The organism is Geobacillus sp. BMUD, from assembly GCF_013096845.1.
Taxonomy (GTDB): domain Bacteria; phylum Bacillota; class Bacilli; order Bacillales; family Anoxybacillaceae; genus Geobacillus; species Geobacillus vulcani.
Map to the genome: position 1 here is coordinate 57,672 of NZ_SDLA01000010.1, position 44,713 is coordinate 102,384.

General features: G+C 51.5%; 48 protein-coding genes (1 of these 48 running past the window's edge). 13 read left to right on the forward strand and 35 right to left on the reverse strand.

Translation table 11 applies throughout. From position 1 onward, the window contains the following. Nucleotides 1–555, forward strand: partial view of an adenosylmethionine decarboxylase gene (speD, locus tag ETC05_RS11995; RefSeq protein ID WP_171661078.1) — the end only. Its footprint begins 744 nt before the window's first position; 555 of the gene's 1,299 nt are visible here — the last part of the coding sequence; the start codon falls outside the window, past its left edge; it ends in the stop codon at nucleotides 553–555. Nucleotides 556–1,177: 622 nt separating this feature from the next. Next, nucleotides 1,178–2,524, forward strand: coding sequence for an arsenic transporter (locus tag ETC05_RS12000; protein WP_171661079.1), 1,347 nt, complete (start codon nucleotides 1,178–1,180; stop codon nucleotides 2,522–2,524). Nucleotides 2,525–2,798: 274 nt separating this feature from the next. On the opposite strand, the gene ETC05_RS12005 is transcribed toward ETC05_RS12000, so the two are convergent. Then, nucleotides 2,799–3,467 carry a hypothetical protein gene (locus tag ETC05_RS12005; RefSeq protein ID WP_031409553.1) on the reverse strand — a complete coding sequence of 223 codons (669 nt, stop codon included), beginning with the start codon at nucleotides 3,465–3,467 and terminating at the stop codon, nucleotides 2,799–2,801. A gap of 46 nt (nucleotides 3,468–3,513) precedes the next feature. Then, complete coding sequence (locus ETC05_RS12010; RefSeq protein WP_051870823.1) at nucleotides 3,514–4,683, reverse strand: hypothetical protein; 1,170 nt, start codon at nucleotides 4,681–4,683, stop codon at nucleotides 3,514–3,516. A gap of 364 nt (nucleotides 4,684–5,047) precedes the next feature. Here ETC05_RS12010 and ETC05_RS12015 point away from each other — a divergent pair, with 364 nt between their 5' ends. After that, entirely contained in the window at nucleotides 5,048–5,527 is a 480-nt protein-coding gene (locus tag ETC05_RS12015) for a hypothetical protein (RefSeq protein WP_171661080.1), read from the forward strand. Nucleotides 5,528–5,668: 141 nt separating this feature from the next. Here the strand turns inward: ETC05_RS12015 and ETC05_RS12020 are convergent, their stop codons facing one another. After that, on the reverse strand, nucleotides 5,669–6,244 hold the full coding sequence (locus ETC05_RS12020; RefSeq protein WP_171661081.1) for a hypothetical protein: 576 nt from the start codon (nucleotides 6,242–6,244) through the stop codon (nucleotides 5,669–5,671). Between the two features lie 169 nt (nucleotides 6,245–6,413). Continuing rightward, entirely contained in the window at nucleotides 6,414–7,052 is a 639-nt protein-coding gene (locus tag ETC05_RS12025; protein ID WP_171661082.1) for a BMQ_0737 family morphogenetic spore coat protein, read from the reverse strand. Between the two features lie 199 nt (nucleotides 7,053–7,251). Between ETC05_RS12025 and ETC05_RS12030 the strand changes: the two genes are divergently transcribed. Beyond that, on the forward strand, nucleotides 7,252–9,108 hold the full coding sequence (locus tag ETC05_RS12030; RefSeq protein WP_171661083.1) for a hypothetical protein: 1,857 nt from the start codon (nucleotides 7,252–7,254) through the stop codon (nucleotides 9,106–9,108). Between the two features lie 86 nt (nucleotides 9,109–9,194). On the opposite strand, the gene ETC05_RS12035 is transcribed toward ETC05_RS12030, so the two are convergent. The 4 genes from ETC05_RS12035 to ETC05_RS12050 all read right to left on the reverse strand — a co-directional run bounded on the left by ETC05_RS12035 (nucleotide 9,195) and on the right by ETC05_RS12050 (nucleotide 12,731). After that, nucleotides 9,195–10,403: a DNA polymerase IV gene (locus ETC05_RS12035; protein WP_171661084.1), complete on the reverse strand. Its 1,209-nt coding sequence runs from the start codon at nucleotides 10,401–10,403 to the stop codon at nucleotides 9,195–9,197. A gap of 255 nt (nucleotides 10,404–10,658) precedes the next feature. After that, on the reverse strand, nucleotides 10,659–10,814 hold the full coding sequence (locus ETC05_RS12040; protein ID WP_156961399.1) for a hypothetical protein: 156 nt from the start codon (nucleotides 10,812–10,814) through the stop codon (nucleotides 10,659–10,661). Next, nucleotides 10,811–12,259 carry a PH domain-containing protein gene (locus ETC05_RS12045; protein ID WP_171661085.1) on the reverse strand — a complete coding sequence of 483 codons (1,449 nt, stop codon included), beginning with the start codon at nucleotides 12,257–12,259 and terminating at the stop codon, nucleotides 10,811–10,813. Before ETC05_RS12045 ends, ETC05_RS12040 begins: the two co-directional genes overlap by 4 nt. Continuing rightward, nucleotides 12,249–12,731 carry a PH domain-containing protein gene (locus tag ETC05_RS12050; protein ID WP_031409570.1) on the reverse strand — a complete coding sequence of 161 codons (483 nt, stop codon included), beginning with the start codon at nucleotides 12,729–12,731 and terminating at the stop codon, nucleotides 12,249–12,251. The genes ETC05_RS12045 and ETC05_RS12050 overlap by 11 nt, the downstream gene beginning before the upstream one ends. A 214-nt stretch (nucleotides 12,732–12,945) precedes the next feature. Here ETC05_RS12050 and ETC05_RS12055 point away from each other — a divergent pair, with 214 nt between their 5' ends. Next, nucleotides 12,946–14,319, forward strand: coding sequence for an amino acid permease (locus ETC05_RS12055; protein WP_171661086.1), 1,374 nt, complete (start codon nucleotides 12,946–12,948; stop codon nucleotides 14,317–14,319). 53 nt (nucleotides 14,320–14,372) lie between these two features. Here the strand turns inward: ETC05_RS12055 and ETC05_RS12060 are convergent, their stop codons facing one another. The 4 genes from ETC05_RS12060 to ETC05_RS12075 all read right to left on the reverse strand — a co-directional run bounded on the left by ETC05_RS12060 (nucleotide 14,373) and on the right by ETC05_RS12075 (nucleotide 17,714). Next, the gene (locus ETC05_RS12060) at nucleotides 14,373–14,561 is read right to left on the reverse strand and encodes a hypothetical protein (protein ID WP_171661087.1); all 189 of its coding nucleotides are present in this window, start codon (nucleotides 14,559–14,561) and stop codon (nucleotides 14,373–14,375) included. A gap of 242 nt (nucleotides 14,562–14,803) precedes the next feature. Beyond that, on the reverse strand, nucleotides 14,804–15,370 hold the full coding sequence (locus tag ETC05_RS12065; protein WP_171661088.1) for a YdhK family protein: 567 nt from the start codon (nucleotides 15,368–15,370) through the stop codon (nucleotides 14,804–14,806). A 287-nt stretch (nucleotides 15,371–15,657) separates the two neighbouring features. Next, nucleotides 15,658–16,338, reverse strand: coding sequence for a response regulator transcription factor (locus ETC05_RS12070; RefSeq protein ID WP_171661089.1), 681 nt, complete (start codon nucleotides 16,336–16,338; stop codon nucleotides 15,658–15,660). A 2-nt stretch (nucleotides 16,339–16,340) separates the two neighbouring features. Then, the gene (locus ETC05_RS12075) at nucleotides 16,341–17,714 is read right to left on the reverse strand and encodes a sensor histidine kinase (RefSeq protein ID WP_171661090.1); all 1,374 of its coding nucleotides are present in this window, start codon (nucleotides 17,712–17,714) and stop codon (nucleotides 16,341–16,343) included. A 215-nt stretch (nucleotides 17,715–17,929) separates the two neighbouring features. Here ETC05_RS12075 and ETC05_RS12080 point away from each other — a divergent pair, with 215 nt between their 5' ends. The 4 genes from ETC05_RS12080 to ETC05_RS12095 all read left to right on the forward strand — a co-directional run bounded on the left by ETC05_RS12080 (nucleotide 17,930) and on the right by ETC05_RS12095 (nucleotide 21,319). After that, nucleotides 17,930–20,020, forward strand: a complete 2,091-nt coding sequence (locus tag ETC05_RS12080; RefSeq protein WP_171661091.1) for a DNA topoisomerase III — start codon at nucleotides 17,930–17,932, stop codon at nucleotides 20,018–20,020. Beyond that, nucleotides 20,004–20,216, forward strand: coding sequence for a hypothetical protein (locus ETC05_RS12085; protein WP_031409585.1), 213 nt, complete (start codon nucleotides 20,004–20,006; stop codon nucleotides 20,214–20,216). Before ETC05_RS12080 ends, ETC05_RS12085 begins: the two co-directional genes overlap by 17 nt. Nucleotides 20,217–20,294: 78 nt before the next feature. Continuing rightward, nucleotides 20,295–20,492 (forward strand): hypothetical protein, encoded by a 198-nt coding sequence (locus tag ETC05_RS12090; protein ID WP_071880191.1) that lies wholly within the window; start codon nucleotides 20,295–20,297, stop codon nucleotides 20,490–20,492. Beyond that, a complete protein-coding gene (locus ETC05_RS12095; RefSeq protein WP_171661092.1) occupies nucleotides 20,492–21,319 on the forward strand; it encodes a serine/threonine protein kinase in 828 nt (275 codons plus the stop codon). Before ETC05_RS12090 ends, ETC05_RS12095 begins: the two co-directional genes overlap by 1 nt. A 261-nt stretch (nucleotides 21,320–21,580) precedes the next feature. Here the strand turns inward: ETC05_RS12095 and ETC05_RS12100 are convergent, their stop codons facing one another. From ETC05_RS12100 to ETC05_RS12110, 3 genes are all read right to left on the reverse strand, one after another. Further along, on the reverse strand, nucleotides 21,581–22,360 hold the full coding sequence (locus ETC05_RS12100; protein WP_031409589.1) for an enoyl-CoA hydratase/isomerase family protein: 780 nt from the start codon (nucleotides 22,358–22,360) through the stop codon (nucleotides 21,581–21,583). A 48-nt stretch (nucleotides 22,361–22,408) separates the two neighbouring features. After that, nucleotides 22,409–23,179 (reverse strand): SDR family NAD(P)-dependent oxidoreductase, encoded by a 771-nt coding sequence (locus tag ETC05_RS12105; RefSeq protein WP_031409591.1) that lies wholly within the window; start codon nucleotides 23,177–23,179, stop codon nucleotides 22,409–22,411. 69 nt (nucleotides 23,180–23,248) lie between these two features. Then, nucleotides 23,249–24,001: an SDR family NAD(P)-dependent oxidoreductase gene (locus ETC05_RS12110; protein WP_031409592.1), complete on the reverse strand. Its 753-nt coding sequence runs from the start codon at nucleotides 23,999–24,001 to the stop codon at nucleotides 23,249–23,251. Between the two features lie 183 nt (nucleotides 24,002–24,184). Between ETC05_RS12110 and ETC05_RS12115 the strand changes: the two genes are divergently transcribed. Beyond that, on the forward strand, nucleotides 24,185–25,336 hold the full coding sequence (locus ETC05_RS12115; protein WP_031409594.1) for a Ger(x)C family spore germination protein: 1,152 nt from the start codon (nucleotides 24,185–24,187) through the stop codon (nucleotides 25,334–25,336). Between the two features lie 90 nt (nucleotides 25,337–25,426). On the opposite strand, the gene ETC05_RS12120 is transcribed toward ETC05_RS12115, so the two are convergent. The 5 genes from ETC05_RS12120 to chrA form a co-directional block, all read right to left on the reverse strand. Beyond that, nucleotides 25,427–26,212 carry an ABC transporter ATP-binding protein gene (locus ETC05_RS12120; RefSeq protein ID WP_031409597.1) on the reverse strand — a complete coding sequence of 262 codons (786 nt, stop codon included), beginning with the start codon at nucleotides 26,210–26,212 and terminating at the stop codon, nucleotides 25,427–25,429. Then, nucleotides 26,209–27,348 carry a nitric oxide synthase oxygenase gene (locus tag ETC05_RS12125; protein ID WP_407059686.1) on the reverse strand — a complete coding sequence of 380 codons (1,140 nt, stop codon included), beginning with the start codon at nucleotides 27,346–27,348 and terminating at the stop codon, nucleotides 26,209–26,211. The genes ETC05_RS12120 and ETC05_RS12125 overlap by 4 nt, the downstream gene beginning before the upstream one ends. Continuing rightward, nucleotides 27,342–27,506, reverse strand: coding sequence for a hypothetical protein (locus ETC05_RS12130; protein ID WP_171661093.1), 165 nt, complete (start codon nucleotides 27,504–27,506; stop codon nucleotides 27,342–27,344). Before ETC05_RS12130 ends, ETC05_RS12125 begins: the two co-directional genes overlap by 7 nt. 261 nt (nucleotides 27,507–27,767) lie before the next feature. Next, on the reverse strand, nucleotides 27,768–28,202 hold the full coding sequence (locus ETC05_RS12135; RefSeq protein ID WP_171661094.1) for a DMT family transporter: 435 nt from the start codon (nucleotides 28,200–28,202) through the stop codon (nucleotides 27,768–27,770). 340 nt (nucleotides 28,203–28,542) lie between these two features. Further along, complete coding sequence (chrA, locus tag ETC05_RS12140) at nucleotides 28,543–29,745, reverse strand: chromate efflux transporter (RefSeq protein ID WP_171661095.1); 1,203 nt, start codon at nucleotides 29,743–29,745, stop codon at nucleotides 28,543–28,545. A 72-nt stretch (nucleotides 29,746–29,817) separates the two neighbouring features. On the opposite strand from chrA, the gene ETC05_RS12145 reads away from it, so the two are divergent. Continuing rightward, nucleotides 29,818–30,321, forward strand: a complete 504-nt coding sequence (locus ETC05_RS12145; RefSeq protein ID WP_171661096.1) for a QueT transporter family protein — start codon at nucleotides 29,818–29,820, stop codon at nucleotides 30,319–30,321. Nucleotides 30,322–30,441: 120 nt separating this feature from the next. Here ETC05_RS12145 and ETC05_RS12150 read toward each other — a convergent pair whose 3' ends face one another. Together ETC05_RS12150 and ETC05_RS12155 are read right to left on the reverse strand one after the other, a co-directional pair. Then, a complete protein-coding gene (locus ETC05_RS12150) occupies nucleotides 30,442–30,669 on the reverse strand; it encodes a hypothetical protein (RefSeq protein WP_253264008.1) in 228 nt (75 codons plus the stop codon). Then, on the reverse strand, nucleotides 30,666–31,667 hold the full coding sequence (locus ETC05_RS12155) for a DMT family transporter (RefSeq protein ID WP_171661097.1): 1,002 nt from the start codon (nucleotides 31,665–31,667) through the stop codon (nucleotides 30,666–30,668). Before ETC05_RS12155 ends, ETC05_RS12150 begins: the two co-directional genes overlap by 4 nt. 293 nt (nucleotides 31,668–31,960) lie before the next feature. Between ETC05_RS12155 and ETC05_RS12160 the strand changes: the two genes are divergently transcribed. Further along, nucleotides 31,961–32,404 carry an OsmC family protein gene (locus tag ETC05_RS12160; RefSeq protein WP_031409611.1) on the forward strand — a complete coding sequence of 148 codons (444 nt, stop codon included), beginning with the start codon at nucleotides 31,961–31,963 and terminating at the stop codon, nucleotides 32,402–32,404. 178 nt (nucleotides 32,405–32,582) lie between these two features. Here the strand turns inward: ETC05_RS12160 and ETC05_RS12165 are convergent, their stop codons facing one another. The 13 genes from ETC05_RS12165 to ETC05_RS12225 form a co-directional block, all read right to left on the reverse strand. Continuing rightward, on the reverse strand, nucleotides 32,583–33,797 hold the full coding sequence (locus ETC05_RS12165; protein WP_031409613.1) for an ABC transporter substrate-binding protein: 1,215 nt from the start codon (nucleotides 33,795–33,797) through the stop codon (nucleotides 32,583–32,585). A 125-nt stretch (nucleotides 33,798–33,922) separates the two neighbouring features. Continuing rightward, nucleotides 33,923–34,630 (reverse strand): ABC transporter ATP-binding protein, encoded by a 708-nt coding sequence (locus ETC05_RS12170; RefSeq protein WP_171661098.1) that lies wholly within the window; start codon nucleotides 34,628–34,630, stop codon nucleotides 33,923–33,925. Further along, entirely contained in the window at nucleotides 34,623–35,387 is a 765-nt protein-coding gene (locus tag ETC05_RS12175) for an ABC transporter ATP-binding protein (RefSeq protein WP_171661099.1), read from the reverse strand. Before ETC05_RS12175 ends, ETC05_RS12170 begins: the two co-directional genes overlap by 8 nt. A gap of 2 nt (nucleotides 35,388–35,389) precedes the next feature. Then, nucleotides 35,390–36,430: a branched-chain amino acid ABC transporter permease gene (locus tag ETC05_RS12180; protein ID WP_171661100.1), complete on the reverse strand. Its 1,041-nt coding sequence runs from the start codon at nucleotides 36,428–36,430 to the stop codon at nucleotides 35,390–35,392. Continuing rightward, nucleotides 36,430–37,293 carry a branched-chain amino acid ABC transporter permease gene (locus tag ETC05_RS12185; protein WP_171661101.1) on the reverse strand — a complete coding sequence of 288 codons (864 nt, stop codon included), beginning with the start codon at nucleotides 37,291–37,293 and terminating at the stop codon, nucleotides 36,430–36,432. Before ETC05_RS12185 ends, ETC05_RS12180 begins: the two co-directional genes overlap by 1 nt. A gap of 52 nt (nucleotides 37,294–37,345) precedes the next feature. Continuing rightward, on the reverse strand, nucleotides 37,346–37,957 hold the full coding sequence (locus ETC05_RS12190) for a TetR/AcrR family transcriptional regulator (protein WP_171661102.1): 612 nt from the start codon (nucleotides 37,955–37,957) through the stop codon (nucleotides 37,346–37,348). Between the two features lie 20 nt (nucleotides 37,958–37,977). Then, entirely contained in the window at nucleotides 37,978–39,147 is a 1,170-nt protein-coding gene (locus ETC05_RS12195) for a thiolase family protein (RefSeq protein ID WP_171661103.1), read from the reverse strand. 71 nt (nucleotides 39,148–39,218) lie between these two features. Next, the gene (locus ETC05_RS12200) at nucleotides 39,219–39,623 is read right to left on the reverse strand and encodes a MaoC family dehydratase (protein ID WP_031409628.1); all 405 of its coding nucleotides are present in this window, start codon (nucleotides 39,621–39,623) and stop codon (nucleotides 39,219–39,221) included. Then, on the reverse strand, nucleotides 39,620–40,069 hold the full coding sequence (locus ETC05_RS12205) for a MaoC family dehydratase N-terminal domain-containing protein (RefSeq protein ID WP_031409630.1): 450 nt from the start codon (nucleotides 40,067–40,069) through the stop codon (nucleotides 39,620–39,622). Before ETC05_RS12205 ends, ETC05_RS12200 begins: the two co-directional genes overlap by 4 nt. A gap of 18 nt (nucleotides 40,070–40,087) precedes the next feature. Continuing rightward, complete coding sequence (locus ETC05_RS12210; protein WP_031409632.1) at nucleotides 40,088–40,852, reverse strand: beta-ketoacyl-ACP reductase; 765 nt, start codon at nucleotides 40,850–40,852, stop codon at nucleotides 40,088–40,090. 36 nt (nucleotides 40,853–40,888) lie between these two features. Beyond that, nucleotides 40,889–42,067, reverse strand: a complete 1,179-nt coding sequence (locus ETC05_RS12215; protein ID WP_031409635.1) for an acyl-CoA dehydrogenase family protein — start codon at nucleotides 42,065–42,067, stop codon at nucleotides 40,889–40,891. Nucleotides 42,068–42,406: 339 nt separating this feature from the next. Then, on the reverse strand, nucleotides 42,407–43,150 hold the full coding sequence (locus ETC05_RS12220; RefSeq protein WP_031409637.1) for an NAD-dependent protein deacylase: 744 nt from the start codon (nucleotides 43,148–43,150) through the stop codon (nucleotides 42,407–42,409). Between the two features lie 19 nt (nucleotides 43,151–43,169). Further along, nucleotides 43,170–43,733: a hypothetical protein gene (locus ETC05_RS12225; RefSeq protein ID WP_031409639.1), complete on the reverse strand. Its 564-nt coding sequence runs from the start codon at nucleotides 43,731–43,733 to the stop codon at nucleotides 43,170–43,172. Nucleotides 43,734–43,818: 85 nt separating this feature from the next. On the opposite strand from ETC05_RS12225, the gene ETC05_RS12230 reads away from it, so the two are divergent. Continuing rightward, nucleotides 43,819–44,409, forward strand: a complete 591-nt coding sequence (locus tag ETC05_RS12230) for a TetR/AcrR family transcriptional regulator (protein WP_171661106.1) — start codon at nucleotides 43,819–43,821, stop codon at nucleotides 44,407–44,409. Nucleotides 44,410–44,713: the final 304 nt, after the last annotated feature.

Sequence of the window (44,713 nt, forward strand, 5' to 3'; positions counted from 1 at the left end):
GTATTGCATGCGGCGAAGCATGTCAAACGTTTAGCGGATTTGAACCAATACTCACTCCATGACCGCCGTGTCACCATTCATCCTCAGAACGCAGTCGACTTTCTTGCTTCCCGTCCCGCCCCGTACCCCATCATTATCATTGATTTTCCAGATCCGACCGATCCAACAACCAGCGATTTGTATACAACCGAATTTTACACCCTGTTGCGTGATTCTCTCGCTGAAGAAGGGGTGTTTGTCTGTCAATCTTCTTCTCCTGAAGATACGCCTATCGTCTTTTGGAGCATAGGGAAAACCATCGAAAGCGCAGGATTTCAAATCCTTAGTTACCATACGATTGTTCCCTCCTTTGGAGATTGGGGGTTCCATATCGGGGCCAACGCTTCTATTTCGTGGAAACATCAGCGCCCACCAATATCTTGCCCTACCTTGCCGGCTGATCTGAAGACATTATTAGAGTTTCCTCCTAATATTCTGGAAAAGAAAAAAATGGCTTTTGTCAATTCCAAGCAACATTCCATCTTGCACCATGTATTTCATCAGGAGTATGCATAGCCTCCATATCGGCCGCATAATGCGGCCGATTAGAAAAAAATGCGGCACGGGATCAGCCTGCCGCCTTTTTTTTGTTAAAGCGCTCTCTCCAGATTGGAATCAACGACCATCACTTTTACCTATATTTACATTACACGGGCTTTGTACTCTAACATCTGACAGGGTTCATGGAAAGATCATAACACCGTTTCATATCGGTCATGGATGCGCACACGCCCCGTTTTTTCACGCCTTTTTTGGTTCAGACGAGGCTTCGATGCGTCCTTCTAACGTATGGACAGAAAACATGAACAGGCATATGACCTGCCGAGACATTTGCCTCTTGTTTTACTGCACTTTTCCTTTGTCAGCTCATATTCATGCAGGCTCTATTGCTTGCTGGGAAATGTTGGTCATCCAATGCTCGGAATAACCCCGCCGCCTTTCTCCCGTGCATCCATTTCCCTTTTGGACGATCATCTATGGCGAACAAATGCGGATTTTGCAGAAATTGCACGAATAGCACAGGACAAGATGATTTTAGGACACATATATATACAGTACAAACAAGCTATATAGACATATATAGACAATGGAAAGAGATGAACGGAACAAAAGAAATCGGAAAAACGCGAAAGGAGTGATGTCTATTACATCAGCTATGGTCCTCTTTGCCTTTTTCTTTACGATCATGCTCATTTACTGGCGCCCTAAAGGAATGAATGAGGCCATTCCCGCAACCATCGGTGCGCTAATCGTCATCGCCAGCGGAGCGGTGAACGCGTCTCATCTCATGGATATTAGCATCAAAGTAAGCGGGGCGGCCATGACCATCATTTCAACTCTTGTCATGGCACTTGTGCTCGAAAGCATCGGTTTTTTTCATTGGATTGCCTCTCTTCTTGCCCAGCGTTCCAATGGGTCAGGGATTCGGTTATTTTGGTACACCAACGCTCTTTGTTTTCTGATGACGCTTTTTTTTAACAATGACGGCAGCATCATGATCACGACGCCGATTTTACTGTTGCTTTTAAACAGCTTTCAGCTGAAAAAACATCAGAAATTACCGTATCTCATCAGCGGGGCGTTGATTGCCACCGCCTCGAGCGCCCCGATCGGCGTAAGTAACATGGTCAATTTAATTTCATTAAAAATCATCGATATGAACTTATACATGCAGACAGCGATGATGTTTGTTCCCTCAGTGCTTGGGCTGTTGTTTTTGCTGGGGTTGTTGTTTCTCGTTTTTTATCACGATATCCCGAAAACATTGCCACCAATGGCGGTTCCTATTACTCCCCTCTCGTTTTTTCATCATCCTTTGCAGAACCGTTCCGCCTACGATGAGATGAAAGTATCGGAAAACAAAATGAAGATGATTCTTCTGTTCGTGCTAACCATCCGGTTGAGCCTGTTTGCCGCTTCATACATGCATATTCCCATTGAAGTGGTCGCGCTCACAGGATCATGTGTACTATTAGGATGGCGGTGGTATGCTTTAAAGATGAGCCCATACGATGTATTAAGAAAAGCACCTTGGCACATTCTTATGTTTGCTTTCGGGATGTATGTCATCATTTACGGCCTGAACCACATCGGGTTGAGCCATTATGTGACAAAGCTGTCGGGATTGCATGCGTCGGATATGTTTTCATCGATGTTTGTCATGGGATCGATGCTGTCTGTTTTATCCAATCTATTTAATAACCATCCTGCCCTCATGATTGGAACCTTGGCGTTGACAGAAATGAACATAGATCCGCTTATTGCCAAGGCCGCTTACGCCTCCATGATCATCGGCAGCGATATCGGTTCGCTCCTCTTGCCGACGGGAACGCTCGCTACCTTGCTATGGATGCATATTTTACATCAACATCGCTGTCCCGTTTCATGGACAGCCTATATCAGAATTACTTTGCTCGTTATTCCACTGACTGTTGTCTTTACGCTGGCCATGCTGTATAGTTGGATTTCCATTCTATTTATGTAAACCCATAAAAAATCCCTCCTTTGCTTCATGACGCTAGGAGGGATTTTTTGCATACCAACACAGTAGTGAAACGCTGCTCAGTCGAATGTGCCACGCGCCATCCTGTAAACCCATTTCTGTTTGGAATAGGGAGAAAGTCGGTGATGCGCATGTAAATCTCCGGTTCATTGTACAGCCTTGTTCGCTCCATTCTCTTGCTGCGTCCTCCTTCTTTATGGATCATCCTGATCGAGAAAACCCGCCCTCCTTAAACGAAGAAACCATAAGGAGGGGGTCAAGATGGAGAATGGACGGTCTTTAAATGAATCACCTTCCAATAAATCGAATCTCCACCCGCTGTGACAAGTTCGGCAATATTGTTTTGTACGCGCTTTAACAGGCCGATTTTCATCGGGTGATCACCCAAATCGAAAATGACTAATTGTCCTTCCATCTTTTTGAGCTGTTCCTCCAAGGACCGTTGCAGTGAAAGCGAAGTTGGCTGCACCGGCAGCACATCGTTTCCTAATGTGTAAGGCGTGATATTTTTCTGGTAAGGAGTCAACCATTTTAAATGATTCAGCGAAATGAGCATGGCTTTATAAACCGGTGAATAAAAAACGAAGTAATCATTGAACACATTGGTAATATAGCCATGGATTGATTTATTTCCAATGACATAAATTTCAACAAATCGACCTTTGGCATTTAATAACGTTTTTCGATAAGAGATTCCCGATTCTTCCTGCAACGGGACTTCTGGAAAAGGACTAGCGATTTCGAAAGAGGGATCGGTGTGGCGTTTAATGTAATGAATATGCAAATGGGGGACATACAAATATTCTTTTCCTGTATAGATCACCACAATATCCAACCCAAAGTCGACAAGAACCCCTTGAACCGTTGTCCCCCCGGAAATCTCCATTTTCACATGTTTTCCTAACAGTGTTTTTAATGGATCCATTGCCTCTCATCCTTTTTGATTTCAGGTGAATTCCGCCTGTTGCACGTTAGTCATGTTTGTGGTTTTGATCCTCTTTTTTCGGCTTCTCCTCATCTTTTTTCTTTGATTTTTCATGAGGGTCGCCTTTTTTCTCTTTATTCTTGTCTTCCTCGTGTTTTTTTATCTTGTGGTTTTCTTCCTTTCCTTTTTTCTCCTTTTCACTCTTCTCTTCTTTTGTCTCAGCGGAATCTGTTTTCTTGTCGTCTTTGGCCTTTTCCTCCCCCTTCTTTTTCTTTTCTTTCTCCTTCTTGTGCTGTTCGTCTTCCTTTTCCCCTTTTTTCTCCTGATGGGATGCTTGCGGCTCCTGCTGTTTTTGTTCTCCCTGGTTCTCGCCGTCTCCTTGGCGTTCTCCCGCCGTCACCGCTTGAAATGCTCCCTTGGGGCCGCAGCTGATGCTTTTGATGTGATGAGGATGAACTCGAATAATTTCATTTCCATTGACAATCGTATAATATCCGCTGCCGCCGGGAACAAGAATCCCTTCAATCGCTTCAGGTCCTCCTCGGTTTATGGCCACCCATGTATGCGTTAAATGGGCCAATAAATCTGACAAATTTTGCGCGTTGACATATGGAGGAGGAGAGAGCGTTTCCTGATGTGTAGAGGTGTCCTCTGGTGATGGAGAAACATCATCTGCCGATGATGGAGAGACGTTGTCCACCGCTTCATTTGCTGATGAGCCGGCTTCTGGTGCGGTTTCTTCACGTTTGATAGGCAGGCTGATACTTTTAATATGTTGAAGATGATAAAACACAACCCCATCATCCCGGGTGAACAGGACAATATGGTCGTCATTAACGCCTAATAATGTGCCTTGTTTGGATTCAGGACCACCTTGATTGACCTGAATATAAGCATCGACCAAATGTTGTAACAGTTCATGAAAGCAGCTGAATCCCGCGGGGATCTCCGTATCGGACGGGTTGGCCAAATCGGAAACAGAAGGGATCGAATTCTGTTTGGCGTTTTCGGTGATGCTTTGAACATGGTGCAGCGCATAATAAATGACGGATGACCCGTCCATAAGAGAAAGATAGTCGGATTGGACATCAAGCAATTTACCGGTTTTGGATTCCGGACCTCCACGATAAATGGTGACTGTCTTCCCAATTAACGGCGCCAATTCATCGTTGGAGCGCGAAGGGATGGAATGGTCATTCATGCCATATAACGTCATATCTCAATAACGCCTCCCTGTCTTTTTATCCATAAGGGGTGTTCATACTGTATATATACGTATCCTGTAAACATTATGCATAGGTCCATCGCCTAATATGAACAAATAAGCCCCCAACGTTGTTCCCCGGGAATCGGTCTTGCTGATGCAGCCAAGCCAGGAGACAGTTCTTGATTTCTTTGAATACGGGTTCAAAAGATCAGAGCCTCTCGTTCGCGTTCATTCATCTTCTCGTCTAATTGGTTATTCTCCCATTTACAGGAAATAGGTCGAAAAATAGTTATTCATCCGAATCATTTTTCCATAAATGATCATTTAATACATTAGTACCAAATATAAACTATTGGGAAAGGATGATAGATGAATGGTTTGTGTGTGCAATGGTGGGTTATTCCCGCAGTTGTTTTTTACGCAGTCTTCAACAGATTTGCCCATTACCATCCCCTTAACAGGAACAGCCGTCACGGAAGTGCTTCGTTTACAGCCGATTACTACCTTGAATGGTGATCTTGTCAAGCTTGATTCAATGGTTGAATTGGAATTGGCCGTATTGATACTAACCGGTGCAACCTTGACAGGCATCACGTATCGCTTAGAACGTTCAACGAACGGCGGAGCTTTTACGCCCATTGCATCGCTTGATGTCGAATCTCTGCTTCCTGTATTAGCAGCTGCCGCCACCACGACGCTGTTCCCGAACTTGACATGGGTCGATGTACCAGGCGTGGGCACGCATGTGTATCGTATTGTTATTGAAACGAACGGTGCAATTCTATCGACTTTGTTAAGCAGCATCACAGCTGAAACTCGCGCCTTGAATGCTCTTGTCGTCAGAAACGCGTAACGAATCAAAAGGGCTGACTCAATGACAGACATACCAACCATCATTGAGTCAGCTTGATTTTGCTTTATTGCTCCGAACAATTTGTGGAACACGAATCAGTCATGGTGGCAAAATCGGCCCTGCCGTGTAAGATGGATCAAGTCAAAGATGAATGATAATATGATTCAATGCTCGAACCCCTTGGGGAAACTGTTGGCAGAAGAAGAATCCTTCCATTTTGTAGGTCATTTGTTCTTCCCCCATTTCGAATTGGAATTGGAAATTGGAAAATGAAAGGCTTTGTCCTGGTTCAATTCGTGATACTCGAACCGGCTTTAACCAAAACTCCCCTTTCTCTTCCCCCATTTGCTCCGCTTGTTCGCTCATATAGTTCCACGACTCCATTACTAATGGATTAATACGTTGGTCATACTGAATCCCATCCCCTAATTTTGCTGACAAAGCGATGCGTTCTTTTGGGGTGACCCGTAAGCAGATGAAAGGATGGTCCAACGGGTTCGAACCCATATTGCGAATAATGAAGTTCGCCGCGACCGTCCCTTTATGTCCCTTTGCTTTCGGAAGCAATAATGAATAAGTGAAATAACAAATGGCTTGAATTCCATCATGCTTGTTCTGTTGAGGCAAACTTTTCATCTCTTTTAACGCTTGTTTGACAATGTGGAGCTCCTTCTCGATGGCCTGGATTTTACTTTCCATGTCCGCTAGACTGCTCATCTTATTCCCCCTTTTCTATCAATGTGTACACTGCCTATTCCCATGCCTAAATGGAGAGCAAAAATGGATCATGAAACTTTTTGTGTGTAACGATTCTTTTACTAATGTTATATGTATAAAAAAAGAGGAGTGATCTCCTCTTTTTTGTGGGACAAAAGAAACCATCTGTTTACATCATCGTTGGAAAGACAGCTGGGCATTGCGGCGGGAAGACATCCACAGGACATTCTTCTTCGCAGATGATTTCCGGACGAGGCTGGCAGAATCTTGCGGCGACTTCTAAAATGACTTCAAAGGTCACTACAATACTTTGGCAAATTCTTACTGAAATAGTGGCTGTAATGGCATCTCCATTTTGGGTAAAGGCACCGACACGGCAAATATTAAATGTATTTTGCGTAGCATTGCAACACACCGTTGTGCCTTCTGGAGCACAAAGGATCACTTCTTCGCTGGTCGTGATCAATGCGGGGTTGCTTAACACGGTGACTTGAGTGCCAGCCGCATTGGTTCCCACCACTTCTAAAACAACCTGAATGGTTTTGCTTAATGTAACCGCCTGCAATGTGACCGTTTGATCCCCCACCACACACTCAATATCGCGTCGTGGGGCATCTTCCGTACATTCTAAGAGGGTTAGGGAACAGTTCACCTGAGAAACAGTAATACCAGTCAACGAACCAACTGGGAAAGTAAAGGTAATATCTTGAGTGAGTTGCACGACGTGTGTCGTCCAGTCATATACCTTACAAACTTGGATACATTCGCGATCAAATTGTTGAGCAAATTGCTCTAAATTAATGGGCATACACAATAACCTTCCTTTCATTCATTTTTTTCAGGCTACTCTATAGTATGTTTCCAAATAAATATTGTTATGGTATTATAGCCCATTTATTCAATTATAACCCAAAAGTCATTATGTCATCATTAGGGCTGTTTTGCATATAATTGATTAAGGAACGGGCAATTTTCCCAAAAAATAGAAGGGGAAAGGAGGTGAAGGGATGGGCAGAGAGGATAAAACCCTTCAATTAGAACAAAAAATCATTCACCTAAAATCTGAACTAGGAAAATACAAAACCCTGCTCGCTTCACTAGGATCGAATCAACAACTCGACCGCCTGAACGAGCAAATCAACCAACTCATAATAGAAAATAACCAGCTTCACGAGAAATGCCAGTATTATCAGGATGCACTATCCATGCAAAACGCCGAGATCGAACGGCTCTCGACCGCGTTGGAAAGACTAGAGCAAGAAAACCGCTCATTGCGCGATGAAGTGGGACAATTAAGAGAAGAGAAAGCGCACTTGCACAAACAGGCCCAAGCTTATGAACAAAAAATGGAATCTTTAATGGCAGAGGCAGAAGTGTTGAGACAAAAACAAACCGAATGGGAAAAGGAAAAAACCAGCATGGAGGAACAACAGCGGTCGCTTGAACATGAACTCTCTGCCCAACGCTCATGGGTAGAGGAATGTCTTTCGTTCCAATCCACCTTACAATCATTTACATCTTGCATAGAAAGGATCGAGACGATGGAAACAGATTACGGTTTTTTGAAAGAAAACAACGATAAAATTTGGCGAGACGTTGAAGAACTAAAAAAAGCCTGGTTCACGCAAAAACGCGAAACAGATGAACTAAAAGAGGAAGTGCGCACATTAATCAAGAAACTGCACAGCATCGAGGAAAAATTGTCTGAACTGGCGCGAGAGGAGCAAAAAGACCTTCTGGTGTTACAAAAACATATTTTAAATCAAGAAGTTGAACTGGAATCCATTCTAGAAAAGACCTCCCGCTTCTCGAAGGAAATCGAACACCTATCCAAACAAATTTCCGATCTTACAGAAAAATGGAGCCTGAATATCAAAGAGTCTTCGGACAAAGAAATGGATGAATTAAAGGCTTTGTTATCGCAAGTAGTGCACTTGCTTATGTCCCAACATGAAGCACCCCGTGATGAGAAGCCAATGAAAACGTCCGACTTTCAGAAACAGACAGCCGTTAGGAAGAATGTAGAAAATCCTATGTCAACAGCCAACAGTTTTTTAAAATTGCAGGAATTCATTGATGAAACGAAACAACAAATCGTTGTCTCACCTACAAAAAAGAAAGAGCATCATTTACTCCATACGCCAACGGCCCATCTATCCCCTCAGAAATCGAGTCAGATCAAACGGGTGCGCATTGAATCCCATCCTTCCCATCACCATCGCCAGCCCTCTCGGCAGAAACCGTCGGAAGAGGATGATGACAAGTCTTCCAATCCAGCCATCTTAGCAGTATCATCCATCGATACACTTCATGAATATCTGGCCCGCTACTTTTTCATTGATGATCAGAATTGGATCGAGCCTGTCTGGGAACTCAACGATGTGATGATCCAAGAGGAGGCTTCATCGGAATGGGAAGAAGGGCAGCCGGATGACTTGAAACCCGCCAGCGTCAGACTCCGAATCAATAATGAAGAAAACGAAAACCAAGCAGAAAAAAACATTGCAACTATCCAAACACAACCGGAAGAAAGACGGACACACCATCAAGAAGTCGAATCACGGGAAGGATTCAAAAACAATCAAAATGAGCCCAACCTATGGCCAAATCAATCGGCCGATCCTATCGCTGAACCGGAACCTAATCCCAATAGCGTGCATGCATCCGCTTTTTCAGCAAAAGAGTCAGTCGGGCTCGTCCATACAAGCGCCGATTCTCGCCTCCCAAGCGATCCTCTCCCTAACATCGAAGCGGCTTCACAGGAGAGTATCGCTGACGAGAACGAACAGCTAAATGAAGAAGACATCAAAAGTAACAAATGGCGCTTTTTATCCTTGCTCAAAAAGGCTAAAATATTGCAATAGCTAAGATGAGAGGCTGGGACACTCCCCCGCCTCTTCTACTTTACCCCCAAAACATCGCCCTTCCCTTTTCCATGAGTCAACAGGGGTCATGAATGAACGCCGCGCGGCAACTCAACGCCCATTTGCAAGGCACGATCACCGAATCTCTCCCGCAGCTGTTCCACCGTTTTCCAAAGCGTCTCCATTTTCGCGTCCTCTTCATAATGAAACAAATCGAGCTGCTTCACCGCCCCTGCCCGGTCAAACACATGAAGCGCAGCGACGCCAAGAAGCCGCACCGGACGGCCGTCCCAATGCTTTTTCAGCAATCGCGCCGCTACAGAAAAGAGATCTTCCGCCTTTTGAAGCGGCTCTGCCTCCGTTTGGCTGCGAGTAATCGTGTGAAAGTCGTGGTAGCGGATCGTCAACTGAACGGTCCGCGAGACGACCCGCTTTTCGTTCATCCGGGCGCCGACCGATTCGGCCAGTTGGCGCAAGACAGCGAGCAGTTTCTGTTCTTCCTCAATATCGTACGGCAGCGTTGTTGAGTGTCCAATCGATTTTCGCTTTTCCCCCGCTGCTGGATCAACCGGACGCGGGTCGATGCCGTTCGCCCGCTCCTGCAAGCGCGGGCCATAGACGCCCAACACCTGCTCAAGCAACGCCCGATCAGCCTTCGCCACATCGCCAATCGTATAAAGGCCTAGGGTATACAATTTTTCGGCCGTTTTATCGCCGACGCCATGCATCTGTTCGACTGGAAGCGGCCATAGCGTGGTCGGAACGTCTCGTTTGCGCAGCACGCTGATGCCAAGCGGCTTTTTCATCTCACTCGCCATTTTTGCCAAAAATTTGTTCGGGGCGATGCCGATGCTCACCGGAATCGACAACCGCTCGAGCAGTTCCTGCTGGATATGGCGCGCCAACGCGGGCGGATGAACCGTTGGCGTCCGGCCAGTCATGTCCAAATAGCCTTCATCGATCGAGGCGCGCTCCAAAACAGGCGAGAAACGCTCGAGCCATTGGAACATGCGGCGGCTCACCTCGCGGTAAAAGGTGAAATCCGGCGGGCGCACGACAAGCGCTGGACAGCGTTTTTTCGCTTCCCAGAGCGGCATCGTCGTGTAGATGCCAAACTGTTGCTTTGCCACATAGTTCGCCGCCAGCACGATCCCTTTTCGCTCTTTCGGGTCCCCCGCTACGACCACCGGCTTTTCCCGGAGCGACGGGTCGCGGGCGATCTCGCAGCTGGCGAAAAACGAATTGCAGTCGACGTGAAAAATGATCCGTCCGCGGAATTCATGTTCTGTTGCCATGTCCTTTCCCCTTCTTTTTCTGTTTTCTTCGTTTCTATTGTACCAGATCATTTGTTCGCCAGAAACAGTCCCTTTTTCTACAAGCGGAAAGTCTTTTGGCGCCCAACGGGGTCGGTTTAGGAGGTTAGAATGTTCACAGTTTCCTCTGCCAGCCATGCAGAGGAAACACCATGCAGGCGCAGGATGCCTAGCCGTGAAATAACCCAACGAGCATATATCCGGCCACTCCCCAGATTATGAGCGCGGAAATCCGGTTCATCCACCGCAGCCCTCTCCCGCTGCCATCAAGGCGGCCAACCATTCTTCCGGTGAGGGACAGCCCCACAAACCAAACCCATGATACGAAAATGCACGCTGCCGCAAAATGGGCCCAAACGCAAAAATGAACGCATGAAGAAAGGCTTTCATCACGTTTCGTTGCTCCTTTCTCCTTGCAGCCAGCGATAGATCAAATCCGCATCTCTTTCATCCACATCCACGACACGGGAGTAGGTGCCGACCGGCATGACGGAAGCCGAGATCGTCGCCAACCGTTTTTTTCTTTGCCACCATGTCGTTGCGATTTCCAACGATTGGACGTGACGCTTTAACAAATGCGCGGTCGTTCGCCGAAACCAGCCGCTGCGGAGAGACAGCTGCTTCGAGGAAAGCGCCCAGCCGGCGGCTCGGTAGCGCCGCGCCCCGATCCACGCGGCGAGCGGCAGCACAAGCAAAAGTCCCGCTCCCCATGGACGCTCCATATACGCGGCAACTCCAACCGGAATCGTCAACCAATAAAGCGGGCGAAGCATATATCGATTTTTTGCCCGCTGAGGAAGCGGACAAAACGGCACATCGAGGCGATACTCGGGCAAACAAGCCTGAACAATCGGTACGATGCGATGCTTTTTGACCAGCGGACAAAGAACGACTTCCCCTGATGGTCCGCCATCAAGCGCCCCGCCGGCATGAATAATGGACACAGAGGCGTATCCGAAAAAACGTCGCAGCCAACTCTCATGAATGACGACACCTTGGACGCGGTCAACAGGGACGGACACTGCTTTTCGTTCCAACCATCCGCGAGCAATCACAATGGTATCTTCTTGTTTCCGCACGACAAACGAAGCGTACCGGATCATATTTTGCACGATGGCTACCCCATAGGCGGCCAAGAGAATCGACAAGATCAATAGAGCAATATACCGCCGTCCGTGTCCGTTCCATGTCGACTGAATATCACGGACAAGCGCCTCATACGGAATGAAGTCGCTAAATTGCGACAAAAACGCACATAAAGCGGCGACCACGCCGAGCGCCCCTCCGCTTGTCAATGAGGCGATCCAAATTTCTTTCATCGTTAACGTAAACAACGGGGACAGCGAACGATGGGCGGCTGCTTCCGGCTCATTGACGTGTCCATTCCTGTTTTTCGCTCGTTCCACGCATTGTTGCAGAGCGCGAGCTTCTTTTCGGGCGATGGCGCGAAGAATGACCTCCGCTTCTCCCGGAACATTCCCCGGCGTTTCTACGTGTACTTGAACCACCCCAGCGATGCGCTGCCAGATTCCTTCCGTTATGGAAATTCCATGAATGCGCTCCAACGGAATGGAACGTTTTTTGCGAACAAACACGCCTTCTTCAACGACCAAGCAACTGTCATCCCACTCATATGTAAAACGAACCCAAGAAAGAACGCCCATGACGAGCGTGTAGATGAGAGCGGCCAACGGCACAAGAATATCGTTCCATGAAAACCCATGGCGACTGCCGGCTGCCACGATGACAAGAAGAGGGGCGATCATATTTTTCAATTCTTTTCCCACCCCGGCCATAATGGCAATCGGATGGAGGCGGCGTTTTGCTTTACGCGTCATTGTCATCCGCCACCTTCGCCCACTCGGCGATCAAACGGCAAAGCTGTTCGGCTTCGTCCGCCGGCAGCGCGGGAATCTCATGAGCAGCCGCGGCCGTAAACACAGCGATGGAAGCCAATCCATACCGCTTCAGGAGCGGGCCTTGCCGCACATCGACATACTGAACGCGGGTCATCGGAATGAGCGTTCGCTTCGTCGACCAGACCCCGCGCTGGATGTCGATTTCTTCTTCGCGAATGGCGTAACGCCAACGGCGCTGGCGAAGCACAGGCACCCATCCCACCCATAGGACCACTTCGATCAACCAGATGCAGGCTAACATCCCCAAACACCATTTCGGGGCATGAAAGCGCGCCAGCACCCACGCCATTCCAACAATGACGGCGCCGGAAACCAATGCCCACAACGCTCCGGTCCAACGCCACACGGTGATGGCTTTTTCCGAAATCGGTTTACCGCTGTTGGCAAGCATCTTACCAATCTCCTTTTAGCGAGTTCAAAACCTGTTTCCAGTATAACAAAACATTTCCACATTGACGATGGATTTTTTCGTGCATCATTGACAGAGAAACAAAACTATTATATTCTAAAACTATCTTTTTTGCTTAACTGCATAAAAGCATAAAAGCATAAAAGCATAAAAGCGTGTCATCGAACGAACTTTGTGCCAGAAAGGTTGTGTCTGTATGAACCATTCCCGCCCCTCATTGCAAAAAGGGCTGCTGCCCCGCCATGTGCAGCTAATGGCGCTCGGCGGCATGATCGGCACCGGCATTTTCAAAGGGAGCTCTGATACGATTCACATGGCCGGACCGAGCGTTGTTCTTACGTATCTTCTCGGCGGCGCGCTGTTGTTTCTCATTATGGCCGCCTTAGCGGAGATGGCCATCGCCTATCCAGGCGAAAACGTTCAACATTTGATCCGCCGGGCGTTCGGCTTTCGCTGGTCGTTTCTCGTCGGGTGGCTGTATTGGGCGAACTGGACGTTGGTCACGGTCGTCGAGCTGCTGGCGGCAGGAAGTTTTTTGCGCTATTGGATGCCGACGGTGCCGCTTTGGCTGCTCGCTCTTGGCTGCGCGCTGTTTATCATCGCACTGAACTTGTTTCCGGTTCGCTACTATGGGGAAGCGGAATTTTGGCTCGCCGGGTTGAAAGTGGCGGCGCTAGCTGTGTTCATCTTGCTTGGGGCCGGCATGTGGTTGGGAGTGATCGAAGGAGCGGACGGAAACCCATGGAGCCGTTATGCGACGTACGACGCCTGGTTTCCGCATGGGATCGGCGGCATGATCAGCGCCTTGCTTGTCGTCATGTTTTCATACGGCGGAGCCGAGCTGATCGGTGTAGCGGTGACAGAAATGAAAGACGCTGACCGGGTGCTGCCGCGGGTGATCCAAACGACGATATGGCGGGTCATCGGCTTTTATGTGCTGCCGATCGCCATCATTTGCGGCATCATGCCATGGAACGCCGTATCGGCGGAAAACAGCCCGTTCGTCCAAGTGCTCGAGGCCACCGGCATTCCGGGCGCCGCCCATGTGATGAACGCTGTTTTGCTTGTGGCCGTCTTATCGGCGGCCAATACGGGGGTGTACGCCACGTCTCGCTTGCTCTTTTCCATGGCTGAGCAAGGAGAGGCGAGCCGCCGCTTGTTGCGGACGACGCGACACGGGGTTCCGCTTTACGGGATGGGAATGGTCGCCGTCTGCATCGCTCTAGGGGTCGTTGGCGCGTACTTGGCGCCGGGGCGGATCATCGGCGAGTTGATGACGATTCCTGGGTTTACAGTGCTGATCGTCTGGATGATGATCGGCGCGGCCCAACTGAAACTGCGGCCGCATTACGACACGAATCCGTTTTTCCGCGTCAAAGGATTTCCGTACACGACGCTCATCGCCGTCGTGTCGCTCGGCGCGATTTGGGTGAGCTTTTTATTCCAGCGTGATCATCGAATCGGATCGGTTCTTTGCCTTGTGATCTTGGCGGTTCTGGCGATATATGGGGCGAGCAAAGAAAAGCAAAGCCGGCGGTCGGAACAAAACGTCAACGAACAATCCGCCTAAATAAGAGTTCAGAAAAGTAGGCGCTTGTGCCGTTATGGCCGGCGCCTGTTCTCTTATCCTCCGCGGTTGACCTCCCGCCATTTCTCCCACGCCTGCCAACCAACGACCGCCATGCCAAACGCCAAAATCAGCGCCTGCTCATCCACTCGCCGCTCGGCCCATAAACGATACAAACTGACCGCGGCCCCGTATACGAACCAACCGAGGCAAAACAACAATGCCCCCAGCCAAAACCATTTCATCGTTTTCCTCTCCCTATTCATATTCCCCTCCTCCGAAAGAGGAGGATTTTCTCGCTCACCCCTTCTGTCATCGAACAGACGCTTGATTTCATTCTACCTTGATACCCATAAAAAACAACAGGGATGCCCCTAAGGCCCTCCCCGTCGTGCAATGGACAATGTTGGTGCACCGAATCATGGAAAAGGGGTGTCTCGCCGCTTCGGAGCCCCTTGCTTGTGCGGATGACGCCAAGGTCGATTCCTTATTTCGCCGGCGACAGTTCATCCTCGGTCACCCATTTATGGTTGGTCATTTGTTCCCCGGTCTCTGTATCGATGTAATCGACCATATACACCGTCGTTTGTTGGGCGGAGTCGATGACAGCTTTCGCGCCTTTCATCCCCTCCATATGGTCGGCATTCAAGACGACTTCGTCCCCCGGCTGGAACGGGTTGTCACCGGCGTTTTCAATTTCTTCGTGAATCACCCATTTATGATTCTTGACCGGAGGACCACCTGTTGTTGGCGTGTACGTCACGGTATAGACAGTCGTGTCAAACGCCCCGGAAACGGTCGCTTCCGCCCCGTTCATCCCTGGCATATGGTCGGCGTGAATGATGACTTTGCTTCCAACCGGATAGGCTGGCTGTTTCGCTTCCTTCAATCCAGCCGGCACCTCTCCTGAACCCGAGTGGTTCATTCCCTCATGACCGGTGTGAGAAGCCGTATTTTCTTTTGACATTTGGTTATCGTCTGCACCGGTGCAGGCGGATAACAAGAGCGCTGCCATAACCGAAGTTGTGCCTAGCAACATTTTTAATTTTTTCATCGTTTTCACCCTCCTTGCCTTGTTAGCATACCCGACATTTGTGCAGATTTTATGGAGATGGTCTTGATTGGGCAAAAAGCGGCGGCCGTGCACGGTCCAAAAACCGGGCCAAAACCCAAAAACGGTCAAATTGGCCGCAGTCAAAAAGGCGCTTGGGACGACCCCCGAGCACGCTGATCGCCACATTACAGGCTAGACTCAAGAAGTACGCTGCTCCGCCGTATGCTTGAAGGAACTCAATCATCCGTTCTTCCATTTGGCCCAAACGCCTCTCTTTTCGAAAATGGTTATGACTTGTGCCCTTTCCATTTGTAGCCGACGCCCCAGACCGTCTGCAAATAGTCGTCCGCGGGGAACCCCGCTTTACGCAATTTTTCCCGGATGTTTTTCATGTGGGAGTCAACGGTTCTTTCTTCTGTGTCAGCGAGATAACCCCATAGCGATGCAATGATTTGCCCGCGGCTGAACACCTGATTCGGGTGTTTTAACAATAGTCCCAAAATGGCGAACTCTTTCGGTGTCAGCGCAATCGGTGTTTCTCCGTAGCGAACCGTATGTTCTTGTTCATCCCACACAAGCCCGGCCGCGCGAATGGCGGAATGGCCGCCAGCTGTACGGCGCAGCACCGCTTCAATGCGTGCAAGCAACTCCGCTTCATTAAATGGTTTCGTCACATAATCGTCCGCTCCGATTTTCAATCCTTGGACAATATCCGCCGTCTCGTCGCGGGCGGTGACCATCATAATCGGAACATCAGAAAACGAGCGGATGCGGCGGCACGTTTCCCATCCGTCGAGTTCTGGCATCATCACATCGAGCAGCACCAAATCGGCGTGATGACGCCGCAAGTAGTCAATGGCTTCCGCGCCCGAACGCCGTTTCACGCAGCGGTAGCCGTTCGGCGCTAAATACAATTCCAATAAATCAAGCATCCGCTCTTCATCATCGACCAACAACAACGTATACATCGTCATCCCTCCGGCAGCGTAATGAGGATGGTCGTTTCTTTTCCTTGTTCGCTTCGAGCGGCGATCGTTCCCCCGTGCGCCTCGACGATTTCTTTGGCAATGGCCAAACCGAGTCCGGTCCCGCCGCTTGTCCGCGATCGCGACTTATCGACACGGTAAAACCGTTCAAAAATGCGGGGCGCGTCTTCCGGCGGGATGCCGACCCCTTGATCGGAAACGGCCACGACGACTCCACGTTTTTGCGGATAGACGGCGATCTGTACCGTTGTGCCAGGAAACGCGTATTTCCGCGCGTTGTCGAGCACGTTGATCATCACTTGCTCGAACCGCTGCCGATCGATCGCCGCTGTGACCGAACCGGGGCACTGACACACAAGCGACAGCGATTTTTCCTGAAACGCCGGGCGCAGCTTTTCACACAATTTTGCCAAAAACGAACAAAGATTCGTCGGCTGCTTTTCAATCTGGAACGAGTGTTGCTCCAGCTTAGCTAATTCAAACAAATCTTTGACCATCTTTTCGATCTTTTCCGCTTCTTCGTAAATGATCGCTACATAGTTCGCCCGTTCCTCCTCAGACAGATGCGGACGTCTGGCAATGTCGGCGTATCCTTTGACATACGTCAGCGGCGTGCGCAATTCATGGGAGATGCTCGCTAAAAATTCGCTCCGCTCTTGTTTCAAATACGCTAAATCGTTGGCCAGCGTTTGAATCGCTCTTCCGAGTTGCGCCAGCTCGTCGTTGCCTTTTATCTCGAGGCGGACGGAAAAGTCCCCTCGGCTGAGCGCCTCAGTCGCCTGTTTCATGCGAAGGAGCGGCATCGTGATGGCGCGGGAGAAAAAGGCGATGGTCAACACGGTGATCGCCACTGACAGCACGCCAACGACGACGAAATGATGCTTCAGTTTATACACCATCGTCCGAATCGAGCGAGTGTCTTGAAACATATACACATATCCTCTTGTTTCGCCCTTGATTTGAATCGGGCTGACGGCGGCGATATGAGACGCCCGCTTCCAATCGGTTTCGACCATCATGCCTTCACGGGGAATGGAGCGCCCGTGAGTCAACGGAATCAGTTGCCTCGCAAACGGGACAATGCCGCTAGAAGCCGATATAATCTCGCGCCTGGCATCGGTGATGACGACATCGGTTTCAGCTTCGGACTCCATCATAACGACATGCTCAACCGTTGTGCGATCGTAATTTTTTTCCAACACATTGCGGTGGCTGTTCCCCCGCGCCAGAAGCTGGGCAAATTCTTCTTCGATGCGCGCATGGACAAGCGTTGCATAGAGGGAAATGAACAGCACCATTTCAATGGCCAAGACGAAGGCAAAAAACAGCATGCCGAGTTTCCATGACAGTTTTCTCACAGATTCCTCTCCTCATTCATCCAGCCCGAATGTCATTTCAATTTTACTATTTTATTTGACAAATGTGCAGAAAGTGTGGAGATGCGGCTTTGTGCCGCGCCAAGGCGTTTTGTCCTGTCAAGGAGACAAACCTTGGCGGATGCGTCTTTCCCATTCTTCCATTATACTAAGAAACAGACTGTGCTCATTTGGAGACGACAGAAAGGAGTTTTTTTATGAAATCGCTCGTGTTAGCGGAAAAGCCGAGCGTCGCCCGCGACATTGCCCGCGTGCTCGGCTGCAAAGAAACGCATAAATCGTATATGGAAGGACCGCGCTACATCGTCACGTGGGCGCTTGGGCATTTGGTCGAACTCAAAATGCCGGAAGACTATGACCGAAAATACGAAACGTGGCGGCTCGAGGATTTGCCGATCATTCCGAAACAAATGGGCTTGAAAGTAATCCGGCAAACGAGCCACCAGTTTCGCGCCATTGAACATTTGGCCAAACGCCGCGACGTGAAAGACTGCATTATTGCGACCGACGCCGGCCGTGAAGGAGAGCTGGTCGCGCGCTGGATTTTACAAAAAATCGGTTGGACGAAGCCGATTTGGCGTTTATGGATTTCGTCGCAAACCGATCAAGCCATCCGCGATGGGTTTCGCCAGTTAAAGCCCGGGGCGCAGTTTGACCGGCTGTATGAATCAGCCGTCTGCCGCGCCGAGGCCGACTGGCTGATCGGGTTGAACGTGACGCGCGCCCTAACGACGAAATACAACGACCCGCTCTCGGCCGGGCGCGTGCAAACGCCGACGCTGGCAATGATCATCGAACGCGAGCGGGAGATTCAATCGTTCGTTCCCGTTCCGTATTGGACGATTCATGCCCGCATCGGTTCGATTACGGCGACATGGGAACGGCACGGTGGGAAGCGGCTGTTTGACCAAGACGAGGCCAACGGGCTGATGGCTCGTCTCAACGGCCAGCCGGCGCGCGTCACATCGGTCAAGCGGAAACGGAAAAGCGAACCGGCTCCGCTGCCATATGACTTGACTGAGCTGCAGCGGGAGGCGAACAAGCGGTTTGGCTTTTCGGCGAAAAAGACGCTCTCGGTGTTGCAGCGGCTGTATGAACAGCACAAGCTCGTCACGTATCCGCGCACCGATTCTCGTTATTTGCCAAGCGACATGGCATCGACGATGACAGAGCGGCTGGCGGCGATGAAATCGGGGTATGAGGACATCATTGCTCCGCTTCTTGCCAAGGGCAAGGCCAAAGCGGCCCATCGGGTGTTTCAAGATGACAAAGTGACGGACCACCACGCCATCATTCCGACCGATGAACGGCTTGACCTCGGGAAGCTGTCGGCCGATGAACGCAAGCTGTATGACATGATCGCCCGCCGCTTTTTGGCGCTCTTTTACCCGCCGTATGAATATGAAACGACAACCGCCACTTTCGAAATCGGCGGCGAGACGTTTGTCGCCCGAGAAACGGCAGTCGTAAACGCAGGGTTTCAAACCGTTCTTGGCAAAAAAGAAACAGAAGTGAAACCAACATGGTTCCATCTATCGGAAGGCCAAATGCTCGCACCGGTGCAGCTTGAGCTGGAACGATCGTTCACCGAACCGCCGTCCCGTTACTCGGAGGCTGACTTGCTTGCGCAAATGGAGAAATATGGACTCGGCACGCCGGCGACAAGAGCGGACATCATCGAGCGGCTCGTCGAAACGGAAGTCGTCGAGCGGAAAGACGGCCGTTTTTATCCGACGAAAAAAGGAAAACAGCTGATCGAGCTCGTCAACGAGGAGCTGAAATCGCCGGAGTTGACCGCCCGCTGGGAGCGGGAACTCGAGGCCATCGCCCGCGGAAAAGGGAATCCGAAACAGTTTTTGACCCACATCCGCCGGCAGACGGAGCAGCTTGTCGCCGAAATCAAGCAGAGCGAGCGCGTATACAAAGCGCCGAACCTCACCCAGCTCACTTGCCCGGAATGCGGCGCGCTCTTAAAAGAGCGGAAAACGAAAGATGGACGGATGCTCGTCTGCTCGAACTTATCATGCCGCTACCGCCGGAGGCGCGACCCGAAGCTCTCGAACCGCCGCTGCCCGCAATGCCACCGGCGCATGGAAATGCACGAAGGGAAAGCCGGGCTCTATTTCCAATGCCGCCCGTGCAACGTGGTGGAAAAGGCGGAAGAAACGAAACGCACCACCGCGAAAGGAACGGAACGGGCGCTGTTGAAAAAATACAGCCCAACGAACGAATCGTTTGGCACCAATCTCGGAGAATTGCTCAAGCAGGCGCTTGAAAACAAAGAATAAGCGCGAAAAACCATTTGCCTCCCTGCCGAAAAACGTGGTGGAAAAACAAAACATCAGCGCCGAACGAACCGCCAGCCGCATCAACGCTGGCGGTTCTTATTTGAAAACGAATGGCGCGGAGCATCGCTGCCGCGGTTCGATGGATTTGTCTACTGAAGCGGATTGGCTTCCCCCATCTCACAGCGCGGACGGATGAATGAGCGATCGGCAACCGAAACTTTCTTTTTGTGGTTCCGTATATATAAGTAAAATCTACTGTAAAGGAGCGATCATGATGTTAAAGAAGTTGTTCAAAGCGCTGTTGGGGCAGCACCATCATCCGTCGTACCATCATAAACATTACAGCAGCAGTGATCACCATTATTACAGCCCAACGCATCACTCGCACCATCATCCGTCCCAATACGGACACCATCACTACAAAAAGAAGCATCATAGCGGCAGTTTCTTCTCGAGCTTCTTCGGCAGCTGATGAAGCGATTCATGGAGCGCCACCCGCTCGTCGCCCGCTGGTTTGACCGGCCGCATCGAAGCGGTGAGATCCTTCATCGCCGCTATGAAGTGATCGAAGAGCTCGGGATGGGCAGCTACGGCATCGCCTACAAAGGGCGCGATCATGACACTGGACGCCTTGTCGTCATCAAACAAGCGCGGCGGACAAAAGGCGAGAGCGGCCGCCGCCTGCTTCAGCGCGAAGCCGGGGTGCTCGCGCGCTTGCGCCACCCGCAAATTCCGATGCTGCATGATCGATTTGTGGAGCGCGGACAGCCCTATCTCGTGATGGAGTATATCGACGGGGAGACGGTGGAAGATCACATTTTTCACCGCGGGGTCACGTACACGGAACGAGCCGCGTTTCGATTGTTGCTTGATGTGCTTGACGTTGTACGATTTATTCACGCTTTGGGCATCGTCCATCGCGATTTGCGTATTCCGAACATCATTTGGCGGCGAGGAACCGTCTTTGTCATTGACTTTGGCTTGGCGTGCCATATCGGTGAATCGGCAGAATGGCGCGATGACGATCCGCTTGAAAAGCGGCTGCGGCGCGAACCGCATCCGCGAAGCGATTTTTATGCGCTCGGGCATTTCACCTTATTCTTGTTATATTCGGCTTACGAACCGACAAGTGAGGAGGAAAAAAGCTGGGAGGAAGAGTTGGATCTGTCTCCGAAAGCTCGGGCGATCTTGCGGAAAATGCTTCAGCTGGATGCGCCGTATGATCACATCAACGAGCTGATGATGGATGTCAGGCGGCTATTGGCCGAGCGCGGCCAGGCGCAAACAGGCGCGCGTTGACACTCGACACAGCCGAAAAAGCTAAGCCCCTCCCGCCTTTTAAAGCGCGACAGAGGGGCTGATTTATTATAAGAGCATGTCGCGCCGAAATCCGCGGCGGACATGATTCGTGAACGAATGTGTTCGACAGGTTAAGCATCGCTATAGAAACGAATGGATCGTTTAACAGTTTTTACAAAAACCCTCACTTCAAGCGAAGGAGTTGACATCATTGTCCGCTTGGTCCCGCTTCTCGTCCGGATGAACTCAACGGTGGGCTGACTATTTGCCCCGAAACACCGGTTTTCGTTTCTCCTGAAAGGCCGCCACCCCTTCGCGATGGTCGTCTGTCTCGACCATCACTCCTTGGATGAGCCGCTCCATTTCGAGAATGTCTTCGAGCGTCGCGTTCAAGGCGTGCTCGATCAGCCGCTTTTGCTTGCCGATCGCTTTCGTTGGCCCGGAAGCCAATTTGACAGCGAGCGCTTTCGCCGCTTCGCGCAACGTTTCGGCTGGAACGACGTCGCTGATGACGCCAAGCTCATACAGACGGCAGGCTGGAATCGGCTCGGCCGTGAAGAAAAATTGCTTGGCTAAATGAGGGCCGACAAGCCGCGGCAGCCAATAGGAGCCGCCGCCGTCGGAGACAAGGCCAACGTTCGCAAAGCTCAAAATGAACTGGCTGTCTTCTGCGGCCAAGATGAGATCGCAAGCGAGCGCCAAATTGAATCCCGCTCCAGCAGCAACCCCGTGCACGACGGCGATGATCGGCTTTTCGCATGATTTCATCGTCACAATCAAGCGGTTGAGGCGGCCGATATGCTCATACGCCTTTGAGGCGCTTGACTGCCCCATCGTTTTGACGTCGCCGCCGGCGCTGAAGGCCCGGCCGGCGCCGGATAGAACGATCGCTCGAACCGCTTCATCCGCGGCGGCGCGTTCGATTTCACGAGTCAACCCAGCGATCATCTCCGGGCTGAATGCATTGAGCCGCTCCGGCCGATTCAACGTCAGCCATACGACAGCACCGGATCGTTCCACAAGCAAATGCGAAGTTTCCATGGTTTTTTTCTCTCCCTTTCCCGTTTGGATTTTTCCAGCACAACAGCTTCATTTGATGAGCCAACCGCCATCGACCAACACATCAGAGCCGGTCATGTATGACGCTTCCGAAGAGGCAAGAAACGCAATGACGTTGGCGATCTCTTCCGGCGCTCCCACCCGGCCTAAGGCGGTGTTGCGTTCAATGGCTTTGACAAACCGCTCGTTTTGCAGTCCACGTTTGGTGAGCGGCGTCTCGACAAAGCCAGGCGAAACGGAATTGACGCGAATGCCGAAGGGGGCCAACTCCAAGGCGAGCGACTTCGTCAAATTGATCACGCCGGCTTTGGCCGCGCTGTAATGCGGAATTTCCGCCCCCGCCTGATGGCCGGACAAGGAGGCTACGTTGACGATGGCCCGGTTGGCGCGCTCCCGCTTCGCCCCTTCGATCATCAGCGGAGCGAGCGTTTGCGAGACAAGAAAGACGCTTTTCATATTGACGCGCTGCACATCATCCCACTCTTGTTCGGTGAGCTCGAGCCATTTCGTATGGGTCGAAATGCCGGCATTGTTGACGAGCACATGCAAATCGCCGTACCGATTTTGGACGTATGCGGCCAAGGCGCGCACTTGTTCACGGTCCGTGACATCGGCCGCAAACCGATCGGCCACACCTGGCCCCCCAAGACGCGCGATGTCTTGCACCGTCTCTTCCAGTTTGGCGGCCGTGCGGCCGACAAGCACGACAGTCGCCCCTTCCTGAGCGAGGCGGATGGCCGTCGCCCGGCCAATGCCGCTTCCCCCTCCAGTAACCACAGCAACGGTATTTGCAAAACGCATCGTTTCCTCTCCCTTCTCGTTTGTGCGGCCTTTGTTTTCATCCGTTGCCCCGTATCAGCCGTCTGACGTCTAAAACGTCAGTCCGCCGCCGTCAACTGACAGCGTCGCCCCAGTGATAAAGGAAGCCTCATCGGACGCCAAAAACAATACCGCATTCGCCACTTCTTCCGGCGTTCCGATGCGGCCGAGGGCGTTCGCTTTCGAGATGATGGGCCATTTGCGCGCATCTTGTTTCCAAGGCGTAATGATGTTCGTATCGATGACGCCCGGAGCGACGGCGTTGACGCGAATATTGAATTTGCCGTATTCGAGCGCGGCGTTTTTCGTTAACAAAATCACCCCGGCCTTCGAAGCGTTATAGGCCGATTCGTACTTTTTCCCTTTGATTCCAAGCAAGCTCGACGTATTGACAATCGCCCCGCCGCCGCATTGCTTCATCACCGGCACCGCGTATTTGATCCCAAGAAAGACTCCTTTCAAATTCACATCAATGACCCGATCCCACTCCTCTTCGGACAAGTCGGTGCTCCGCACTTCGGAATGGCCAATGCCGGCATTATTGAAAAGAATATGTAGGCCGCCGAACGCAGCGACGGTGGCTTGGACAAGATCATGCACTTCCTTCGCACGGGACACATCCGCCTTGACGAAGATCGCTTCGCCCCCGCGTTCGCGAATGAGGCGGACCGTCTCCTCCCCGCCTGTTTTATCAATGTCGCTCACGGCGACTTTCGCCCCTTCATCCGCAAACCGAATCGCTGTCGCTCGGCCGATGCCGCTGGCGCCGCCGGTGACAACAGCCGCCTTCCCTTGCAGCCTCATCCTTTCCCCTCCCGGAAACGATATGAATACCAACTGGTTAGTATGTTTCAATTCTATTATACTATACTTGTTTCTTTAATTGAAATTATATTTATAATATTTAGAATCATCTTGAGTATAAAAAGGAATGTTGCAATACATAATAAAATGGACAAATATGAAATGGAAGGAGGACTATTTCCTATGTACCTCCGTCTTGTTGCCGTAGGGCTGATGATGTTGTTGCTTAGTGGCTGTTGGGGAAACCGTAATATTGATCAAATCGTCTATATTCACTCGATCGGAATTGATTATGATAATCGCCAACTCGTTCTGTACGTACAGCTCATCAACTTCAGCGGATTAGCAAAAACAGAGTATGGCGGAGGGAGACAGGTCTCCACTGTGGCCATCGGCCGATCAACAGGAGAAACACCCGAAACAGCCGCCCATGAACTTTATACTTCCATTCAGCAAATGGTCTCATGGGGGCACGTCAAAAGCATCGTGTTTACAAAGCGGGCGTTGAAAAAAGAAGTCGTGCAAGGGGTCGTCGATTTATTAACGCGGTATCACGAGATCCGTCATACGATTTGGGTTTATGCGACAGACGCTCCTCTAGGAGACTTGTTTAAAGCGACTCCTTTATTACGCGCTTCTTCGTATTTTTCTATGCTGACGAATCCTGAAGAACTATTCAAGCAAAGTTCCTTCATTCGACCGCTTCGGTTTAACCGTCTGATTGCGATCAGCGATGAACATAGCTCGACGCTTCGAATCCCGTATATTACCCTTGACCCTGCTAGTTGGACGGAGAATATGAAAAAAAAGAAAATGCCGTCCCTTAGCGGTGTGTGCTTTTTGCATGATTATGAACTGAAGCAATGCGCGGACCGTGGGGAGCTATTAGGCGTTCGGTGGACAGAACGGGATGTGATCCGAACACCCATTTACGTGAAAGAAGGACGGCAAACGGTTGCTTCTCTTGTCGTTCGTCATCCGAAAGCGAAATGGTCGGTTCTTTCGACCAAAGATGGTCCTGCATTTCAGTTGACCATTCAAGCTCAAGGAAGCCTGATCGAGCTGCGTAAGCCGCTGTCACGAGTCCGACTGGCCAAGCTTGCGGCGCAAACGGTCAAACAGGAAATCCAACAAGCATATGAATGGGGGATCAAGCGAAACATTGACACGTTGAATGTATCGGATCAATTGTACCGACACAATGTTCAGCAATGGAAGCAGTGGGAACAAAACGGCCTCATCCCATTAAAGAAAAACACCATTCGAAACATTTCCGTCCATCTTTCCATCAACTCTTCCGGCAAGGAAAAACTGGATTATCGTGCAGGCGACTAGATGGTTGTTACATGCTTTTTCGCATTTTTATGGTTGGAGGGGCTCCCGGTATGGTCTTCGCACCTTAGGGAGCCAGTAGTCCATCCATCTTCAACGTTCCAGCGATACCCACGGCCGACCGTGTTCCCAATGAACACGGATCGGAAGACGAAACGCTTCTGAAAGCTGCTCGTTGGTTAATACCTCCTCTTTTCGTCCCGCGGCGGCGATGCGCCCGTCCTGCAAAAGCAACACATGGGTGATCGATTCGACAATTTCTTCAATATAATGAGTGACGTATAAAACATGGCACGACTGGGCAGTGATTTGCTTAATTAAGGATAAGATGTCTTCCCGCGCCAATAAGTCAAGGCCAACGGTCGGCTCGTCCAAAATAAGCAGCTTCGGATTCGCCATCAACGCTCGAGCGATCAATGTTTTCCGCTTTTCTCCTTGTGAGAGCGTCCCGTATGGTTTTCCCCTGACCGCTTGCAAACGGAACGCTTCCATGAACGATTCTGCTTTCGCCCGCTCGTTATCGGTGACGGCATCATACAGGCCGATCGTCGCAAACGTGCCGCTGAGGATGACATTTTCGACCGTCTCGGTTTGCAGCGTGTCGTGAAATTGATCAAGGAGCGAGCTGCTGACAAACCCAATGTGCCGTCGCAACTCTGGCAGACTCGCCTGTCCAAATCGATAGCCTAATACTTCCACTTCCCCGCGCGTCGGGTATTGATAACCTGTGACGATATTGAGAAGCGATGTTTTCCCGGAGCCATTGAGGCCAAGAATCGCCCATTGCTCGCCTTCTTTCACTTCCCAATCGATTTCATGCAAAATCGCGCGCGTTCCCCGCATCCATGACACGTTGCGCATGCGGATAATGGCGGTCATTGTGCCTCTCCCCTTTGTGGTTCATATGGACGATCCTGATAGAAAAAGTTGGGCAACATGGTCGTGTTGTCATACGACCGATGAAAAATGTGCGTTGTCGCTGGTGACAGAGGTGGAATCAGCCATGTCCAGTCGCCGGTGACATGGCGCCCGGCTGCGTTCTCTTGCTGTTCAAACAACTGAAATTGGCGCGCGGCGGTATGATGATCAACGATGCTGACGCCCGCCTTTTTGTAGGAATATAAAACAGCGATATTCAATTCGACCAACGCCTTATCTTTCCATAATGATGCGTTCGAGCTGGTGTCAAGCCCCATGCAAGAGGCCACTTTCGGAAGCATGTTGTAGCGATTGTCATCGGCAAAATTGCGGGCGCCAATTTCCGTGCCCATGTACCACCCGTTAAACGGTGCGGCCATATAGCTAATGCCGCCAATTTCTAGACACATATCTGAAATAATCGGGACGGCGTACCATTTTACCTGCAGATCGCGAAACCACGGAAACTCTGGGTGTTCAATTGGCACCTCCAGCACCAATTCTTTCGGAATCGGTGTCCAAACAGGCTTTTGGCCGCCTACTTGGATCACCAAAGGAAGCACGTCAAAGGGCGTCTTTTCCCCCTTCCACCCAAGCTGTTCACAGGCGCGAGTGAAAGTGAGGGAGGATGGGTCGCCGATCATCCCTTCTTCAGTTTCATAACCGGCATAACGAATCAGTTGGTGATTCCAGATGCGCACTTCCCCATTTGGACGGAAGATTGTGATCGCAGGCCGGATTTTCCCCCCATTGGTCGCAAACTCAATATGATGGAACAGATAAGAAAACACCTCGTCAACAGTCGCCGCCTCTCTCGCATCAATGACATGGAGCGATTGCCAAAACAGGCGACCGATGCAGCGGTTGCTATGCCGCCAAGCCATCTTAGCCCCGTAGCTTAACTCTTCGTACGTATGGCTATATGTGCCGGTTTGTTCCACTTCCCAACGGATTTCGTTCAACCGCCGCTTCATTTCTTTCTCACTTTTTCCAAGCTCCTGATAGCTCGCCGTGACAAACTGTTCCGCTTTTTTCATCAACTGCCCATCATGCTGTCTCCGCTTTGTTTGATGCATATTCTTCTCGCTGTTTACCATGTATGCTTCTTCTTCCTCCATTTTCCATAACCGAAACTCTTCGCGGTCATTCCGATGCCGATGAGGAAACAAATTCCCCCGACCCACCACATTTGCTCAACCAACATCGAAATGGCAAAAAAAATGAGCGCGAAACCGAGCAGTCGACGGATCAACATGATTCTCTCTCCTTTTCCCCCGCGTGGAACGTCCTTCCATCGTGCGACAGCCATATCATTGCTGCAAGCTGCCGCTCCCACGGGGCAACTGAGAATGGAGCAACGCTCTCCCCCTCTATTGTAGCAGATGCTTCCAAAAGAAAATAGAGAAAACCTATTTCACTTTGATCCGCTTCCTTTTCTTTTCTTTTCAGTCGATCATGCTGTTGTTAGTATGAGCGGATCATGGAAAAATGAAACCAACCTAGCCCATCCTGCTGTTCATTTGCGGAAAAAAAGCCAAAGCGCCAAAAACAGAAAACCCATGGCGGCGAAGCGCGTCCAATCAAACGGGATGCGCTGTCCGCCGAACAAACCAAAATGGTCAACAATCGAACTCATCACGAGCTGTCCGGCGATCACAGCCATCAATGAATTGGCGACGCCGATTTTCGGAACGATGAGCACCATGACAAACACGTAAAAGGCGCCGAGAATGCCGCCCGTCAGCTGCCATTTCGGCACGGAAAACATCGCGAGCAGCTCGCCTTTTCCGAAAAACAACTGCACGAAAAATAAGACGATCGTTCCGATGAAAAACGAAACGAACGCCCCTTCAAGCACCCCGACCCGCCTGCCAAGGCCGCCGTTCACCCCCGCCTGTACGGAGACGGCCATCCCGGCCGCTAGAGCCATCGTCATCCATAACCACTTCATCCGTCTTTTGCCCTCCTTTTTCTCTGTCCTCTTTGCCGAACATGGATTCAAAAGAGCTCCTCCGATTCAAAGTCCGGCCGAACACGCACTTCCTCTTTGCCGAACAGGGAGCGAAAAGAGCGGTGATGAAAGGAGCCCGTTGCTTCACCGCCTTGTTGCCCCATTGAGAAACCTTGTGGCATTGGCTTCTCGTTTTACGTCATCGGCCATAAAGCAGGGGCGAGCGCACGAGCCTTTGTCAGGCTTCGAACGTCAGCGGGCGAACGTTGATGGATGGGCACGAAAATCTTTGATCGGCTCTGAAACGCAACCAACGCCCTCTGTCCGTTAGCCGCCAAAATCAACCGAACAGCGCACGAAGCCACCCGCCGACGAAGGAAACGAGAACAACCGCCCATGCTGGCCACTTCCAGACGGCAAGCAGCAGAAAGGCGACGAGGACAAAGGCAAAATCGGCCGGCTCGTTCACCGCCTTTGTCCAAATCGGATCATACAGCGCCGCAAGCAAAATCCCGACGACAGCGGCGTTAATGCCGGCGAGCGCCGCTTGGAAGCGCGGCTGATGGCGAAGCCAGTGCCAAAACGGAAACGCGCCGAGCACAAGCAAAAATGAGGGGAGGAAAATGCCGATGGTGGCGACAAGCGCACCTTTCCAGCCGAACGCAGCCATGCCGACGTACGCGGCCAAGGTAAACAGCGGCCCTGGAACGGCCTGCGCAGCGCTGTAGCCGGCTAAAAACTGGCTGGCCGTGACCCACCCTTGCGGCACCACTTCCGCTTCCAAAAGCGGCAGCACGACATGCCCGCCGCCAAACACGAGCGCCCCGGCGCGGTAAAAGCTGTCAAACAGCGCGCAAAGCGGTGAATGAATCCAAGCGCGGGCAAGCGGCAGCGCGACAAGCAGCACGGCAAACAAGGAAAGCAACAGAAAACCGATGGAACGGCGAATGAAAGGCGTGATGCCCACGGAAGACGGCTCGACGGTTTGGCGCCGTCCAACCGCGCCGATGGCCCCGGCGATGGCGATCACCGCCACTTGGCTCCATGCCCCCGGCATGAGAAGCACGGCGATCGCCGCTGCGGTCGCAAGCGTGGCCTCCAAGCGGCCGGCAGCGAATTTGCGCGCCATCTCCCATACCGCCTGAGCGACGACCGCGACAGCCGCCAACAGCAAGCCGTGCATCCAGCCCGCCTCTTCCCACGAAGCATGTTGCAGCCAGACGGCAACCAAACTAAGCGCAACCGCCGACGGCAATGTAAACCCTAGCCAAGCCGCCAGCGCCCCCCAGACGCCGGCGCGCATCAGCCCGATGCCGATGCCGATCTGGCTGCTGGCCGGGCCGGGGAGAAATTGGCAAAGGGCGACGAGATCGGCGTACGTTTTGTCGTCGATCCATTTTTTTCGTTTCACGTACTCTTCATAAAAATAGCCAAGATGGGCCACCGGACCGCCAAACGACGTCAAGCCAAGGCGGAGCGCCGTGATCCCGACCTCAAAGACGGAGCCGCGTCGGTCTCCTGCCCGTTGATCCTTTGCAGTCATGGATCCTGCTCCTTTCGTTCACGAGATGGTCATGCTACAATCATATCATCATTCACGAGAGGAGAGAAGATGATGAACGTTCGAACGATGGCGACCAACGGTTTGATCGCCGCTGTGTACATCGCGGTGACAGCGCTCATTCAGCCGTTTGGCTTTACGAACATTCAGTTTCGCGTATCGGAACTATTGAACCACCTCGTTGTATTTCGCCCAACATACGCCATTGGCATCGTGCTTGGGGTCTTTTTCGCCAATTTAATTTTCTCGCCGATCGGCGCGTATGATCTTGTATTCGGCGTCGGCCAGTCGGTGCTGGCGCTTCTGATCACGATCGTTTCCATGCGCTATGTCAAGAACGTTTGGGCGCGCATGGCAGTCAATACATTGTCGTTTACCGTCACAATGGGCCTCATCGCCCTCGAATTAAAGCTCGCGCTCGGTTTTCCGTTTTGGCTCACATGGCTGACGACAGCCATCGGCGAGTTTGTTGTCATGGCACTCGGCGCGCCGATCATGTACGCTGTTGGCCGCCGCTTGGCACCGGAGCTGTTCAATTCCTCCCATCAAGGCCGTTAGCCGCCCCCTTGCGCCTTAGGGGGCTCGCTCCATTCCAAAGGCGCATTCCCCGCAGGCCACAGGGAAAGTCTTGATCAGCCCCATATCGATGTGGACTACGGCATCGAACGGACAGCCCATTCAATGATCAGTGACATCGCAGCAAGCAAGATGACTCCCGCCGTCGTGATCTTCAGCGCCCTTCGCCATCTTGGCGATAGGCCCCGCCCGAAGAACAGCAAGGCCGACCGCGATTCCGCCCACCCACAGGAAGAGGCCGGCCGGGGTGACAAGCTGGCGCCAATCGCTGATCCAAGCGTAGATAATAAGCGTCTGGCAGACAAGCAGAACGCCTACGATGATTCTCACGGTTCTCCCCCCGCCCGATCGAGGCGCCGTGCTGTTGAAATGGGCGGCGCCGGGCGTTTCACCGTTCTTGTCGATTCGAAGCTATGCCAGCAAATCCCGATGATGATGATGGCCAAACCAACGACCGCCCATCCGTTTGGCAACGGAGCTGACAAGAACAGTACTTCACCGATGACGGCAAACATGACTTCCGCGGACTGCGTCGCTTCCACAGCGGCCAGTTTTCGCTCGTTCCCTTTGGCCCGGTCGGTAGCGATAAAAAACAATGTCGTCGCGATGACCCCGGAACTCATGGCCACGATGAACGACTGCATCGTTTGCCCCGCGGACGGCGCCCCTGATGTCAGCCAGCCCATCAACGCGACCACCAGCCAAAACGGCAGACTAGCCATCGTCATCCCCCATACGCGTTGAAACGCATCGAGGCGCCCGGCGCAATGTTCGATCATTTTCCGATTGCCAAGCGGATACGCAAACGCGGCAAGGAGCACAGGAAAGACCCCCAATGCCATTTCGTTCCATGTCAGGCGGCCTGCTTGCTGGAACTGGATCAGAACGACGCCGAACAAAATCAAAAGCGAAATGAAGAGCGCTCGTTTTTCAATCGGACGGCGCACGGACATCGTTCCGTTTTGCGTTTCGATGGTTTTCGTAAACAGCGGGCTAAGCAGAACACCAGCCACAATCGTGCACTGCCATGTCCCGGCCACAAGCCACCCCGGCCCGTAGGCGGCCGCGTAGGTGAGCGGCGCGTAAAACAAGCCGAATCCGACCGTCCCCCAGGTGATCCATACCCGCGGATGGCGCTTGATGTCATGCCAAACCGGGCTGATGTTGCGGCGGAAAAGAACGATGACAAATAGCAGCGGCGCCATAAAGAAAAAGCGAAGCGACGAACTCCACAGCCAGCTGCCGCCAGCTAATTCCATGGAACGATTCAAGATGAACGTGACAGCAAAAAAGAACGAAGCGACAAGGCCGATGGCCATCTCCCGCATCGCCGGTCTCTCCCCTTGTTTGATTGTATTCGCTAGGTGGCGGAATAACTTTATTTTATCGCACGATTGGAAATTTTTCTATTTGTTTTGTTGATTATTTAGAACATAGTTTTATTAGATGAGTATTAAGAGAGAACCCAACCGAAAGTGGTTGCACCGAGCGACAATCCGATCAACACTGTATTCATTCTTCTTTCTGTCACCTCCATTTTCTTTAATTCTTACTTGTCAAATAGGTATTTATGTATTATTCTTAATTTATCCACTATTCCTATTTGTCAGGAGGTTTTTTCATGCCTAAACTCACCTTTTCCTCTGATGTCAAATGGTCTGGCGAAGGAGTACGCTCAGTGGCTGACATTAACGGCAAGCAAGTCATCATTGACGAACCCCCAGCCTTGGGAGGCACTGATCAGGGACCGAATCCCGTAGAGCTGGTCCTAGCTGCACTGGGCGGTTGCATCAATGTACTGGTCTCTCTGTTTGCCAGCCATCACGGGGTCGAACTGAAAGGAGTCCAAGTACACGTAGAAGGGGATTTAGATCCCGATGGCTTTATGGAGAAAGCGGACGTTCGGCCTGGATTCTTAGAAATTCGCTACCATATTGATATTGACTCTCCTTCCGATCCAAAAAACGTCCAAGCCTTGATTGAACACGTTGAACGTGTCTGCCCGGTCAAAGACACCCTAAGGGGCGTACCCACAGTACCTATAATGAATCAAAAAACGTCATAATGTGGAAATGGAAAAGGCTGTCTGGAAAAGTCGCGTGATGACCTTTTCAGACAGCCTCTGTATGGCTTATCCCTATGCCGCTCCATCTACGGGATGCGCGTTTCAGGGCTCATGCAAAGAGCAGTCCCATTGAAAGCCCGATGATCGGATTCCTCTGCTTGTCAATCTGCATCGTTGATTATTGTTGGATTAACTCAATCGGCACAATTTTTCCATTTTCCACCGCGGCCACGACGATTTCCGATTCAAAACCGCCATCGTCGCCGATGCTTGGGACGTTATACACTTTCTTTTCGGCTGGAATGTTTTTTAAGCCGTCGTTCATATGTTCACGGATCGCTTGCGGGTCGTCAACCGAACCGGCAGCTTTCATGGCTTCGACGAACGCGTAAAGCGCCAAATAGTTGTAAGCGGCTTCCGATCCCGGATCTTCATTGAACTTCGCCCGATAGTTTTTCACAAACTCCGGAACGGCCGGTTCGTCTGACTCGATAAGCGGCATGACGCCGATTGAACCTTCCAACATATCATAAGAACCGGTCACTCGCTTCATTTCGTCAAGCTTCGCTTGGTCCATAATAATGAATCCGCCTTTAAAGCCCAGCTCGCGCGCTTGTTTCGCCACTTTTGCCGTCGGCTCCGAAGCGCCGCCGATAAACAGGACATCGGGTTTTTCTTTCAATGCATTCGTGACAATCGTAAAGAAGTCGGTGTCTTTCGTAAAGTCAATCGATGATTTGTAGACGACTTTTCCGCCTTGTTTTTCCCAATACGGCAACAGTTTTTCCGTCCAGTCTTTCCCGTATTGCGTCGCCGTCGGCAAGGCGGCGAGTTTCTTGCCGAAATGCTTCATGGCATAATCGGTAAAAGTCGGGATGTAGCCGTCATAGCGCGGCGGAATGCGCACGGTTAGCTTATTGCCCGTTTGTGTAATTTTCGGCTCGCTCGTATACGCCGCGATGATGAAATTGTCCGTTTGGTTGAACACTTGCAGCGCCATGACGCCGCCGCTGTGCGGAGTGAAAATGATCGGCGTATGATGCTCTTGCACAAGGCGTTTGGCGTTCGCCGCCGTTTCGTTTGGCAAATATTTGTCATCTAATGGGACGAGGTTGATTTTGTATTTCTTTCCTTTCACCTCAAAGCCGCCGTTATTGTTAATCTCTTCTGCCGCCATTTTCAATCCGTTTAACGTCCGTTGGCCATAATAGGCAGCCGGGCCGCTCAGTGGGCCGCTGTAGCCGATGTTGACCGTACCCGTTTCACCGCCTCCTCCTCCGCTATTGTTTCCGCCGTTGGCGTTATTGCTGCTTGGCGAATTGTTGCACGCAGCAAGCATCAACATCATGATGGCCGCGATCATAACAGCGATTGACCATTTTCTTTTTTTCATTCTATTCCCCCCTATTGATTATTTATTATTTTGAATATTTAGATAATATTTAGCACAGCCGTTATTCACCTCCTTTCAGCGCCATCTCCTCTCCTTGCTTTCACTCGTGGACAGGATGAGGTCTATCATGCACCAATGTACGCCTTGCGGACATTGGTGTTGGCCAGCAACTCTTCCGCCGTCCCGGAAGCCACGATCGTTCCATTTTCAAACACATAACCCCGGTTAGCGATCGACAACGCGGCATGGGCATTTTGTTCAGCAAGCAAGATGGTCGTTCCTTCCGCGTTAATTTGTTGGATGGTCGCAAACATTTGCTCGACAATGAGCGGAGCGAGCCCGACCGACGGCTCGTCAAGCAAAAGTACGACAGGGCGCGACATTAAGGCGCGTCCGATAGCGAGCATTTGCTGCTGGCCGCCGCTTAACGATCCGGCTGGCTCATTCTGCTTTTCACGCAAAATGGGAAATAACTCATATACATGTTCCATCGAGCGGCGGATGCCTTGTTTATCCTTTCGATGAACGTAAGCGCCCATCAGCAAATTTTCATATACACTCATGCCAGGAAACAGTTTGCGTCCTTCTGCACACTGCACGACGCCGCGCTGAACGATGCGGTCGGGCGGCAGCGAATCGATGCGCTCGCCATCAAGGCGGATTTCCCCTTGCGCTGGCTTGTGCAGCCCGCTGATCGCGCGAAACAATGTGCTTTTTCCTGCTCCGTTGGCGCCAAGCAAGACAGCGATTTCCCCGCGCTTGACGGAAAACGTCACATCACGAATGGCGGTAAAACTCCCATAGCGGACCGATACGTTTGCAACTTCAAGCACTGGCGCTCCCTCCTAAATACGCTTGAATGACCGCCTTGTTGTTCCGCACTTCCTCAGGCGTTCCTTCCGCGATTTTTTCTCCGTAGTTTAACACCATAATGCGGTCGGCAAGTTTCATGATCATCGACATTTTGTGCTCAATGAGGCAAACGGTCAGGCCGCCTTCTACCATTTTGACGATCAACTCCTCAAGCCCTTCCGTTTCATCCGGGTTGATGCCGGCAGCCGGCTCGTCAAGCAAAACGAGCTCCGGATCGGTCGCCAAGGCAAGCGCGAACGCCACCCGCTTTTTCTGCTCCTGCGATAGATTGGCCACCATCCGATCCGCCACATCGGTCAATCCAACAAAGTCGAGCACTTCCATCGCTTTTTCTTTGCACGCCTGCTCTTCGCGGCGATGCCGTTTCGTGCGCAAAATGGCATCAAATAAGTTGGATGACGTGCGGAGACGATGGCCGATGATGACGTTGTCAATCACCGTCGCCTGTTCAAACAAGTGAGTCGTTTGAAACGTGCGGGCGATGCCAAGTTTCGCTCGTTCGTTCGCCGGCAGTCGGGTAATATCGCGCCCTTTGAACGCAATCGTCCCCGACGTCGGCCGGTACAAGCCGCTGATTAAGTTGAAAAACGTCGATTTGCCGGCTCCATTTGGGCCAATGATGGCGTTGATTTTCCCTTGTTCGACGGAAAACGTGACATCGTTGACCGCTAGAAGCCCACCAAACCGCTTCGTCAACCGTTCGACGTGTAAAAGCATCATCATCCCTCCTTTACATATCGTTCGCTCCGCTCTTGGCGCGAGGCGGCGGCCAGTTCAGCGGCCGCTCGTTTGGTGTCCAACTTAAGGCGGCGCGCTTCTTCACGCTTGGCTTTCAAACGGATGATCCCCCCTGCCATGCCGTGTGGGTAAAAGATGATGAGCAACGTCAGCACCGGACCGAAAATCAACATCCGGTAATCTTGCAAAAACTGCAATTGTTGGGACAAAAACGTAATCAGCAGCGTGCCGACCACTGGACCAGCGAGCGTACCGATCCCGCCGACAAGCAAATACGTTAAAAAGTCGAACATGACGCTGACGTACGCAATGTCCGGACCAAGAAAGCGGATAAACGAGGCGTACAGCGCTCCAGCAAGCGATGTAAAAAAGACCGACAGAACAAACGAGGCGAGTTTGTTTTTCATCGTCGAGATGCCAAGCGTCAACGCGAGCTCCTCACTGTTGCGAATGGCGATGTACGTCCGCCCGGTCAACGAATAGACAAGGCGGTACATGGTAAAGATCACCGCAACCAAGAAACATAACACCAAATAATATTGGGCGACGGGCGTTTGAAACGAGAGCGGACCGATGTCCGCCGGCGCCGGGATGCCAATAAACCCGCGCACCCCGCCGGTTAAACTGTCCCATTTGTCAATGATCAAATAGATAATGTAGCCGACACAAAGCGTATAAATGGCGAAAAAGTGCTCTTTCGTCCGCAGTGCAACAAGGCCGACGAAAACGCCAATCAACGTTGTCAACAAGCAAGCCGATACGAAAGCGAGCCAAAATGGCCAACCGACTTTTACCGTCAAAATGCCGAGCGAATAGGCGCCGATCGCAAAAAAACCAGCGTGGGCGAGAGACAGGTAGCCGGTATAGCCGGTAAACAAGTTCAAACCATATACCGCAATCATCCAAATATAGGAAATGGTCATCATATGCAAATAATACCCATTTGTGACCAAAAGCGGAAAAAGAATCGCCAGCGCGATGAGGACAGCCAGCCATAGGCGCCGTTTTTCGAAAATGGCCATCAACGTCCCTCCTTGGCAAACAGTCCGTTCGGTTTGACTGTTAAAATGATGACGAGAATGGCGAAGGCGATAATGTCTTTGTAGTCGTTCGACACGTACGTCGCCCCCAAGCTCTCGCTGAATCCTAAAATATAACCGCCGACAATGGCGCCTGGGATGCTCCCCATGCCGCCGAGAATGATAATGACAAACGCTTTCAAGATGACGAGATGGCCCATGCCGGGAAACACAAGGTTGATCGGTGAAGCGAGCGATGCGGCGAGCGCGGCCAAACTGCCGGAAAGAAGAAACGTCAACATGGCGACTTTATTCGTATTGATGCCGACCAAATTCGCCCCTTCGCGGTTTTGCGCCATCGCGATGATGGAAGCTCCGATGAACGTCTTTTTCAAGAAGAGGTAAAGCAAGATCATGATGATGACAGCGGATGCGATGATGAGAATGCGTTGAACCGTCAAGGTCAAGCCGAACATGCTGACAACGTCGCCATATGGGGTCGGCATCGTCTGATAGTCCGCCCCCCAGACGAACTGGGCGAACGCTTCCAAAAACAGCAAGATCCCGATCGCTGCGATTTTATCATGAAGAGGCGGCGCGTCGCGAAGCGGATAAAACACCAGCCGCTCCATCAAGACGCCAAGCAGCCCGACAACAATCATCGACACAACAACGGCCAACGCATACGGCAGCCCGAGCTTCGTCATGGCCGTCAGCGTCACATAACCGCCCATCATATACAGTGCGCCGTGGGCGAAGTTGGGAATATGCAAAATGCCGTAAACGAGCGTCAACCCTAATGCAACGAGGCTGTAAACGCTTCCAACCGTCAATCCATTTAACAGTTGCTGAATGAACAACTCCATCCCGATCCCCCCTTGTCTGCCGCTCAACCTAATCAGCGAAACAACCAATCCATCAGTTCAGCGGCCCCTCTGCTCCTTTGTCCATCTCCACGTTCCCATTGGACGTCCGAATGCCGTTTAAAATAAAATCAACGTAAATATCGGTCAGCTCTTCTTCCGAAACGCTCCCATCCGGTTGAAACCAGTAATAGCTCCAGTTCGTGATCCCAAGCAGGCCGAAGGTGATCATTTCCGCGTTGAGGGATGGCTTAAACTCGCCGTGAGCAATCCCGTCCTGAATGAGCTGTTCATACCGTTTGCGGAACTCCCGCCGCTTGGCGCGGATTTCCGCCAAATGGTCATCAGCCAAATGCCGCATTTCGCGGAAGAAAATGCGGGCGCTTTTCTTCCGCGTGCGAATGTTGCGGATGACCATATAGACGATCTCCCGCAGTTTCTCCGTGCAGCTTGCCTCTGCGTTTTCGAGGATGTGCTCCTGCTGCAGCAACAAATCATCCAAATAAGAAATACAAATATCGCAGAGCAGCTCTTCTTTGCTTTTGTAATAGTAATAAAAGGCTCCTTTCGTTGCCCCGACTGTTTCGACGATTTCCTGCACCGACGTTTCTTTGAATCCTTTGCGTTCAAACAACTCAATGGCGACTTCCCTTAATCTTTCTTTCATCCTCCACAGTCTCCAATGCGTCATTCTCTCTCAATAATCGTTGCGATGCCTTGGCCGCCGCCGATGCACGCGGTAACAAGCGCGTATTTTCCGCCGCGGCGCCTCAGTTCATACACCGCTTTGGTGATCAAAATCGCCCCCGTCGCGCCGAGCGGATGGCCGTGGGCGATGGCGCCGCCGTTGACATTCACTTTTTCCGGATCCATCTCAAGCTCGCGGTCGCAGGCGATCACTTGCGCGGCGAACGCTTCATTGATTTCAATTATGTCCATCTCATCAAGTGTCAGTCCGGCTTTGGCGAGCACTTTTCTTGTCGCCGGCACCGGGCCGATGCCCATGATGTTCGGATCCACTCCGGCAACCGCATAGGCGCGGATGACGGCAAGCGGCTTTAAGCCAAGCTCCTCTGCTTTTTCCCGCGACATGATGACGAGCGCCGACGCTCCATCGTTCAATCCAGAACTGTTCCCGGCCGTCACCGTTCCGCCTTCCAAAAACGCCGGCGGCAACTTCGATAACGCTTCCATTGTCGTGTTCGGGCGCGGATGTTCGTCCGTATCGAAGACGAACGGTTCACCTTTTTTCACTGGAACGGCAATCGGCACGATTTGCTCGTCAAACCGCCCTTCCTGCATGGCGCGCGCCATGCGCTGCTGGCTGCGCAAAGCGAACGCGTCCTGTTCTTCGCGGCTGATGCCGTACTTTTTGGCCAAGTTTTCCGCCGTGATGCCCATCGGCGGGTCGCCGATTTCTTTCGGCGACAGCTGCGATTTGCGGAAACTGGGCGGCGTCGAGCTGTACGGCTTTTCCGGCCGATCCATCAAATACGGCGCGCGGCTCATGCTTTCCACCCCACCAGCGATATACACATCTCCATCGCCGGCCCAAATGGCTTGCGCCGCTAAATTGACGGCGTTAATGCCTGATCCGCACTGGCGATCGACCGTCAGCCCCGTCAGCTCGAGCGACAGGCCGGTTTGCAACGCCGTCAGCCGGGCGATATTGCCGCCCCCGCTTAAAACATTGCCCATAATGACATCATCGACAAGCTCCGGTCCGATGTTGGCCCGCCGCATCGCTTCCTTGATCACTTCCGCCCCGTAAATATGCGCCGGCAGCGTCGCCAAAGCCCCTCCTTGGCGAGCGATGGCCGTTCGTACGGCCGACACAATGACAGCATCCCGTTTCACTCTGCCCCCTCCTCATCCCCTTTGTCTATGGACTCCGGCAACCGCGCATGGCGGCTGCCGCCGGAGCCGCTTTACTCATATAGCGAGAATAGAACTTCGCCTTTGACGACGTCTTTGCCATGTTGGTTGACAGCAGCAACGTCAAAACGAATCGTCTTGTCTCCTTTTTCCTTCACCGTTGCTTTTAAGGTGATGACGTCGTTTAAAAACACCATCGACTGGAAGCGGACGAAATAGTCTTGAACAAACCCTTCTTCGTAATAAGGGGTGAACAGCTTAGCCAGATTCCCCATCGTCCACATGCCGTGGGCGATAATGCCTGGCAGTCCCGCTTTTTTCGCCTCTTCATCAATCGTATGGATCGGATTGTAATCGCCGGATGCGCCGGCATATTTGATTAAGTCAAGCCGAGATACCGGCGGAAGCGTCACTTCGGGAAGCGATTGCCCCACTTGCCAATCACGGATCGTCGTCATACGCTCATCGCCTTTCTAACCGCCTCGTTCATAATGATCGTCGAGGTCGAAGTAAAAACGAGATTCCCATCAGGGTCTTCGCCGTTGTTGGCGATGACCAAAAAGCCGAGCAGGCCCATGCTGCTTTGCTTTTCATAGTAATCTTTCACTTCCGCATAGCAATACAGCTCTTCGCCGACAAACAGCGGGCGCTCGTAATGGAAACGCTGCTCGCCGTGGATGAGCCCTTTTGCCGGCAGCTTCAATCCTTCAATGACGCCGTAGTCAAACACGCGCGGAAACGTCGGCGGGGCGATATTGCGCCCGTAGCGCGACCGCTTCCCTGTTTCTTCATCCCAATAAATAGGATTCGGGTCGCCGATCGCTTCGGCAAACTTTTTCACCGCCCCGCGCTCAACGACGTTTTTTACTTTCGTCGACCGTCTTCCGATGTCATGCTGATACATGTTCGCCCCCCCTTGTGTTCAACATTTCGGACCGCCGGCGACATACAGCACTTGGCCGTTGACAAACGACGATCGCTCATCGGCGAAAAAGGCGACGGCATGGGCGATGTCTTCCGGACGCCCGCTGCGTCCGACCGGGATGGTGGCGACGCTCGCTTGGATGAGTTGCTCAAACGAAATGCCAAGCCGCTCAGCCGTTGCTTTCGTCATATCGGTTTCAATAAACCCGGGAGCGACGGCGTTCGTCGTGATGCCGAATTTGCCAAGCTCGATCGCCAGCGTTTTCGTAAATCCTTGGATGCCGGCTTTCGCCGCCGAATAGTTCGCCTGGCCGCGGTTGCCGAGCGCTGACGTCGACGAAATGTTGATGATGCGCCCGTACCCTTTTTCGACCATATATTTTTGTGCGGCGCGGGCGCAGTAAAACGCCCCTTTCAAATGGACGTCCATGACGGTTTGCCAATCGTCATCGGTCATTTTAAACAGCAAGTTGTCGCGAATGACCCCGGCGTTATTGACAAGAATATCGAGCGAACCGAACTGATCGACGACCTCTTGCATCGTCGCTTCTACTTGTTCACGGTCGGTGACGCTCGCCACCTTGGCGTAAACGTCATACCCTTTCTCCCGCAGCTCTGCAGCCGTCGCTTCAAGGGCTTCTGCATTTAAATCAATGAACGCCACTTTCGCTCCTTCTTCGGCAAAACGGGTGACAATCGCCTTGCCAATGCCGCGGCTCCCTCCGGTCACAAACGCCACTCTTCCAGCAAATCGTTGAATCATCGCTTTCTCCTCCCTTTCGACAACGCTTTCATTTTTTTAGATGAACTGCCCAAGCTTAACGTGCCCTTTGATCAAATTGCGGGCAATAATGAGGCGCTGAATTTCATCCGTGCCGTCGTAAATGCGCCACAATCTCGCTTCACGGTACCAGCGCTCGATCGGCATTTCTTTCGTATAGCCCATCCCACCGTGGATTTGCAACACCCGGTCGACAACGCGGTTGCCCATGTTGGCGCCAAACAGTTTCGCCATTGATGCTAAATGGCGATTGTCTTCCCCTTGATCAAGCGTAAACGCCGCGTTCAACACGAGCCATTTCGCCGCCTCGATTTCCACCGCCGAATCGGCGATCATCCATTGAATCGCTTGTCGTTCGGCGATCGGTTTGCCGAATGTGACACGCTCTTTCGCATAGTCGATGGCCATTTGCAGCAGCCGCTCCGCCGCTCCGACTGCACGGGCGCCGACGACCCAGCGGGCGTAGCCGATCCACTCAAGCCCCAGTTGATAGCCATGATGCAGTTCGCCTAAAATGTTTTCCTCGGGCACGCGCACATTTTCGAAAATGAGACTGGCCGGTGTCGCTGGCCCCATCGTATGTATCGGTTCCGAACGCCAGCCCATCTCGCGGTCGACGATGAAGCACGTCACCCCTTCGCGGCCTTTGGAAGCCTGGTGCCGCTCTTTGTCCGTAATGGCGATGACCATGACAAAATCAGCGTCATTGCCGCCGGTAATGAATGTCTTCTCCCCGTTTAACACCCATTCGTTCCCATCTTTGATCGCTGTCATTTGAATGTTGCGCGTATCGGACCCCGCTCCCGGCTCGGTCATGGCAAAGCACGATTTTTTCTCGCCGTTGATCGTTGGAATCAAATATTTTTTCTTTTGCTCCTCGTTGGCGTAATATAAAATATTGTCCGCCGATCCGCCAAACTGGAACGGAACGAACGTTTTCGATACTTCCATGAGCACGATGGCCTGCATGACGTGGCCCAAATTTGCGCCGCCGTATTCTTCCGGCGTGTTGATCCCCCAAAAACCCGATTCTTTCGCTTTGAGCTGCAGCTCTTTTAATTTTTCGGGCGGAAGCCCAGGCTTCCCTTCCCGTTCGTTGCGCAATACTTCATTTTCGAGCGGCATCAATTCTTTTTCGACAAACTTGCGGATCGCTTTTTGCACCATACGTTGTTCATCCGTTAATCGCAAATGCATGATTGTCCCCTCCGTTTTTCGTTGCGCCTGAACCCCTATCTCTAAATACCAACCGGTTGGTATGTCATCTTTATTATATCGGAATGTTCTGAAAAGTACAATGCTGTTTTTACGTTTTTTTGTCCAAGAAGTTGTTTTTTTCAAAGAGATGCAACCGCTTGCCTCCGTCGCGCCAAGGCGTGACGGAAGATCGAACAACCGCCTGCTTCAAAGACCCATCTATAGGCCTGGAAGCGGCATTGTTCGGTCGCCCGACAGTCGATCCAATCCTTGGTAAAAGCTGCAAATGGGAAAGCTTCAAAAATAATATATTGCAACCGATGCGGCCATAAAGTCCTATTATTCAACCTGCATATACCGACGTACATGTTGAACCGTTTCCCCAATCCCGCCATAAATGACAAGATCAAACATCCCGTCCATTCTTGTCACTGTTTTGTTGATCAATACTTTCTTTGTCGCCGGCGACTCAGCGGCGACGTAGAACGGAATTTGGTTGGCGGGAGCCACTTCCAGACTTGTTCCCATCGCCAGCAACAAGTCGCTGGCAGCCGCCGCGGCAAACGCTTCTTCCATGCGCGGCACGAGTCCGCCAAACAAGACGACATCCGGCTTCAAAATCGTCTCGCACTTGCCGCAGCGCGGAACGTCACTGCGATTGATGAATGCTAAATCATAGATCTCGCCGCACGACTGGCATGTCGCCGTCTGCAACGTGCCGTGCAGCTCAATGACATTTGTGCTCCCCGCTTTCGTATGCAGCCCGTCAATATTTTGCGTCAAAATCGTCACCGTCTTGCCCATCTCCTCAAGCCAACGGAGAAACCGATGCCCCTCATTCGGCGCAAAGCCTCCCATCATTTTTAATGAAAACATCCGCTTGAATCGACGCCAAAAATCAACCGGATCTTTTTTGTAATAATGCTCTGATAAATAATATTCAACATGGTCTTCTTGGGCGTAAAGGCCGTTTTCGCTGCGAAAATCAGGGATGCCGGACTCCGTGCTCATCCCGGCCCCGGTCAGGACAGCAATCGTGTCAGCCTCGCGAATCCATTGCGCCAACCGCTCGATGGAACTCACGCCATTTCTCTCCCTTCCTCTACCAACTTCTTGGTTTTGCCAGTGTCTCCTTCGGTTCTTTTCGCGGCCATACTGTATAGCTGAAACTCCAGACAAAATCAACCACCAAAACCAACGTCCAACGGCCTGCCATCACCAACAGTTCTTTCGCTTTCGACATATCGCCTACGAACCAAACCATGGCCAACAAAATCGCTTGACCGATCGCCCAAGCCCCCAGGTGACGATACCACCCTAGGCGTTCGTGCTTTGCATGCTCCTTCCCGAAGAGAAGAGATTTTTTCGGCTTAGGCATTTTCAAAAAAAGGTGAACAAACTGATTATCTGCCCATTGGATCATGCGACGTCCATACACAACGGACACAGCGATATAAACAGCTGCCAATGAATGGGATAACTTCGCTGTCTGCCCGTGCGCTAAGTCTACAACCGACACAACTAGTAAAATAAGATCTGCCAAAATGGTGCATAAAAAAAGGCATACACTGGTCATTTTCCATTTTAACATATAACGCGTGAACAATCCGGATATGACGAACACCCAAAACAGCACTTCACATGCGATAATCAGCCAACCAATGATATGGACCGCCTCCTTTTTAATACATTTGTGTCAAAAAAATAGTAACACAATTGTATTAAAAAAACAACTGTGTTACACTAGATATATGCCCAAAATAGTAGATCACGAAAAGCAGAGGAAACGAATTGCAGAAGCGACATGGACCGTGATCATGCGGGACGGCATCGAAAAAGCAACCGTGCGAAATATCGCTAAAGAGGCAGGAATGTCCGCCGGGGCGCTGCGCTATTATTTTACTTCCCAATCGGAGTTGTTAGCCTTTTCGATGAAGCTTGTCTCTGAACGGGTGCGGGAGCGGGTTGAGGCCATCCCTCCCTCCATCCCGCCCCTTGAAGGAGTCAAGCGTTGTCTCCTTGAACTTCTGCCGTTAACCGATGAAACCAAAAAAGAAATGGAGGTGTGGCTTGTTTTTACACAAAGGGCACTTTGGGATCCCGCACTCCAACCACTGAGCGAACAAATATACCATCAGTTGCAAACGGCCATGAAAAGGCTGCTTGAACTGTTGCGCGATCTCGGGCTGTTAAGGTCTGATGTGTCGATTGAGTTGGAAACAGAGCGCCTATACGCATTGGTTGACGGCTTAGCGATGCACGGCATCATGCAACCTGGCAAGCTATCTCCTTCACAAATCGAAGAAATTATCGAATATCACTTACGCTCCATTTGCCGTTAAGACAAATGGAGCGTAGCTTATTTTGGTGCTTAACAAAACGGCAACCGTCAAACGGCGACAAACAAAAGACAGGTGATCTTGCCGCTTTCTCTTCGATGGAGCGCCAACTAAGTTTACTCTTGCCAAAACATCCGTGAACTACCCCCACTTAATTTTCTAGCGAAAATTTGAAGTGGGGGCTTCCAAAGAAGTTTGACTGCTTCAAGCAATCCTTATTCTTTGAGGCGTGTCCACTTCGCCGCTAGAGCATAAGACACTCAGGTCTACAGCTTTACTTTTCTTTAAGATGTTTAATGCGCCATTG

Coding starts and splice junctions, on each gene's coding strand:
- ETC05_RS12000 (WP_171661079.1), top strand. CDS start 1,178: ATGTCTATTACATCAGCTATGGTCCTCTTTGCCTTTTTCTTTACGATC.
- ETC05_RS12005 (WP_031409553.1), bottom strand. CDS start 3,467: ATGGATCCATTAAAAACACTGTTAGGAAAACATGTGAAAATGGAGATT.
- ETC05_RS12010 (WP_051870823.1), bottom strand. CDS start 4,683: ATGACGTTATATGGCATGAATGACCATTCCATCCCTTCGCGCTCCAAC.
- ETC05_RS12015 (WP_171661080.1), top strand. CDS start 5,048: ATGGTTTGTGTGTGCAATGGTGGGTTATTCCCGCAGTTGTTTTTTACG.
- ETC05_RS12020 (WP_171661081.1), bottom strand. CDS start 6,244: ATGAGCAGTCTAGCGGACATGGAAAGTAAAATCCAGGCCATCGAGAAG.
- ETC05_RS12025 (WP_171661082.1), bottom strand. CDS start 7,052: ATGCCCATTAATTTAGAGCAATTTGCTCAACAATTTGATCGCGAATGT.
- ETC05_RS12030 (WP_171661083.1), top strand. CDS start 7,252: ATGGGCAGAGAGGATAAAACCCTTCAATTAGAACAAAAAATCATTCAC.
- ETC05_RS12035 (WP_171661084.1), bottom strand. CDS start 10,403: ATGGCAACAGAACATGAATTCCGCGGACGGATCATTTTTCACGTCGAC.
- ETC05_RS12045 (WP_171661085.1), bottom strand. CDS start 12,259: ATGACGCGTAAAGCAAAACGCCGCCTCCATCCGATTGCCATTATGGCC.
- ETC05_RS12050 (WP_031409570.1), bottom strand. CDS start 12,731: ATGCTTGCCAACAGCGGTAAACCGATTTCGGAAAAAGCCATCACCGTG.
- ETC05_RS12055 (WP_171661086.1), top strand. CDS start 12,946: ATGAACCATTCCCGCCCCTCATTGCAAAAAGGGCTGCTGCCCCGCCAT.
- ETC05_RS12060 (WP_171661087.1), bottom strand. CDS start 14,561: ATGAAATGGTTTTGGCTGGGGGCATTGTTGTTTTGCCTCGGTTGGTTC.
- ETC05_RS12065 (WP_171661088.1), bottom strand. CDS start 15,370: ATGAAAAAATTAAAAATGTTGCTAGGCACAACTTCGGTTATGGCAGCG.
- ETC05_RS12070 (WP_171661089.1), bottom strand. CDS start 16,338: ATGTATACGTTGTTGTTGGTCGATGATGAAGAGCGGATGCTTGATTTA.
- ETC05_RS12080 (WP_171661091.1), top strand. CDS start 17,930: ATGAAATCGCTCGTGTTAGCGGAAAAGCCGAGCGTCGCCCGCGACATT.
- ETC05_RS12090 (WP_071880191.1), top strand. CDS start 20,295: ATGTTAAAGAAGTTGTTCAAAGCGCTGTTGGGGCAGCACCATCATCCG.
- ETC05_RS12095 (WP_171661092.1), top strand. CDS start 20,492: ATGAAGCGATTCATGGAGCGCCACCCGCTCGTCGCCCGCTGGTTTGAC.
- ETC05_RS12100 (WP_031409589.1), bottom strand. CDS start 22,360: ATGGAAACTTCGCATTTGCTTGTGGAACGATCCGGTGCTGTCGTATGG.
- ETC05_RS12105 (WP_031409591.1), bottom strand. CDS start 23,179: ATGCGTTTTGCAAATACCGTTGCTGTGGTTACTGGAGGGGGAAGCGGC.
- ETC05_RS12110 (WP_031409592.1), bottom strand. CDS start 24,001: ATGAGGCTGCAAGGGAAGGCGGCTGTTGTCACCGGCGGCGCCAGCGGC.
- ETC05_RS12115 (WP_031409594.1), top strand. CDS start 24,185: ATGTACCTCCGTCTTGTTGCCGTAGGGCTGATGATGTTGTTGCTTAGT.
- ETC05_RS12120 (WP_031409597.1), bottom strand. CDS start 26,212: ATGACCGCCATTATCCGCATGCGCAACGTGTCATGGATGCGGGGAACG.
- ETC05_RS12125 (WP_407059686.1), bottom strand. CDS start 27,348: ATGGTAAACAGCGAGAAGAATATGCATCAAACAAAGCGGAGACAGCAT.
- ETC05_RS12130 (WP_171661093.1), bottom strand. CDS start 27,506: ATGTTGATCCGTCGACTGCTCGGTTTCGCGCTCATTTTTTTTGCCATT.
- ETC05_RS12135 (WP_171661094.1), bottom strand. CDS start 28,202: ATGAAGTGGTTATGGATGACGATGGCTCTAGCGGCCGGGATGGCCGTC.
- chrA (WP_171661095.1), bottom strand. CDS start 29,745: ATGACTGCAAAGGATCAACGGGCAGGAGACCGACGCGGCTCCGTCTTT.
- ETC05_RS12145 (WP_171661096.1), top strand. CDS start 29,818: ATGAACGTTCGAACGATGGCGACCAACGGTTTGATCGCCGCTGTGTAC.
- ETC05_RS12155 (WP_171661097.1), bottom strand. CDS start 31,667: ATGCGGGAGATGGCCATCGGCCTTGTCGCTTCGTTCTTTTTTGCTGTC.
- ETC05_RS12160 (WP_031409611.1), top strand. CDS start 31,961: ATGCCTAAACTCACCTTTTCCTCTGATGTCAAATGGTCTGGCGAAGGA.
- ETC05_RS12165 (WP_031409613.1), bottom strand. CDS start 33,797: ATGAAAAAAAGAAAATGGTCAATCGCTGTTATGATCGCGGCCATCATG.
- ETC05_RS12175 (WP_171661099.1), bottom strand. CDS start 35,387: ATGCTTTTACACGTCGAACGGTTGACGAAGCGGTTTGGTGGGCTTCTA.
- ETC05_RS12180 (WP_171661100.1), bottom strand. CDS start 36,430: ATGGCCATTTTCGAAAAACGGCGCCTATGGCTGGCTGTCCTCATCGCG.
- ETC05_RS12185 (WP_171661101.1), bottom strand. CDS start 37,293: ATGGAGTTGTTCATTCAGCAACTGTTAAATGGATTGACGGTTGGAAGC.
- ETC05_RS12190 (WP_171661102.1), bottom strand. CDS start 37,957: ATGAAAGAAAGATTAAGGGAAGTCGCCATTGAGTTGTTTGAACGCAAA.
- ETC05_RS12200 (WP_031409628.1), bottom strand. CDS start 39,623: ATGACGACGATCCGTGATTGGCAAGTGGGGCAATCGCTTCCCGAAGTG.
- ETC05_RS12205 (WP_031409630.1), bottom strand. CDS start 40,069: ATGTATCAGCATGACATCGGAAGACGGTCGACGAAAGTAAAAAACGTC.
- ETC05_RS12210 (WP_031409632.1), bottom strand. CDS start 40,852: ATGATTCAACGATTTGCTGGAAGAGTGGCGTTTGTGACCGGAGGGAGC.
- ETC05_RS12215 (WP_031409635.1), bottom strand. CDS start 42,067: ATGCATTTGCGATTAACGGATGAACAACGTATGGTGCAAAAAGCGATC.
- ETC05_RS12230 (WP_171661106.1), top strand. CDS start 43,819: ATGCCCAAAATAGTAGATCACGAAAAGCAGAGGAAACGAATTGCAGAA.